Annotated in this window: 36 protein-coding genes and 1 riboswitch; of the genes, 31 read left to right on the forward strand and 5 right to left on the reverse strand. The window is 62.7% G+C overall.

The window, feature by feature from the left end; genetic code table 11:
• Positions 1-120: 120 nt before the first annotated feature.
• The 4 genes from glnA to Q0K62_RS04230 all read right to left on the reverse strand — a co-directional run bounded on the left by glnA (position 121) and on the right by Q0K62_RS04230 (position 4,824).
• The gene (gene glnA, locus Q0K62_RS04215) at positions 121-1,557 is read right to left on the reverse strand and encodes a type I glutamate--ammonia ligase (RefSeq protein ID WP_297316733.1); all 1,437 of its coding nucleotides are present in this window, start codon (positions 1,555-1,557) and stop codon (positions 121-123) included.
• A 192-nt stretch (positions 1,558-1,749) separates the two neighbouring features.
• Positions 1,750-2,481 (reverse strand): DUF4191 domain-containing protein, encoded by a 732-nt coding sequence (locus tag Q0K62_RS04220; RefSeq protein ID WP_297316734.1) that lies wholly within the window; start codon positions 2,479-2,481, stop codon positions 1,750-1,752.
• 37 nt (positions 2,482-2,518) lie between these two features.
• Entirely contained in the window at positions 2,519-4,006 is a 1,488-nt protein-coding gene (locus Q0K62_RS04225) for an FAD-dependent oxidoreductase (protein ID WP_297316735.1), read from the reverse strand.
• 179 nt (positions 4,007-4,185) lie between these two features.
• Positions 4,186-4,824 carry a DUF3043 domain-containing protein gene (locus Q0K62_RS04230; protein ID WP_297316736.1) on the reverse strand — a complete coding sequence of 213 codons (639 nt, stop codon included), beginning with the start codon at positions 4,822-4,824 and terminating at the stop codon, positions 4,186-4,188.
• A gap of 53 nt (positions 4,825-4,877) precedes the next feature.
• Here Q0K62_RS04230 and Q0K62_RS04235 point away from each other — a divergent pair, with 53 nt between their 5' ends.
• The 3 genes from Q0K62_RS04235 to Q0K62_RS04245 all read left to right on the forward strand — a co-directional run bounded on the left by Q0K62_RS04235 (position 4,878) and on the right by Q0K62_RS04245 (position 9,657).
• Positions 4,878-6,245 (forward strand): dipeptidase, encoded by a 1,368-nt coding sequence (locus Q0K62_RS04235; protein ID WP_297316737.1) that lies wholly within the window; start codon positions 4,878-4,880, stop codon positions 6,243-6,245.
• A 20-nt stretch (positions 6,246-6,265) separates the two neighbouring features.
• Positions 6,266-6,382: riboswitch (TPP riboswitch) on the forward strand.
• A gap of 48 nt (positions 6,383-6,430) precedes the next feature.
• Positions 6,431-7,114, forward strand: coding sequence for an ECF transporter S component (locus Q0K62_RS04240; protein ID WP_297316738.1), 684 nt, complete (start codon positions 6,431-6,433; stop codon positions 7,112-7,114).
• A 38-nt stretch (positions 7,115-7,152) separates the two neighbouring features.
• On the forward strand, positions 7,153-9,657 hold the full coding sequence (locus Q0K62_RS04245; protein WP_297316766.1) for an ATP-binding cassette domain-containing protein: 2,505 nt from the start codon (positions 7,153-7,155) through the stop codon (positions 9,655-9,657).
• Positions 9,658-9,813: 156 nt separating this feature from the next.
• Here Q0K62_RS04245 and Q0K62_RS04250 read toward each other — a convergent pair whose 3' ends face one another.
• The gene (locus Q0K62_RS04250; protein ID WP_297316739.1) at positions 9,814-10,434 is read right to left on the reverse strand and encodes a superoxide dismutase; all 621 of its coding nucleotides are present in this window, start codon (positions 10,432-10,434) and stop codon (positions 9,814-9,816) included.
• 180 nt (positions 10,435-10,614) lie between these two features.
• Here Q0K62_RS04250 and Q0K62_RS04255 point away from each other — a divergent pair, with 180 nt between their 5' ends.
• The 28 genes from Q0K62_RS04255 to yicI all read left to right on the forward strand — a co-directional run bounded on the left by Q0K62_RS04255 (position 10,615) and on the right by yicI (position 45,374).
• Positions 10,615-11,574 (forward strand): RNA methyltransferase, encoded by a 960-nt coding sequence (locus tag Q0K62_RS04255; protein ID WP_297316740.1) that lies wholly within the window; start codon positions 10,615-10,617, stop codon positions 11,572-11,574.
• A 60-nt stretch (positions 11,575-11,634) separates the two neighbouring features.
• Positions 11,635-12,699 carry a phenylalanine--tRNA ligase subunit alpha gene (pheS, locus tag Q0K62_RS04260; protein WP_297316741.1) on the forward strand — a complete coding sequence of 355 codons (1,065 nt, stop codon included), beginning with the start codon at positions 11,635-11,637 and terminating at the stop codon, positions 12,697-12,699.
• Positions 12,700-12,705: 6 nt separating this feature from the next.
• A complete protein-coding gene (gene pheT / locus Q0K62_RS04265) occupies positions 12,706-15,312 on the forward strand; it encodes a phenylalanine--tRNA ligase subunit beta (protein ID WP_297316742.1) in 2,607 nt (868 codons plus the stop codon).
• A gap of 23 nt (positions 15,313-15,335) precedes the next feature.
• Positions 15,336-15,956 (forward strand): DUF4190 domain-containing protein, encoded by a 621-nt coding sequence (locus Q0K62_RS04270; protein ID WP_297316743.1) that lies wholly within the window; start codon positions 15,336-15,338, stop codon positions 15,954-15,956.
• Positions 15,957-16,156: 200 nt separating this feature from the next.
• Positions 16,157-17,233 (forward strand): N-acetyl-gamma-glutamyl-phosphate reductase, encoded by a 1,077-nt coding sequence (argC, locus tag Q0K62_RS04275; RefSeq protein WP_297316744.1) that lies wholly within the window; start codon positions 16,157-16,159, stop codon positions 17,231-17,233.
• Positions 17,230-18,399, forward strand: coding sequence for a bifunctional glutamate N-acetyltransferase/amino-acid acetyltransferase ArgJ (gene argJ, locus Q0K62_RS04280; RefSeq protein ID WP_297316745.1), 1,170 nt, complete (start codon positions 17,230-17,232; stop codon positions 18,397-18,399). The genes argC and argJ overlap by 4 nt, the downstream gene beginning before the upstream one ends.
• Before the next feature lie 48 nt (positions 18,400-18,447).
• Positions 18,448-19,404, forward strand: a complete 957-nt coding sequence (gene argB, locus Q0K62_RS04285; RefSeq protein ID WP_297316767.1) for an acetylglutamate kinase — start codon at positions 18,448-18,450, stop codon at positions 19,402-19,404.
• Positions 19,385-20,707 (forward strand): acetylornithine transaminase, encoded by a 1,323-nt coding sequence (locus Q0K62_RS04290; protein WP_297316746.1) that lies wholly within the window; start codon positions 19,385-19,387, stop codon positions 20,705-20,707. The genes argB and Q0K62_RS04290 overlap by 20 nt, the downstream gene beginning before the upstream one ends.
• Positions 20,708-20,809: 102 nt before the next feature.
• Complete coding sequence (gene argF / locus Q0K62_RS04295) at positions 20,810-21,787, forward strand: ornithine carbamoyltransferase (protein WP_297316747.1); 978 nt, start codon at positions 20,810-20,812, stop codon at positions 21,785-21,787.
• Positions 21,784-22,317 (forward strand): arginine repressor, encoded by a 534-nt coding sequence (locus tag Q0K62_RS04300; RefSeq protein ID WP_297316748.1) that lies wholly within the window; start codon positions 21,784-21,786, stop codon positions 22,315-22,317. The genes argF and Q0K62_RS04300 overlap by 4 nt, the downstream gene beginning before the upstream one ends.
• Before the next feature lie 95 nt (positions 22,318-22,412).
• Positions 22,413-23,651 (forward strand): argininosuccinate synthase, encoded by a 1,239-nt coding sequence (locus Q0K62_RS04305; protein WP_297316749.1) that lies wholly within the window; start codon positions 22,413-22,415, stop codon positions 23,649-23,651.
• A gap of 81 nt (positions 23,652-23,732) precedes the next feature.
• Complete coding sequence (argH, locus tag Q0K62_RS04310; RefSeq protein WP_297316750.1) at positions 23,733-25,223, forward strand: argininosuccinate lyase; 1,491 nt, start codon at positions 23,733-23,735, stop codon at positions 25,221-25,223.
• Positions 25,224-25,341: 118 nt separating this feature from the next.
• Entirely contained in the window at positions 25,342-26,076 is a 735-nt protein-coding gene (locus Q0K62_RS04315) for an SGNH/GDSL hydrolase family protein (RefSeq protein WP_297316751.1), read from the forward strand.
• Positions 26,077-26,207: 131 nt separating this feature from the next.
• Positions 26,208-27,539 (forward strand): tyrosine--tRNA ligase, encoded by a 1,332-nt coding sequence (gene tyrS, locus Q0K62_RS04320; protein ID WP_297316752.1) that lies wholly within the window; start codon positions 26,208-26,210, stop codon positions 27,537-27,539.
• Positions 27,540-27,554: 15 nt separating this feature from the next.
• Complete coding sequence (locus Q0K62_RS04325; RefSeq protein ID WP_297316753.1) at positions 27,555-29,714, forward strand: helicase; 2,160 nt, start codon at positions 27,555-27,557, stop codon at positions 29,712-29,714.
• Positions 29,715-29,717: 3 nt separating this feature from the next.
• The gene (locus Q0K62_RS04330) at positions 29,718-30,803 is read left to right on the forward strand and encodes an HAD-IIA family hydrolase (protein WP_297316754.1); all 1,086 of its coding nucleotides are present in this window, start codon (positions 29,718-29,720) and stop codon (positions 30,801-30,803) included.
• 230 nt (positions 30,804-31,033) lie between these two features.
• Positions 31,034-31,159, forward strand: coding sequence for a hypothetical protein (locus Q0K62_RS04335; RefSeq protein WP_297316755.1), 126 nt, complete (start codon positions 31,034-31,036; stop codon positions 31,157-31,159).
• Positions 31,146-31,964 (forward strand): TlyA family RNA methyltransferase, encoded by an 819-nt coding sequence (locus Q0K62_RS04340; protein WP_297316756.1) that lies wholly within the window; start codon positions 31,146-31,148, stop codon positions 31,962-31,964. The genes Q0K62_RS04335 and Q0K62_RS04340 overlap by 14 nt, the downstream gene beginning before the upstream one ends.
• A 241-nt stretch (positions 31,965-32,205) precedes the next feature.
• Positions 32,206-33,306 (forward strand): LacI family DNA-binding transcriptional regulator, encoded by a 1,101-nt coding sequence (locus Q0K62_RS04345; RefSeq protein WP_297316757.1) that lies wholly within the window; start codon positions 32,206-32,208, stop codon positions 33,304-33,306.
• A 182-nt stretch (positions 33,307-33,488) separates the two neighbouring features.
• Positions 33,489-34,760, forward strand: a complete 1,272-nt coding sequence (locus Q0K62_RS04350; protein ID WP_297316758.1) for a sugar ABC transporter substrate-binding protein — start codon at positions 33,489-33,491, stop codon at positions 34,758-34,760.
• A gap of 2 nt (positions 34,761-34,762) precedes the next feature.
• The gene (locus Q0K62_RS04355; protein ID WP_297316759.1) at positions 34,763-35,683 is read left to right on the forward strand and encodes a sugar ABC transporter permease; all 921 of its coding nucleotides are present in this window, start codon (positions 34,763-34,765) and stop codon (positions 35,681-35,683) included.
• Between the two features lie 7 nt (positions 35,684-35,690).
• The gene (locus Q0K62_RS04360; protein WP_297316760.1) at positions 35,691-36,569 is read left to right on the forward strand and encodes a carbohydrate ABC transporter permease; all 879 of its coding nucleotides are present in this window, start codon (positions 35,691-35,693) and stop codon (positions 36,567-36,569) included.
• A 145-nt stretch (positions 36,570-36,714) separates the two neighbouring features.
• Positions 36,715-37,896: a family 1 glycosylhydrolase gene (locus Q0K62_RS04365; protein WP_297316761.1), complete on the forward strand. Its 1,182-nt coding sequence runs from the start codon at positions 36,715-36,717 to the stop codon at positions 37,894-37,896.
• A gap of 579 nt (positions 37,897-38,475) precedes the next feature.
• Complete coding sequence (locus tag Q0K62_RS04370; protein WP_297316762.1) at positions 38,476-39,504, forward strand: LacI family DNA-binding transcriptional regulator; 1,029 nt, start codon at positions 38,476-38,478, stop codon at positions 39,502-39,504.
• Between the two features lie 139 nt (positions 39,505-39,643).
• Positions 39,644-40,960 carry an extracellular solute-binding protein gene (locus Q0K62_RS04375; protein ID WP_297316763.1) on the forward strand — a complete coding sequence of 439 codons (1,317 nt, stop codon included), beginning with the start codon at positions 39,644-39,646 and terminating at the stop codon, positions 40,958-40,960.
• A 223-nt stretch (positions 40,961-41,183) separates the two neighbouring features.
• Positions 41,184-42,092 (forward strand): sugar ABC transporter permease, encoded by a 909-nt coding sequence (locus tag Q0K62_RS04380; protein ID WP_297316768.1) that lies wholly within the window; start codon positions 41,184-41,186, stop codon positions 42,090-42,092.
• Between the two features lie 3 nt (positions 42,093-42,095).
• Entirely contained in the window at positions 42,096-42,953 is an 858-nt protein-coding gene (locus tag Q0K62_RS04385; protein WP_297316764.1) for a carbohydrate ABC transporter permease, read from the forward strand.
• The gene (yicI, locus tag Q0K62_RS04390) at positions 42,954-45,374 is read left to right on the forward strand and encodes an alpha-xylosidase (RefSeq protein ID WP_297316765.1); all 2,421 of its coding nucleotides are present in this window, start codon (positions 42,954-42,956) and stop codon (positions 45,372-45,374) included. It begins immediately after the preceding gene.
• The last annotated feature ends 197 nt before the right edge of the window (positions 45,375-45,571 follow it).

Here is a 45,571-nt window from a genome sequence, read left to right on the forward strand (position 1 = left end):
AGGGGCTGGACGGGGCGCGCCAGGGGGGGGGGGGCGTCCTTGCGCCGGGGAAGGCAAAGACCCCCGGCGGGTCTCCGCCGGGGGTCGGTCTCATCCGGGTCCAGTCGGCCCGGGTGCGTTTCAGATGTGGAAGTAGAGTTCGTACTCCAGGGGGGTGGGGGCCAGGCGGGCCTGGTCGAGTTCACCCCGCTTCAGATCCAGCCAGGTCTCGATCAGGTCATCGGAAAAGACGTCGCCCTCACTCAGGAAGTCATGGTCCTCCTCCAGGGCGTTCAGGGCCTCCTCCAGGGAGCCGGGAACCTGCTTGATCTGGTCGTGCTCCTCCGGGGGCAGCTCGTAGAGGTCCTTGTCCACGGGTGCCGGGGGCTCGGTGTGGTTGAGGATGCCGTCCAGGCCGGCCATGAGCTGGGCCGAGAAGGCCAGGAAGGGGTTGCAGGAGGGGTCGGGCGCCCGGAACTCGATGCGCTTGGCGGCGGGGGAGGTGCCGGCCAGGGGGATGCGGATGGCGGCGGAACGGTTCCTGGCCGAATAGACCAGATTGACCGGGGCCTCGTAGCCGGGGACCAGCCGCTTGTAGGAGTTCATCGAGGGGTTGGTGAAGGCCAGGACCGAGGAGGCGTGCCTGATCAGTCCGCCCACATACCAGCGGGCGATGTCGGAGAGGCCGCCGTAGCCCTTCTCGTCGTAGAAGAGGGGCTTGCCATCCTTCCAGAGGGACTGGTGGCAGTGCATCCCGGTCCCGTTGTCGCCGGCGATGGGCTTGGGCATGAAGGTGGCCGCCTTGCCGGCCAGGGCCGCGGTCTCGTGGACCACGTACTTGTACTTCATCAGGTCGTCACCGGCGTGCAGGAGGGTGTTGAACCGGTAGTTGATCTCCTGCTGACCGGCTCCGCCCACCTCGTGGTGGGCACGTTCCAGGATCAGACCTACCTTCTGCAGGTTGGCGACCATGTCGTCGCGCAGGTCCTGGTAGTGGTCAATCGGGGGAACGGGGAAGTACCCTTTCTTTACGCGGTTCTTGAAGCCGATGTTCTCGGACCCGTCGTCCTCGATTTCGGCACCCGAGTTCCAGGGGGCCTCGATGGAGTCGACCTCGTAGAAGGACCGCTGCATGCTGTTCTCGAAGCGCACCTTGTCGAAGATGAAGAACTCCGCCTCGGGGGCGAAGGAGGCTGTGTCGGCGATGCCGGTCGACTTCAGGTAGGCCTCGGCCTTGGAGGCGATCTGCCTGGGGTCGCGGGAGTAGGGCTCGTCGGTCAGCGGGTCGACGATCGAGAAGGCCACATCCAGGGTCTTGTGCTTGCGGAAGGGATCCAGGTAGGCGGTTTCCGGATCAGGAATCAGCTTCATGTCCGATTCGTTGATGGCCTGGAAACCCTGGACGGAGGAGCCGTCGAAGGCCATGCCGTCCGTGAAGGCGTCCTTGAGGAACTCGCTGGCGGGAACGGTGAAGTGTTGCTGGACACCGATCAGGTCGGTGAACCTGACGGAGACGTACTCCACGCCCTCCTGATTGATCACAGCTTCACAGTCGGCCTTTGACTTCAGTTCTGTCACTGAACTGCTCCTTTCATGAAATCCGTTATGGTCATACAGTCTAAGAGACCCGAGTTTTCGCCAATCCGCAACTTAGGTTACGGGGTTGTTTCGTACCCGCGAAACGGTAACACCGGCGTGACAGCCTCTGATACGGAAAAACCCGACACTGAACACTGAGGGTCGGTGTCGGGGGTGGATGCATGGGCTCGGTCAGCGGCCGCGCATGGCCTTGCGGCTGACATGAACCTTGGTGGGGTCGATGCCCTTTGGCATGCCCAGTGCGCTCTGGCGTTTCTGGAGGGTGATCAGACGCTCGTTCAGGATCGCCAGCTCGTCGGACGTCATTCTGGCCTTCTTCCTGATGACCTCTCGCTGCAGCTTGTTCAACGGCACCTGCTTGGGGCCCTGACCGACACTGATCATATAGATGGGAATGTCGGAACCCTGGGTGATGCGTCGGATCTTCTCCTCCTCGCGCCTCATGGCCTTGGTCACCCTGGCGTAGTCGCCCTCACCAACCAGGTAGACGCCGGTACGGCCGGTGCCGCGCCAGATGGCGTCCTTGGTCTTGGCGTCGATCCAGACGGGGTCCTGGGGGAACCTGAAGCCGGCCCTGGAGATGTTGCCCAGTACCGCGGCCGCCGCACCTGGGCGGCCCTCCATCTTGGCATAGCCCACCCTGTCGGAGCGGCGGGTCAGGGTCATCGTGGCCAGGAGGAGGCCCACCATGATGCCCAGAAGGACAAAGAGGATCCAGCTCAACCAGCCGACGTGGAAGATGAAGCAGACCGTGACGGCCACCGCGGTAGGCACCAGGATGGCCACCAGGAGGAGCCAGGGCAGGGCCTTGTCCTCGGCATAGGTGAATTGGAAGATCTTTCTGATCTGGGAAATCGTGCCCTTCTTCTTTTTCGGCTTCTTGGCCCTATCCTCTTGTGCCATACCATCCTCACTTGGAAACGTTCACTGGTTGACCAGTCTACCGCATGTTCAGGGGTCGTTCGTCGGCTTTGAGCAGAGCTTCGCCTATGGCTTCGCTGAAGGTCGGATGGGGATGGATCAGAACCGCCGCCCGGTCCAGGGGGACCCGGTTGCCCACCAGCTGCTGAATTTCGGCGATGTTCTCCGAGGCCTGGGGGGAGACCACCTCCAGGCCGACAACGATCCGGGTGCCCAGATCGGAGGAGGGGCAGGCCGTGACCAGGCTCAGGGTGCCCTGGTACCCGCTCATCCGCATGCGCGAGTTGGCCTGCATGGGGTATATGGTCTCCTCGACCTGATTCAGGGTGGGGTCGTCCTGGGCCTCCTGCCTGGTGTAGCCCACCGAGGCCGCCTGGGGGGACGAATAGACCACCTGGGGGATGGTGGATTCCCTGACCGGCTCGGGGTCAAGGCCGGCCGCGGCCTCGGCCAGGGTGATGCCCTGCTGGAAGGCCCGGTGGGCCAGGTGGTGGCCCGGGGTGATATCGCCCAGGGCCCAGACGCGTTCACGGCTGGTTCTGCCCTGGGAATCGGTCAGAATCTGCCCGGATTCGTCGGTGTCGATACCCAGACCCTCCATCCAGTCCTGATCGGTCTGGGGGTCCCTGCCGATGGCGGCCAGGACCAGGTCGGTCTCCAACCGTGCCGCATCCCCTTCGCCTTGGGTGGGACCGTAGGTGACGGTCAGGGGTTTGTCGGCGCCGGAATCGGAGATTGACCTGCAGGTGGAGCCGGGGATGATGATGAAGCCCTGACGTTTCAGTTCCCGGGTCATGACCAGACCGGTCCGCCGCCCCCAGTGGGAGAGGACCCGGTCGCGACGGATCATCAAGGTGACCTCGGCACCGGCCTGGTGCCAGATGGTGGCGAATTCCAGGGCCACGTCCCCTGCACCGACCACCAGGACGCGTTTGGGGAAGGGCTTGAGCTGCAGGGCCCTGTCGGAGTCGATGACCCGGTTGCCGAAGGGGATGCCCGGCAGGGGGCGCGACCTGGAGCCCATGGCCAGGACCGTGTCGCAGGTGGTCAGTCGGCGGGTGGAACCATCGGGTGTCTCGACCGCAACAAGGCCGTCACCGACGATGGACCCCTCTCCCCGGATCAGGTCCACCTTCCGTTGGGCGAGGAGCTGGGCAAGTCCGCCGGTCATGGCTCCGACCATCTCGTCCTGGTAGGCGGCCAGGCGCTGGTAATCGATGCCCTGGGCCCGGACCCGGATGCCCATGGATGCGCCCAGGGCCGCCTGCTCCAAGACCTGTGTGGCGGTCAGGAGGGCCTTGGTCGGGATGCACCCCCGGTTCAGGCAGGTTCCGCCCGGTATGGGGTCGCGCTCGATCAGGGCCACCCGGGCCCCGAGCTCCGCAGAACGCAGGGCCGCGGAATACCCGCCTGGCCCTGACCCGATGATGATGACGTCGTACTGACGTTTGGAACTGTTCAAAGGGTCCGACGAAACGGAATCAATGCCATCTTCTGCTTGGTTCATAGTTGCCCATGCTAGTGGGGAAGGCGGTGCAGGGCCATGTGGTTTGCACACTGTGGGCACTTCCCGCCAACCCGGTCCCTTAGCCCCGGTTCCCGGAGAAATATCAAAACCGCCCGGCCCCGGTCGGGGAGGGCGGTCTGTGATTCCCCGCAATCAGCCGGTTGTGTGCCGGTCCCGTTCTACTTTGGCCAGTTGCCGCGTTTGGGTGAGGTCGGTTTGGGGACCCGCCAACGGCGTACCATCATGGCCCGCTGCCAGGCATAGCTGGCTGAACGGGACCCTCTGGCCACGGAGCGCTCCCCGAACTTCCCGATGAGTTTGGTCTTGAGCCTGCGCCACATCAGCCAGGTATCGAGGATGCCGATGATGATGTAGACGTAGATGGCGATGGTCACGATCAGGTTGATGGTGGTCGCGGTGGCCGGGCTCGTGACGGAGCTGGTGAACAAGGATATAAACATACCCACTATAAGGACCATGATGGCCGGGAAGGACCACTCGAGCAGGTTGAACCGAGCATCCACGTAATCGCGGATGTAGACCCTCCAGGGCAGGCGTTCCGCCTTGGGCATGTGGACCACGTCCCCCGTTTTCATGGCCTCGTACTGGGCGTCCTCCCTGGCCCGGATGCGTGCCTTGGCGGCCTTGCGGCTGGCCTTGCGGTCCTTGGGAACCAGAGGGCGCAGTGTCTGGGCTTCCGCCACCTTACGTTTGGGAGTCGGTCGCCCCTTGCCCTCGGTACGGTCCCGGGTCTCCCCGGTGTCTGATTCCTGGCCCTGGGCCTTCTTGTCCTTGCCTGTGAAGGGGTTCCATGTCATGCGAACAGGTTACGGTGACGCCTAGACTCATCAGCGTTTTCAGGAGGTTGGACATGACGGATCCACGGTTGGAGGAGATTGGCAGAAGGGTGGGGTCCGACTGGACCAGGATCACCGACCTGCTCAAGGACAAGATCGCCCTGGGGTCTGTCTCCGCCAAGGGCATCACCGGTGACCACATGCGCCGTTCTGCCGAATTCGTGGCCGAGGAGCTGATCAGGGTGGGCATCGAGGCCGAAGTGGTCCAATCCACCAACAGGGATGGCACCCCGGGTGCATACGAGGTGGTCGGCTCCAGGATCGTCGACCCCGAAGCCCCCACGGTCCTCCTCTACGCCCACCACGATGTTCAGCCCGTTCCCGATCCGACCGTCTGGGACACGGACCCCTTCGTCGGGGTGGAGCGCGACGACAGGCTCTACGGGCGCGGCTCGGCCGACGACGGTGGCGGCATCGCCATCCATTCCGGAGCCCTTCATGCCCTGGGCGATGACCTCAAGGTCAACATCAGGGTCTTCATCGAAGGGGAGGAGGAGATGGGGTCCCCCAGCTTCATCCCCTTCATCGAGGCCCATAGGGAGGAGTTCGACTCCGACCTGATCATCGTGGCCGATTCGGGTAACTGGTCCGACCGCATCCCCAGCCTGACCACCTCCCTGCGGGGCAACTCCGATCTGGACGTCACGGTCAAGGTCCTGGAGCACCCGGTCCATTCGGGTCAGTTCGGCGGCCCCATCCTGGATTCCAACACCCTGGCGGCCATGCTGATCGCCTCCATGTACAACGACCAGGGCGAGCTGGAGGTCCCGGGTCTCGAGGGCGGGCAACCCATCGGTGGCCTCCAACGCGACCTGGACCCCGACCAGGTGCGCAGCGACGCCGGGGTGGTGGCTTCCTACCGTCTGGCCGGCACCGGTTCCCTGGCATCCAGGCTCTGGACCAAGCCCTCGGCATCGATCATCGGGTTCGACGCCCATCCGGTCGAGGGATCCTTCAACGTCCTGGCCGACAGCACCCGCTTCCGTATCTCCCTGAGGACGGCCCCCACCCAGCGCCCAGAGGAGGCACAGAAGGCCCTGGCCGATTTCCTGCGCTCGCATGCCCCCCTGGGTGCCCAGGTCGAGGTTTCCTACGGGGAGAACGGGATGGGATGGGCCATGGATCCGGACAGCCGTGTGGTCCGGGATGCCGAGGAGTCCATGCGCCAGGCCTTCGGATGCGATCCGGTCAACAAGGGGGAGGGTGGTTCCATCCCCTTCATTCCCGAACTCAAACGTCTCTTCCCCCGGGCCCAGGTCCTGGTCACCGGCCCGGAGGACCCCCAGGCCAATGCCCACAGTCCCAACGAGTCCATATCCCTCTACGGTCTCGAGCGCAATGTCATCGCCGAAGCCCTCCTCCTGGACCGCCTGGGGGCTTGACCAAGGCAGGTCCTAGGATGGCTGATGACACGGGGGCCGCATGCCGCAAAGCAGCGTGTGGCTGAGAGGAGGCTCAGCCTCAACCGGACGAACGTTTACCGGGCAATGCCGGCGCACGGATGTCACTCGGCCCGTGCCTGAACAGGACGCACACCCACGGGTGTGCCTACGGAAAGGCACAGATCATGAATCAGCAACAAACCCCAACCAAGGGTACCGAAGGCAGGACCGACGGGGCTCAGGGGACCATTCGCATCCATCATTCCAACCGCTGGCGGGTGGTCGACATCGCCGTGGCATCGGTCATCGGCGTGGCCAGCGCGGTCATCTACTGGGTGGTGGCCATCGTCACCACGGTGCCCTGGTCCCTCCTGGACGGGATCATCCCAGGCCTGGCCGGCATCCTCAACGGGCTCTATCTCTTCGCCGCCCCCCTGGCCATCGTCATTGTGCGTCGCCCCGGGGCGGCCATCTATGCCGAGGTGGTCGCCGCTGTCCTGGAGTCCCTCCTGGGCAGCCAGTGGGTCCCTGTCGAGGTCTTCCTGATCGGCCTCCTCCAGGGCGCCATGGCCGAGCTGGTCTTTGCCCTCTGTCGGTACCGCCGCTGGAACCTGCCCACGGTCACCCTGTCGGGGATGGCCGCCGGTTTCGGCTGCTGGCTCTACACCTTCTGCACCCACCTCCAGGCCATCAGCCCGGCCGGCCCCTATGGACTGGTTTATCTGGTGACCACCATGATCTCCGGCGCCCTCCTGGCAGGCGTCCTGGTCTGGTACCTCTACCTGGCCATCGCCCGGACCGGTGCCCTTGACCGGTTCGAGTCCGGACGCCTCCCCAGGGCGGGCAAGGAAGAAGGAACCGTCGAGTGACACAAACCGACCCAGCACCATATGGGAATGATTCGGACCTGACCAGGCCGGCCGGGCTGGACCTGGTCCACTGGGGGTACCGTCATGCCTATCGGAGCCACTTCGCGGTCCGTGACCTCTCCCTGACCATTCCCGCCGGGCAACGGGTCCTCCTGCTGGGTGCCTCGGGCATCGGCAAGTCGACGATCCTGGAAGGCATCGCGGGGCTCCTTGGGGAACAGATGGGTGCCCAGGGGCTGGACGTCCCCGAGGGCCAGAACGAGCAGATCGTCGAAGTGGAGGACGCCGACGGCGGGGTGACCCAGGGAAGGATACTGATTGACGGCCACCCTGCCGGCGGGGTCGGTGGCCGGGTGGGCCTGGTCATGCAGGACCCTGATGCCCAGGCGATCTTCCAGAGGCTCGGCGATAACGTCGCCTTCGGGCCGGAGAACATGGGGGTCCCCAGGGAGGAGATCTGGCAACGTGTCCGCGAGTCCTTACGGGCAGTGGGTCTGCAGGACCTGCAGCTGACCCGGTCCACCATGCATCTGAGCGGAGGTCAGATGCAGCGCCTGGCCCTGGCCGGAGCCCTGGCCATGGAGCCGGGCCTGCTTCTCCTGGACGAACCGACCGCCAACCTGGATCCGGACGGGGTGCGGCAAATCGTCGGAGCGGTCCGTGAGGTCCTTGATCGACGTGATTCCACGATGGTCCTGGTGGAGCACCGGGCACAGCCCTGGATGGACATGATCGACAGGGTCATCGTCCTGGGTCTGGGGCCTGTGGAATCCGACCAGGGCCGGACAGGGAAGCGCGATTTCCGCCGGACCGTCATCATGGCCGATGGCACCCCGGACCAGGTCTTCTCCGACCGGGATCTGGATCTGGCGTCCCTGGGCATCTGGGTGCCCGACCCCTACAAGGGTGCCGCGGATCAGGTAGGACCGATCTCCCCGCATGCCCGGTCGGGTGGTGGCCCTGGTTCCGGCCTTGGCGATCCGATCCTGGAGACGGATGAACTGTCCGTCGGTCGTGATGGCAGATCCATCGCCTCCGGTATCAACCTGACTTTCCGCCAGGGAGAGGTGACGGCCCTGGTCGGGGCCAATGGGGCCGGCAAGTCCACCCTGGCCATGACCCTGGCCGGCCTGATGGACCCCCTTGCCGGTCGGGTCGTCGCCTCCGACAGGTTGATCCGGGACGATGGCGATGCCCGGTCTGTAGCCGGTGGGGCTGATCCATACGCCTGGAAGTCCACCGATCTGGCCTCCCGCATCTCCTACGTCTTCCAGAACCCGGAACACCAGTTCGCCCGGGGTTCCGTCCTCGGGGAGGTCATGCTGGCCCCGCTCAGAACCGGGATGACCCAGGACCAGGCCAGGGAGCGGGCCAGAAACCTCCTGACCAGGTTCAACCTGATCCAGTACGCCAATGCCAACCCCTACACCTTGTCCGGTGGGGAGAAGCGCAGGCTGACCGTGGCCGCCGCCCTGGCCGCCGCACCCCGGGTCCTGATCCTGGACGAGCCGACCTTCGGCCAGGACAGGACCACCTGGACCAGCATGGCCCAACTGATCGACTCCCTTCGGGCGGATGGCATCTGCATCATCGTGGTCACCCACGATATGGATCTGGTCAAGGCCCTGGATGCCCGCCTTGTGTATCTCATCCCCGATCGTCCAGGAGCGGGGAAGGTCTCTGGTGGCCCGGTGCAGTCACCGGATGGTCCTGACGGGTCCCGGCCGGTACTCCTGCCCGTTGCCGCCATGGATCAGCGTGACGAGCCGCCCAGGCGGTCAAGCAGATCGGCCTACATCGCCTCCATCAACCCGGCCTTCCGCCTGATCGGGGCCTTCCTGACCGCCTTGCCCCTCCTGATCAGCCTGGACTGGGTGTCCGCCACGGTGGCCCTGGTCCTGGAACTGTTCCTCCTTATGGCTGCCGGGTTCACCCCCTTGAGGATCGTCAGATCCGCCTGGCCCATCTTCCTGGGTGCCCCGGGTTCGGCCCTGGCCATCATCCTCTATGGAAAGGCCGGCGGAGCCACCTACTGGCAGTGGGGGATGATCCATGTCACCCAGCGTTCCCTGGACCTGGCCCTGGCCACGGCCCTGCGCATCCTGGCCATAGGGATCCCAGCCATCATCACGGTTCTGGGCATTGACGCGACCGACCTGGCCGATGCCTTCAGCCAGGTCCTCCACCTGCCGGAGCGGTTTGTGTATGGAGGGCTGGCCGGATTGAGGCTTTTCTCGGTCCTCAGGGACGACTGGTCCGCCCTTTCGGCCTCAAGGAGGAGCAGGGGTCTGGGAGATGAGAACAGGTTCAAGGCCTTCTTCCCCCAGGCCTTCGCCCTCCTGGTACTCTCGATCAGGCGCTCGACCACCCTGGCCACGGCCATGGAGGCCAGAGGGTTCGGTGGCACCGAGGAACGCACCCATGCCAGGGTGTCCGATGTGGGTCCACGGGATTATGTCTATCTCCTGATCTGCCTGGCCGTACCCGTGGCGGCCCTGGCCACCGCCGCTCTGACCGGCAGGATTTCATACTTCGGTAATTGACCGGCCCGGGACGTTGGGCTCCAAGTGGTTGGTCCGGCACACGGAAGAGGCCCGGATACCGCATCCACCTGCCACTTGTCAGTGGTTTGACGGATAGGTATCCGGGCCTCTTCCCGGTAAGCTCCCAGGCACGAGGACTGCTCGGGCGGACAGTGGTTACTTGACCAGGGTGGTGTTCAGGTTGCGGACCTCGTCGAAGCGCTTGGAGGCGTCCTCCCAGTTGACGATGTGCCACCAGGCCTTGACGTAGTCGGCCCTGACGTTCAGGTAATCCAGGTAGTAGGCATGCTCCCAAAGATCCAGAAGAACCAGCGGGAAGATGGTGACGGGCAGGTTGCCCTGGTGGTCGTACATCTGCAGGGTGACCAGGCGCTCACCCAGGGAGTCCCAGGCCAGGACGGCCCAACCGGAGCCCTGGATGCCGGCGCACATGGACTCGAAGTACTTCTTGAAGCCCTCGAAGGAACCGAACTGGTCCTCGATGGCGGCCTTGAGTTCGCCGGTTGGTTCCTGGCCGATGGAGGGGGCCATGTTCTTCCAGAAGATGGTGTGGTTCTTGTGGCCGGCCAGGTTGAAGGCCAGGTTCTTTTCCAGAAGGTTGGACTGGGCCACGTCGCCGGACTCGGCCGCATCATGGATCTGCTCCAGGGCCTGGTTGGCGCCGTTCACATAGGCCTGATGGTGCTTGTCGTGGTGGAGCTCCATGATCTTGCCTGAGACGTAGGGCTCGAGGGCCGAGTAGTCATAGGGCAGATCGGGAAGTGTGTATACGGGCATGGTGTCTCCTAACATTGCCTCCGCCGGGCATCAGCCCCTGATGGAAAGACCCGGTCGTCAGGCTTGGAATACCAAGTCGATTTGGCTTGTCCACCAAGCTTATCCCCGGGAAGTCCGGGAACCAAGGCCTTCGCGAGGTCAGTTCAGTGAACTTGCTTACAGAGGGCTAGAGTGGTGGGCATGCCCCTGACAGAAACCGTGATGGACAATCCGCGCTCGCAACGTATACGCCGCCTTGCCGAATTGAAGGAAAGGCGGGTCCGGCAGCGCCATGAACGCTTCCTGATCGAAGGGCCTCAGAGCGTCAGGGAGGCTGTGGCTTGCCGACCGGACCTGATCACCGACCTCTACGTCCAGGCTGGGGAGGGACCCCAGCCGAGCGGCACTAGATTCCTGAACCCCGTAGTGTCGGTTATCGCCGAGAGCGCCCTGGCCCACGACCATATCTATGTCCACCCGGTCACGGCCAGGGTCATGAAGGCCATCAGCACGGATGCCCAGGGAATCGTCGCCCAGGGAGATACCCGCGCGATGATGGTGGATCCCTCCGACCTGTGGACCGGGCATGACGGGCCGGCGGATTCCGGTGACCGCCAGTGCCGTGGGGGAGAGGGTATGATCGCCGCCTTCTGGCAGGTGCGTGACCCGGGCAATGCCGGTACGGTCATCAGAACGGCTGATGCCGCAGGCTGCAGGGCCCTGGTCCTGGTGGACGACTGCGTGGACCCCCTCAATCCCAAGGTCCTACGGTCCACCGCAGGCTCGGCCTTCCACATACCGATCCTGGCCATGGGTACTGAAGCCTTCCTGGACTGGGCGCACAGGCTGGGGTATGGAATCATGGCCGCCGATGTCCATGGGACACCGGAACGCAGGCCGACCAGTCTGCCGGATTACCTGGACCGGTCGGGTGCCCGGGGCGACCCGACGGGGCCCGATGACCAGACCGAACATCCCGGCCGGGATATGGTGGCCCTCTTCGGGAACGAGGCACGTGGCCTGCCCGCCGATCTCCTGGAGCAGGTGGATTCCATCGTCTCCATACCCATTTACGGCCGGGCAGAATCACTCAACCTGGCCACCTCGGCCGCGGTCCTGCTCTATGGACTGGCCATGTCTAGTCGTATTGAAAGAATATAAAGGCTGTAAAGACCGATATAACGCTGTTTTCAGGCTCTTACAAGATGGAAAGGTCCCAAGGTGGCAGAGGTAGAGTTCGACCCCGCAGCAGTGACCGATGAGGTCAGCGAGGGTATTGGGGAAATACGGGAAGCCTCCGATCTGGAGGAGCTGAAGGCGCTCAAGTCGCGGTACTCGGGTGCAGGATCCGCCATGGCCAGGGCCAGCAGGGCCATCGGGTCCCTGTCTGCCGACCGGAAGAAGACGGCCGGTCAGCTTATAGGGAAGCTCAGGGCCGACTTCGGCCGGGCCTATGGCCTCAAGGAGGGCCAGCTGCAGCAGGAGGAGGAGGACCGTCGTCTGCGTGCCGAGCGGGTCGACATGACCCTCCCCGTCGACCGCAAGCCCCAGGGTGCCCGTCACCCCCTGACCAGGCTCATGGAGGACGTCGAGGACTTCTTCGTCTCCATGGGTTGGCGCATCGCCCAGGGCCCCGAGCTGGAGGCGGAGTGGTACAACTTCGATGCCCTGAACTTCGGTCCCGACCACCCTGCCCGCCAGATGCAGGACACCTTCTACGTCAAGGGGAACCAGGCCAGGGACGCCGCCGGCTTCGTCGGGTCCAACATGGTCATGCGCACCCACACCTCGCCCGACCAGGCACGCTCCCTGATCACCCGTGGCGTGCCCCTCTACGTGGCCTGTACGGGCCGGGTCTTCCGCACCGACGAGCTGGATGCCACCCACACGCCCGTCTTCCACCAGTGCGAGGCCATCGCCGTCGACGAACACCTGACCATGGCCGACCTCAAGGGCGTCCTGGACAAGCTGGCCGCAGCCATGTTCGGCCCCGAGGCCAGGACCAGGCTGCGTCCCTCATACTTCCCCTTCACCGAACCCAGTGCCGAGATGGACCTCTGGTTTCCCGACAGGAAGGGCGGCCCGGGATGGATCGAATGGGGCGGTTGCGGCATGGTCAACCCCAACGTCCTGCGTTCGGCCGGTGTGGATCCCGACAAGTACTCGGGGTTCGCCTTCGGGGTGGGGATGGAGAGGACCCTCCTGCTCCGCCACGACATCAACGACATGCACGACCTGGTCGAGGGCGACGTGCGGTTCAGCCAGCAGTTCGAGATGGGGGAGTGATCCGATATGCCGATGGTAGATATTGACTGGCTCAAGGAACATGTCGAGGTCCCCGGGGACCTGACATATCCGCAACTGGCCAAGGACCTGGTCCGGGTCGGTCTCGAGGAGGAGGAGATCCACCAATCCACGGTGACCGGCCCCATCGTGGTCGGCTACGTGGTCGATGCCCTTCCCGAGCCCCAGAAGAACGGCAAGGTCATCAACTGGTGCCATGTCGATGTGGGCGATGCCTACAATGCCGTGGATGATGACGGGAAGAAGGTGCCCCGGGGAATCGTCTGCGGCGCCCCCAACATGGCCGCCGGGGAGAAGGTCGTCGTGACCCTGCCCGGTGCCGTCCTTCCTGGAGACTTCAAAATCGAACCCAGGAAGACCTACGGCCACTTATCGGACGGCATGTGCGCCTCCGAGCGTGAACTGGGCCTGGGTTCGGACCACAACGGGATCATCCTCCTGCGGCAGTACGGGTTCACCGACCAGGAGTACGAGGCCCTCAAGCCCGGTGACGATGCCATGGCCCTCCTCCACATGGACAACCCCGTCCTGGAAATCAACATCACCCCGGACAGGGGCTATGCCTTCTCCTATCGTGGCGTGGCCCGGGAGTTCCACCATTCGACCGGGGCGGCATACACGGATCCGGTCATGGAACTGAACAAGGCCCTGCCCCAGGCGGCCGACCGGAGCGACCAGGCCCCGATCGAGGTGCGGATCGAAGACGACAACCCCATCCACGGGGTGCCGGGTTGCGACCGCTACTACGTCAGGTCTGTCCAGGGCTACCAGCCTGGTTCCGCAACGCCTTCATGGATGCGTCGGCGGCTGACCAGGGCCGGGATGCGTTCCATCTCCCTGCCCGTTGATGTGACCAACTACGTCATGCTGGACCTGGGCCAGCCCCTGCACGCCTATGATGCCGACAAGATCGAAGGGCCCATCGTGGTCCGCAGGGCCAGGCAGGGCGAGCGCCTGACCACCCTGGACGGCAAGGACCGGGAGCTGAGCACCGAAGACCTCCTGATCACGGATTCCCCCAAGGGGGAGGCCGGTTCCCGCATCCTCGGCCTGGCCGGGGTCATGGGCGGTCTCTACGGGGAGGTGACCGACCAGACTCGGAACATCCTGATCGAGTCGGCCCACTTCGACCAGGTCACCATCGCCCGTTCGGCCCGTCGTCATAAGCTGCCCTCCGAGGCATCCAAGCGGTTCGAACGCGGGGTCGACCCTCAGATGCAGCCGGCGGCAGCCCAGATGGCGGCCCGGCTCCTTCAGGAGTTCGGTGGGGCCAGGATCGACGCCACCCCCTTGGACCTGGACCGGACCACCCCCATGCCCACCATTGATTTCAAACCCTCCGAGGTTGCCCGACTGACCGATCTTGATACCGACCGCGACCGTATCGTCGCCATCCTGGAGGATATCGGCTGCGAGGTGGATTCGGGAGCCGGACAGGTCCTGAGCGTCAGGCCCCCATCCTGGAGACCCGACCTGGGAGAGGCATGCGACCTGGTTGAAGAGGTGGCCCGCCTGGTGGGGTACGACCGCATTCCGATCAACATCCCCTCGGCCAAGGTCACCGGCGAGGTTGGGCTGACCGATCGTCAGCTTCGCAAGCGTTGGGTGGCCGACACCCTGGCCGAGTACGGTCTGACGGAGGTTCTGGACTATCCCTTCGTGGGTCGGCAGGATCTGACGGCCTTCGGCTACGATCCCGACCAGGAGGAGGCGGTCAGTGTGGAGCTGGCCAACCCCATGGCCGCCGACCGGCCCTTCCTGCGGCGGGTCCTCATGCTTCCCCTGGCCAATACCGTGGCCCGGAACCTGCGACGGGGCAACACCAACGTCTCCCTCTACGAGATCGGGTACATCTTCGTCCGCGACCCCAAGGCGCCGGCCGTTCCGACCCTGTCTGGCGGTACCCGTCCCAGCGACGAGCAACTGGCCCAGTTGGACGCCGGCCTGCCCGAACAGCGGCTGCATGTGGCCGCCCTCCTGACCGGCCTGGCCCAGGATGACGGCTGGCTCAAGGACCACCGTCCCGTGGACTGGACCGACGCGGTCGAATCCGCCCGGCGGGTTCTGGACCGCGTTGGTGCCCACTATCGCCTGGAGCAGCCCGAGGCCGACCAGGTCCCGGCCCAGTGGCATCCGGGCCGTACCGCCCAGGTGGTTCTGGATGACGGGACTCCGGTCGGCATGGTGGGTGAACTCCACCCCCGTGTCATCGCTGAACTGGGTTTCCCCGAGCATTCATCCGCCTTTGAGCTGGATCTGGATGGGATCTTCGACCATCTGGACTTCAGTCCCCTCCAGGCCAAGCCCATCTCGACCTTCCCGCCCGTCCGCCAGGACCTGGCCTTCACGGTCCCCGTCTCGGTCACGGCCGATCAGCTGGCTTCCGCCATCAGAGAAGCCGCAGGGACTAGTCTTGAGTCCATTGAACTCTTCGATGTTTTCACCGGCGAACAGATCGGTCAGGACGCCAAGTCCCTGGCCTTCGCGGTCACCTTCAGGGCCCCCGACAGGACCCTGACCTCTGAAGACAGCGAGGCGCTGAGGTCCGCCATCGTGGAGAAGGCCTCCGGGTTGGGAGCGCAGCTGCGCGCTTGAGCCGAACACAGATAAGAGGGGACATGACGGATATGGAAGACCAGCAGGGGGCCCAGGAACCCCAGGAAGCCGGCGGTCGGGATGACCAGGCACAGCCCCGGTACGGGCGGCATGTGGAACCCGCATACGGTGCACGGGCCGACCAGTATCCGGGGTGGAACCCGTATGTCTTCGGCAAGCCGGACCCTGAACCGGTCAGGAGCGATGCCCAGCCCGCCCCCGGTTCGGACAGGCAGGCGGTGCCCGGGTACTCCCGGATGGCCGGACAGGGCAATCCCGGAGGCGGTTCCAGGCATGTAACAGACGGCATCGACCCGGACGACCCGGCACAGAACCCCAGCTATGGTCACTGGGATCCCTACGCCATCATTGCCTTCATCATGGCCATCTTCCTCCCTGTCCCACTCCTTTCGGCAGTCCTGGGAGGAATCTCCATATACAGGACAAGGATGCTCCACATGAAGGGGTACGGGTTGGCCCTGGCCGCCGTCGTCATCAACGTGCTCTATACCCTGGCCTGGCTGTGGATGATTACCTCCGGTGTCTCCATGGACGACCTCACCCGGCAGATGCTCCAGTCCGCCGTGCCTTCGTTGCCTGGTGATTCCGGCGGTACCGGTAGCGGCGATGGGGTGCGCGCCTGAAGCGCGGCTGCTTTGAGCCCGTTTCCGGTTCTGGCAGATAGTCTTTCAAGCAGTGTTGATGGGCCGTCCGGACCTTGCGCCCGGGCGGTCTTCGTATATCCAGACCGGATCGGCAAGAGGTTCGACACGCCAAACTGCATAAGTATGCAAATATCTGCATGATTATGTAGAATGGGGCAAGATCAGTGAGAGGAGAAAGCATGCGGGAGTATTCGGTGGCGGTGGCAGGTGCCACCGGCTATGCCGGGACCGAGGCGGTCCGGCTGCTCTGCGCCCACCCCGCATTCGTGGTCGATACCCTGACCGGGTCAACCTCGGTGGGTGATTCCTTCGGTGACCATGCCCCCCACATCCCGGCCCTGGCCGACGAGGTCATCCAGGAAACCCGCCCGGACATTCTCAACGGTCATGACGTCATCATCATGGCCCTGCCGCATGGATCCTCGGGCGCCCTGGCCGAGGACCTGGACCCGGACGCGCTGGTGGTGGATCTGGGGGCAGACCACCGTCTGGAGCACCGGCGGGATTGGGATGACTACTACGGAGGCCCCTTCCATGATTGCTGGACCTATGGCCTTCCTGAGCTCATGCTCGGTGGGGGATCGAGACAGAGGCACCGCCTGGTCGGGACCCGCAGGATTGCCGGCCCCGGTTGCAACGTGACGGCAGTCACCCTGGCCATCCAACCGGCCCTGGCGGCCGGCCTGGTCCGGACCGATGACCTGGTGGCCGACCTGGTTGTGGCCTATTCCGGGGCCGGTAAGACCTCCGGCCGGATGGACCTTCTGGCCGCCCAGGCTCTCAACTCGGCCCATCCTTACGGTGTGGGCGGCTCCCATCGGCACATTCCTGAAATCATCCAGAACTGCAGGCATGCCGCTGGCCCCCAGGGGGACCGGGACGAATTCAGACTTGGGTTCACACCAATCCTGTCCCCCATGTCAAGGGGGATTCTGGCCACGGTTTCGGCTCCCTTGACCCGGAAGGGCTTGGACCTTTCCGAAGAGGACATCCGTTCCATCTGGGCCGGGGCCTATGGGGATGAACCCTTCGTCAGGTTCCTGCCGCAGGGCGTGCTGCCTGCAACTGCGGACGTTCTGGGGTCCAACAATGCCCAGGTCCAGGTGGTCCTGGACAGGCCTGCACAGCGCCTGGTGGCCTTTGCGGCCATCGACAATCTGACACGGGGCACCGCCGGACAGGCCGTGCAATCCATGAATCTAGCGCTGGGTCTGCCCGAGCAGACCGGATTGACGACCATAGGAGTGGCACCATGAGCGTGACATATGCGGCGGGATTCCAGGCAGGGACCGCCAAGGCCCACCGTCCCGGGGGGTCGGACCGAAAGAACCTGACCATGGTCGTCAACCGGGGGCCCATGGATACGGCGGTCGGGGTCTTTACCCCCAATCGCTTCCGGGCTGCCCCGGTGATCTGGACCGAACGGATCCTGGCGGACGGCCATGCCGGGGCCGTGGTCATCAATTCGGGTAACGCCAATGCCTGCACGGGTCCGGAGGGGTTGGAACAGACCAGGAGCACGGCCGTCCGGGCTGGTGGCCTCTTGGGGCTGGAACCGGAACGCGTGGCCGTCTGTTCCACCGGAATCATCGGTCACCTGCTTCGCCTGGACGCGATCCTCTCCGGGGTGGACCAGGCCCATGCAGACCTGGACGGAGGCGATCGGGCCGGTGCCGAGGCCGCCAAGGCCATACTGACCACCGACACCACCAGCAAGACCGTGACCCTGGACGGATCCGGCTACCGGCTGGGCGGCATGGTCAAGGGGTCGGGGATGATTGCACCGCAACTGGCCACGATGATCTGTCTGATCACCACCGATGCCGTCCTGGACCCGGCCCAGGCCCGGGCGGCGCTCGGACAGGCCTGCGGCACCAGCTTCAACCGTATAGACGTGGACGGCTGCATGTCCACCAACGACACCGTCCTGCTCATGGCATCCGGGGCTTCGGGGGCCAGCCCCGACCCGGAGGAGTTCCAGGCCCTGCTCGACCGGGCCTGCTCCGACCTGGCCCGTCAGATCATCGGGGATGGCGAGGGGGCCCACCATCAGATCCGTATCCGGGTCCAGGGGGCCGAGAACCAGGATGCGGCCCTGGCCTGCGCCCGGGCCGTGGCCGGTTCCAACCTGCTCAAATGCGCAGTGGCAGGAAATGATCCCAACTGGGGAAGGGTGGTCTCCTCCCTGGGGACCGTCCCCGAATCGGTGGCCGCTTATGATCCTGCCCGGGTCAGCGTGGACTTCAACGGGGTCAGGGTCTGCGACGGGGGCAGGCCAAATCTCGATCCCGACCTGGTGGACCTTCAACCCGCCGAGGTCCATATCGATATCGACCTGCACCAGGGTGCGGCCCGGGCTGATGTCTGGACCGATGACCTGACCCATGACTATGTGACCATCAACGCCGATTACTCCAGCTGAGACCAAGGGAGAAGGATGGCAGCAGGAATGGATGCGAAGGAGGGGACGATGAGTGACCCGGTAGATCGGGATGGCAGGGTCCGCATGGACCTTGACGACAGCCGGAAGGCCGAGGTCCTGATTGAGGCCCTGCCCTGGCTGGAAGAGTTCGCCGGCCAGCGGATCGTTGTCAAATATGGCGGGAACGCCATGGTGGACGACCACCTGAAGCAGTGCTTCGCCCAGGATATGGTCTTCCTCCGCCAGGTCGGCATGCATCCGGTGGTGGTCCACGGGGGCGGTCCACAGATCACCCGGATGCTGGATGCCCTGGGCATCGAATCCGTGTTCCGCGGTGGCCTGCGAGTCACCACCCCCGAGACCATGGAGGTGGTGCGCATGGTCCTGACCGGGCAGGTCTCGCGGGAACTGGTCGGCCTCATCAACGCCCATGGCCCCTTTGCCGTCGGCCTTTCAGGAGAGGACGCATCACTCTTTTCGGCCAGCCGTTGTCAGCCTCTGGTTGAGGGCAGGCCCCTTGACCTGGGTCTGGTCGGTGAGGTTGTCGGCGTGGATGCCTCCGCCGTCGAGGACCTGATTGAAGCGGGTCGAATCCCTGTGGTCTCTTCGGTGGCCCCGGATGAGAACGACCCCACCCAGGTCCTCAACGTCAACGCCGATGCCGCAGCCGGTGCCCTGGCCTCGGCCCTGGGCGCCCGGAAACTGATCATCCTGACCAACGTGGAGGGGCTCTACCGGGAGTGGCCCAGGGAGGACTCTTTGGTCTCCAGCATCGGCACCGACCATCTGGAAGGGATTCTGGGTCGGATGCACGCCGGGATGAGGCCCAAGCTGGAGGCCTGTCTCCAGGCCGTCAGGGGAGGAGTGGATGAGGCCCACATCATCGACGGCCGCCGTCCCCACTCCATCCTCAATGAGATATTCACCCAGAACGGGATCGGGACCATGGTGGTTCCCGGCGACGGCATCACGATGAGGGGGTCCCATGACCATCAAGCCCAGTGAAACCATGATGGGTCAATCGGGGAAGGCGGCCCCTGGAGGGCCGGCCACCACTCCGGCCGGTCCCCGCAGCCGGGATTGGTTGGCCCGCTATGGTAAGGCCCATATGAACGTCTTCGGCCTGCCTGCCAGGGTCATGGACCATGGCCAGGGTGTCCGCATCTGGGACCTGGACGGGAACGCCTACCTGGACATGATGGCCGGCATAGCCGTCAATGCCCTGGGATACGCCCATCCTGCCTGGAACCAGGCCCTGGCCGACCAGGCCTCCCGGATGGCCCACATCAGCAACTACTTTGCCTCCCGGCCCCAGATCGAGCTGGCGGAACGCCTCCTGTCCATTTCCGGTGCACCGGAAGGGTCCCATGTCTACTTTGCCAATTCTGGGACGGAGGCCAATGAGGCCGCCCTGAAGCTGGCCAGGCTCCATGGCAACAAGCTGCCCCACCCGAACGGCACAGGTCCAGCCAGGATCCTGGCCCTGACCAGGGGGTTCCATGGACGAAGCATGGGGTCCCTGAGCGCCACTTGGAAACCGACCATCCGCGAACCCTTTGCGCCCCTGGTTCCTGGCCTTGAATTCGTGCCGGCCGGTGATGCCGGTGCCATGGAGGCGGCCTTTGCGGATGAGACCAAGGGGCCGGTCGCGGCTGTCATCATGGAACTGATTCAGGGGGAGTCCGGGGTCAGGCCCCTTGACCCGGACTATGTCGCCTCGGTTCGTTCCCTCTGCATCGACCACCATGCCCTGATGGTGGTCGACGAGGTCCAGACCGGCATGGGGAGGACGGGGTACTGGTTCGCCTTCCAGGACCCGACCCTGTCCGGAGGCGCCAGGCCGGACCTGCTGACCTTTGCCAAGGGGGTGGCCGGCGGCTTCCCCATGGGTGGGATGATCGCCTTCGGCCAGGAGCTGTCGGAGGTACTCACCCCAGGCATGCACGGGTCCACCTTCGCTGGAAGCCCCCTGGCTTCGGCCCTGGGGCTGGTAACCCTGGAAACGATTCGGAAGGAGGGGCTTCTGGCCAATGCCCAGGCCGGCGGTGAGCGGCTTCGTCAGGGAATCATGGACACGCGCAACCCCCTGTATGTCGGCGTCCGCGGGCGGGGACTCCTGGATGCGGTCCAGCTGGCCCACACCTGCTCGCACGCCCTGGCATCATGGGCGCTGGACCATGGGCTGATCGTCAACGCGGTGGCTCCCGATGCCATACGCCTGGCCCCGCCATTGGTCATCGGTCCGGACGACATCGACCAGGCCGTCGACATCCTGTCGCAGGTGCCAGGCGATCTGCCGGATGATTGACCGACCCGGCCGGGGTTCCGGGCAGGACAGGGTTGGAGCCAGAAGAGTGATGCATACAGAGACCATCAAGGAAGACGAGCGAAACGGATTCGGAGGAAGCGGATGGCAGACAGCCTGAGGCACATGCTCAGGGACGATGACCTGAGCCACGAGGAGCAACTGGAGGTCCTGAGACTGGGTATGGCCTTCCGACAGGACCGCTATCTGGCCCGCCCCTTTGAGGGTCCCCAGGCCGTGGCCATCATCTTTGACAAGCCCAGCACCCGAACCAGGTCCAGCTTCTCGGTGGGGGTGGCCGAACTGGGCGGGTACCCCCTGGTCATAGACAAGAACGGTTCCCAGCTGGGCAGGGGCGAACCGGTGGCTGATACGGCCCGGGTCCTGACCCGGATGACCTCGGCCATCGTCTGGCGCACCTTCGGCCAGGACCGTGTGGAGACCATGGCGGACAAGTCCACCGTCCCCGTGGTCAATGCCCTGACCGACTCCTTCCACCCCTGCCAGATCCTTGCTGATTTCCTGACCCTTGCCCAGCACAGGGGTGGGGTCGATGCCCTGGCCGGGATGACCATCGCCTACCTGGGTGACGCGGCCAACAACATGGCCAATTCCTACCTTCTGGGCGGGGCCGTGGCCGGTATGAACGTCAGGGTGGCAGGCCCCAACGGCTTCCTGCCCGACTCCGGCATCGTCGAACAGGCGACCGCCCTGGCGGCACGGAACGGCGGTTCCATCCTGGTCACCACGGATCCGGACCAGGCCGTGGACCAGGCCGACTGCATCTTCACCGACACCTGGGTCTCCATGGGCGAGGAAGACCAGACCGCCACCAGGTCCAAGCCTTTCTGGGACTACCAGGTCAATGCCACACTGATGGACAAGGCCAAGCCCGATGCCCTCTTCCAGCACTGCCTGCCCGCCTACCGCGGCAAGGAGGTGACCGCCGAGGTCATCGACGGCCCAAGGTCGGTGGTTTGGGACGAGGCCGAGAACCGTCTCCACGCCCAGAAGGCCCTCCTGACCTGGTTGGTGGCCCAATCCACCGGGAGGATGGACCTGCTCAGGGGGGTGGCCCGATGAGACCGATCTCCAAGGTGGCCCGCCTGGATGCCATTCGGCAGGCCCTGGCCCGGACCCGTGTCAATTCCCAGCAGCAACTGGCCGAGATCCTTGACGAGCAGGGGATCGATGTGACCCAGGCCACCCTCAGCCGGGATCTGGATGACCTCCATGCCACCAAACTGCGCTATCCGGATGGGACCATGGCCTACTGGATCCCCGACACCACCGACCAGTCCGTCCTGGATGCCGGTGTGCCGGTGGGGGGCGATGCCGGTTCCGAGAACAAGACCGAGCTCTACCTCTCCAAGGTCCTGACCGGTCTGATCACATCGGTGGTACGGGCCAGGAATCTCCTGGTCGTCAGGACGCCGGCAGGTGCGGCCCAGTATGCGGCCTCGGCCCTGGACCGTCAGCCCCTGGAGGGGGTTCTGGGTACCATCGCCGGTGATGACACGGTACTGATCATCGCCGCTGACGATGCCAGTGCCAAGAGCCGGGCCGACTGGCTCCTCTCCATCACCTCCGGGGAGGAACCCTCCTCGGCCTGAGTGGTGCCGGCACCATCATCGGACCAACCCCGGGTCAACCTGCAAACCACAAGCAACCGTCGAACCAACGAAGAACCAAGGAAAGAAGCAGTGTCATGAGCGAGAAGAACCGCATCGTACTGGCCTATTCGGGTGGACTGGACACCTCGGTGGCCATTCCCTACCTGAAGGAGCGCACCGGCAAGGACGTGGTGGCCGTCTCACTGGATGTGGGTCAGGGCGGCGAGCGCCTCCAGACCATCAAGAAACGTGCCCTTGCCTGCGGGGCCGTGGAGTCCTACATCGTCGATGCCCGTGATGAATTCGCCTCCGAATACTGCATGCCCGCCCTCAAGGCCAATGCCATGTATGAGGGGGTCTACCCGCTGGTCTCCGCCATCTCCAGGCCTCTGATCACCAAGCATCTGGTCCGGGCCGCCCACCAATTCGGGGCCGACACCATCGCCCACGGCTGCACCGGCAAGGGGAACGACCAGGTCCGCTTCGAGGTCTCGATCATGTCCATCGATCCGACCATCAAGGCCATCAGCCCGATTCGCGACCTGGGCCTGATGCGCGACGTGGAGATCGCCTACGCCAAGGAACACGACCTGCCCATCGAGCAGACCGAGAAGAGTCCCTACTCCATCGACCAGAACGTCTGGGGGAGGGCCATCGAGACAGGCTACCTGGAGGACCCCTGGAACGGCCCCACCAAGGACGTTTACTCCTACACCGACGACCCGGCCTTCCCCCCGGTCGAGGATGAGGTGACCATCGACTTCGAGAAGGGGATCCCGGTCAGGATCGACGGCAAGGAGGTCACCCCCCTCCAGGCCATCGAGGAGATGAACCAGCGTGCCGGTGCCCAGGGCATCGGCCGGGTCGATCTGATCGAGGACCGACTGGTCGGCATCAAGTCCCGTGAACTCTACGAGGCACCGGGCGCCGTGGCCCTGATCACCGCCCACCAGGAGCTGGAGAACTGCTGCCTGGAGCGCGAGCAACACCGGATCAAGCGCGACATCGACAAGCGCTGGGGGGAGCTGGTCTACGATGCACAATGGTTCTCGCCGGCCGTCAGGTCCCTCAACGCCTTCATCGAGGAGACCCAGGAGTATGTGAGTGGGCGGATCCGCATGGTCATGCATGGGGGAAGGGCCGTGGTGACCGGACGCCGTTCCGACACCTCCCTCTACGACTACAGGTTGGCCACATACGAGTCCGGTGACAGCTTCGACCAGGACGCCTCCAACGGCTTCATCGAGATCTACGGCCTGCCCGACAGGGTGGCCGCAGCCCGTGACGTCCGTTTCGGCAGGGGTGTGGAAGTGCCGGACCAGACGGTCGAGTAGGAGCAATTGGAGAGGAACAGGGACGCGCGTCCGGCCAGGGATTCCCTATCCGGGCAGGGGCGCGGGGGAAGTGGAGGACAGATGCAGCAGGCTGATCAGGCCAAGGATGCTCCCGGGGATCGGGGGATGGCCCTCTGGGGTGGACGATTCAGTTCAGGTCCCTCGCCGGAACTTGCCAGACTGAGCAAGTCGACACAGTTCGACTGGCGGTTGGCCGATGACGACCTGGCGGGTTCCCGTGCCCATGCCCGTGCCCTGGCCAGGGCAGGCCTCCTGACCCCGGAGGAGTTGAAGGCCATGGAGGATGCCCTGGACCGGCTCCAGGATCAGGTCGACTCCGGCACCTTCGTCCCCGATGATGCCGACGAGGATGAGGCCACCGCCCTGGAGCGGGGCTTGATCGACCTGGCGGGTGACCGGCTGGGCGGGAAACTGAGGGCCGGCCGTTCCAGGAACGATCAGATAGCCGCCCTGATCCGCATCTGGCTGCGTCGGCACGCCCGTATCGTGGCCGGGGAGATCCTGGCCTTGGCCCATGCCCTGATGGACCAGGCCCAGAAGGCCGGAGGAACGGTCATGCCGGGGCGGACCCACATGCAGCACGCCCAGCCCGTCCTCCTCGCACACCAGCTCATGGCCCACGTCTGGCCGCTGATCCGCGACCTGGAACGCCTGGTTGACTGGGACAAGCGTGCCGATGCCAGTCCGTACGGATCCGGTGCCCTGGCCGGGAACACCCTGGGACTGGATCCGGATGCCGTGGCCCAGGAACTGGGGTTCTCCCGGGTCAGCGCCAACTCAATAGACGGGACGGCCGCCAGGGATGTGGTGGCCGAGTTCTCCTTCATCGCCGCCATGGTCGGGGTCGACGTCTCCCGCCTGGCCGAGGAGATCATCATCTGGAACACCCAGGAGTTCGCCTTCGTCCGTCTGGACGATGCCTACTCGACCGGTTCCTCGATAATGCCCCAGAAGAAGAACCCCGACATAGCCGAGCTGGCCCGGGGGAAGGCCGGCCGTCTGATCGGCGACCTGACCGGTCTCATGGCCACCCTGAAGGGCCTGCCCACCGCCTATGCCCGTGATCTCCAGGAGGACAAGGAGGCGGTCTTCGACCAGGTCGACACCCTGGAGGTCCTCCTGCCCGCCTTCACCGGGATGGTCGCCACCCTGTCCTTCCATAAGGACCGTCTTGAAGACCAGGCGCCGACCGGGTTCGCCCTGGCCACCGACCTGGCCGAGTGGCTGGTCAAACGGGGGGTTCCCTTCAGACACGCCCATGAACTCTCCGGGGCCTGCGTCAAGCTGGCCGAGGGAAGAAACTGCGAGCTCTGGGATCTGAACGATCAGGACTTCATCAAGGTCTTCCATGACTACCTGCCGGCTGACCAGGCCCCGAAGGTCCGCGAGGTCCTTTCGGCCGGCGGCTCCGTTCAGGCCCGGAATGGTCGCGGGGGTACCTCGCCGCGACGTGTTGCCGAACAGATGGAGGAGGCCAGGGCCCTCCTGGCCGACCTTGACGGGTTCGCCCAATCGACCTCCGATGGTCCGGCCTATCACATGCCGCAGTAAGCCTGTCGCAGGTACCTGAGTTACAATTCCATCTCGGTACATGGGATGAGGCGGTTCCCCAAGGGTCCGCGGAGTCTGCCGATTCCCGGATTCTCGGTGGGAAAGGCAGTGGTCGGTTATGAATCCTGCGGTGCTGGTCGAGGCCTGGTGGGCCAAGCATCATGTGAAGTTGGCCGCCGAACCGGCAGGGGAACGTCAGGGAACATGCAGGGTACCGGACGCATCGTCGGCTTCCTCCGGGGATGCCGAGCCCCTGACCATGGTCGCCGTCGGTGATTCCATGTCGGTCGGGTGCGGAGTCACCGACCAGAGCCAGGGGTTCATCCCCGACATCGCCCAGTCCCTGGCCGTACGCCTGGGCAGGACGGTCAGCTGGTCCACATATGGCCGTCTCGGGGCCACCATCCGCCGGGTGCGGTACCGGCTCCTCCCGGAGGTCACGGGCCACGCCGACCTTCTCGTGATCTGCGCCGGATCCAACGACATCATGGCCAACCGCTCCTGGGAGGAGTGGCGGACCGACCTGTCGGCCACCGTTGAGGATGCCAAGTCCAAGGGCACCAGGGTCCTGGTTCTCAGCTCTGGCCAGCTCTACCGGGATCCGGCCCTGGGCAAGGCCCTGCGGGCCGAAGTGGAACGGCGCATCGACCGGCAGACCGCAATCAGCGAGGAGATCTGTGCCGGAGCAGGGGTGACCTACGTGGACGCCACCCATGACGACGTCGGCACGGATCGTCAGGACTTCTGGGGCATCGACCACTTTCATCCCGGGTGTGAAGGCTACCGGCGCATGGCCGAATGTGTGGTCTCCAAACTGCCCGAGGCCTTCGTGGGTGACCTTCGTTCCCTTTGATCGGGTCGTCGGCATCCATCTCCCTTTTAGGCGAAACAACGGGCCTGAAACCGGTTCCTGTGTCGCCCTCATTTGCAAGAATGGATAGGTTACGACCATATTCGCGAGAATTTGATAGGGAGTTGCCTCACATGGCACAGGTCACTGATTTCAAGGAAGCGGGATTCGACTCGCTTTTCGGCGAGCTCAAGTGGCGCGGTCTCATAGCCCAGTGTACGGATGAGTCCGAGCTGAAGAAGACCCTGGGTGATACTTCGGTGACCTATTATTGCGGGTTCGATCCGACCGCCCCCTCCCTTCATGTCGGCAACCTGGTCCAGCTGCTCAACATGCGTCACCTCCAGGCCGCGGGTCTCCACCCCATCGCGGTCGTCGGGGGCGCCACCGGTCTGATCGGCGATCCCCGCCAGTCCGGCGAACGTACCCTGAACCCCAAGGAGACCGTTTCCGGGTGGACCGAGCGTCTGCATAGACAGATCGGCCGTTTCCTGGATACCGAGGGTGACCAGGCCGTCCGCTTCGTCAACAACTTCGAGTGGACCGGGTCCATGAGCGTCATCGACTTCCTCCGTGACGTGGGCAAGAACTTCCGCATGGGAACCATGCTGGCCAAGGACACCGTGGCCCGCAGGCTCAATTCCGACGAGGGGATCTCCTTCACCGAGTTCAGCTATCAGGTCCTCCAGGGCAACGACTTCCTGGAACTCTTCGACCGATACCACTGCACCCTCCAGCTGGGCGGCAGCGACCAGTGGGGGAACCTGACCTCGGGACTGGACCTGATCCGGAAGGTGCGCGGGGCCGGCGTCAACGTCATGACCAGCCCCCTGATCACCGATTCCCAGGGCAAGAAGTTCGGCAAGTCCGAGGGGAACGCGGTCTGGTTGGATTCGACCATGTTCAGCCCCTACCGCTTCTACCAGTTCTGGTTCAACCAGCCCGACGACCAGGTGGTCAAGCTCCTGAAGACCTTCACCTTCCTGCCGAAGGCCAGGATCGAGGAGCTGGAGCAGGAGGTGGCCACCAACCCCGGTGCCCGCGAGGCCCAGAAGGTCCTGGCCTGGGAGGTCACCAGCTATGTGCACGGCGACCGTGCCGCCCAGGGCGCCATCGATGCCTCCGGGGCCCTCTTCGGCCGTGGCAAGTCCCTGGACGAACTGGAGGAGGATGTGCTCGACAGCGCCCTGGATGGTCTCAAAGTGGAGGATGCCTCGGGTGGACGGGTCTTCGCCCCGGCCCAGGTCGGTCAGCGCGTGGTTGAAGCGGGTGTAAGTGCCGGTCTCTTCAAATCGGTATCCGAGGCCAGGAAGACCGTCAAGTCCGGCGGGCTTTACCTGAACAACCAGAGGGTGGAGGACCAGGACAGGGTCCTGGATGAGAACGACTTTCTGCATGGGCGTTTCGCTCTGATCCGCAGAGGAAAGAAGGCCCTGGGCGCTCTTGAACGCCGGGCCGACAAGTAGGAATAAAGGACACAGATGGCAGAAGAACACAGTCACTCCCGCAACGACCGGGGTCACTCCGGCGGCCCTCGCTCGGGGGGTTCCCGCTCAGGCGGTTCGCATTCGGGTTACCGCGGCAAGGGCGGCTACCAGGGCCACGGGTCCTCGGGTTCCAGGGGAGGCGGATACCGGGGAGGTTCCCGTTCCGGTGGCTTCCGGCACGGGTCGGGAGATTTCCATGGCCATCGCGACCGGCAGGATGGCCAGGGTGGTGGGGACCGCAGGCGTGATGACCATCAGGGCCAGTACCGCCACGATGACCGTCGTTCGGGGTATGGCGACCACCGCCAGGGTGGAAACCGTCAGGGTGGATACCAGGGGCGTCGCAACGATGATGAGCGTCGTGACGGGTATGACCGCCATAACGGCTATGACGGTCGTGGTGACAAGGATCGCCGTGACTTCCAGAAGAGGGGCAACCGTAATGACCGCGGCGGCCACCGTTCCGACAACCGTGGCCATGATGGGTACCGTGGCCACTCCGGGGGCCGTGGCGGATATGGTTCCAACCGGGGTGGCGCCTTCCATGATCGTCGCCAGGGAGAGGACCGCGGGTATCAGCGCCGGGACGACCGCCGTCAGGATGACAGGCGCCGGGACGACCGCAACCAGGGCCAGGACCGCTGGTTCGACCGTCATGAGGACCGGGGCGGATTCCGCAGGGATGACAACCGAGGTTACTCTGGTGGCAATGACCGCCGCAATGATCGGCGTGACGACCGTCATGGAGACAACCGTGGCTACGGCCGCAGGGATGACAATCGTGGTCATCGGCGTCGTGACGACAACCGCGGTTACGGACGTCGTGACGGTAACCGCGGCTATCAGCGCCGGGATGATCGTCATGACGATCGCAGGTCCAGAGGGTACAGCGACAGGCGTCAGGGTCACGGCGATGACCGTCGTCGCGACAATGGCTTCAACCGTTCAGGTGACCGTAGTGGCCAAGGCGGCTATGAGAGGCGTGACTCTCGAGGTTATGACCGTCGCAATGACCGTGGCGACAACCGCAGGGGCTTCTACCGGCGCGACCGCCATGAGGGCTATGACCAGGCCCGCCGCAACTCCGACGGGACCATCTCCTATCCCTCGCAGAACCCCTATACGGACCGTCGCCCGGGTGAGCCCAAGATGCCCAAGGGTCTTGAGTGGTCCATGCTCTCCAAGGACGAACGCGAACGCCTGCGCGGCCTGAGCAAGGAGCACGCCGAGAACATCGGTCTGCACGTCCTGGCAGCTTATGCCCTTGAGGAGAGCGATCCCGAGGGGGCCCTGGCTCATGCCAAGTGGGCCGCCAAACAGGCTTCCAGGATCGACCTGGCCCGGGAAACCCTGGCTCTGGTCTCCTACAGGCAGGGTGACTACAAGCTGGCCCTGAAGGAGTTCCGCACGGCCTACCGGATGAACGGGTACCCGGATTACCTTCCCTTCATAGCCGACTGCGAGCGGGGCCTGGGCAATGCCCGCAAGGCCATCGAAGAGGCCACCTCCGGGGAGGCCCGGAAGCTGACCGGTGAGTCCAAGGTCGAGATGTTCCTGGTCTACGCGGGTGCCCTTGGCGACCTGGGTCTCTGGGACAAGGCCATCGAGACGGTTCAGGCCCTGGTCAAGGCCAGGGGATTGAGCGGGGACTACCGGATGCGTGCCGTCCAGGCCGAGCAGAACTTCCTGGACCAGGCCGGTCGTCCCGAGGAGGCCCTGGAACTGGAACCCTTCCTGGAGAAGCTTGAGGCCCAGTACGCCGACGAGGAAGAGGACCCGGATGTTCCACCCAAGGAGATCCTGATCGACTACGACCTGGAGCATCTGGACGATTCGATGATGGAGCAGCTCTCCATCGATCCGCACGATGGCGACTACCTGGATCAGCTGGATGCCGATCGGTCTGCACGGTTTGTCTGGGGTCGGGATCCTGTCCGCCCCGAGGTGCTTCCCGCCCGGGTCGGCTGGATTCCTTCGGTCATTGCCGGTCAGCATGGCGGACAAACCGGCGAGGCATCCGACGAATCGGCCGACAGGGACTCCGTCCAGGTGTATGAAGATCTGGACGATACCCAGGATCCGGTTGCCGATGGAGATTCGGAAGACCGGGCCTCAGACGCCTTGGACGAGGCGGACCGGGCCAGGGAGGATTGATTCATGACCGCATTCCTGAAAGGTGCCGAAACCTCACTGGCCCGGACCTACCGTCTGGCCCTTCTCGATCTGGACGGGGTGGTCTACCGCGGAGCCGACCCCATCAGGAATGCGGCCACGGGTATATCCCAGGCCGAATCGCAGGGGATGACCATCTCCTACACCACCAATAACGCGTCCAGGACCCGGAAGGCCGTGGCCGACCAGCTGCGTGGGTTCGGACTGAAACTCGATGACCAGCAGATCATCACCTCATCCATCGTGGCGGCCAGGATGCTCCGCCATAATCTGCATGAGGGTGCCAGGGTCCTGGTCATCGGTGCGGATCACCTCCGTCAGGAGGTCAGGGCCAACGGGATGGAGGTTGTCGATAAGGCCAAGGATCATCCCGAAGCCGTCATTCAGGGCTGGAATCCCAAGCAGAACTGGGAGGAGCTTGCCGAGGCCTCTTATGCCATCGGCCAGGGGGCCCGTTTCTTCGCGACCAACATGGACCGGACCATCCCCCGGGAGGGCGGCATAGCTCCGGGCAACGGTGCCATGATCGAGACCGTGGTCATCGCCACCGGTAGGACGCCCGAGGCCTCGGCCGGCAAACCCGAATCAGCCATGTACGACGAGGCCCGTCAACTTCTTGCCGGCAGCGCGGGGCCGATTCCCACCAAGGACTGCCTGCCGGTGGGCGACCGGCTGGATACCGATATCGAAGCGGCCAACCGGGGCGGATACGAGTCCCTGGTGGTCCTGACCGGCGTGGCCAGCATCGAATCCATCATTCTGGCGGAGCCCCAGTACCGCCCCACCTATATCAGCGCTGACCTGCTCGGACTCGTCCAGCCCCATTCCGCCCCGGGGAAGTCGGCGGACCAGGTCTGGCATTGCGGACGTGCCGGGGCTGTCCTGCGGGATGGAGTCTTGGACCTGCGGGCTGAAGATACAGCGACCGGGCAGGCTGAGGACGGGAGGCCATACGATCCCGGTGCAGACCTGGATGCCGTCCGGGCCAGTGCCTGTGCCGTCTGGGAGTATATGGACCGGGGTCATGATGTGCATGATCTGCGTCTTCCTCAATTCAGGATCGGTGTCTGAGGGGTATGGGGAGCCAGGAAACCGGTAAGGACCGTGGTGGGCCTACGCCCATGGACGTGCTCCTGGCCGGTAAGATCAAGAGGCCCTCAATGGCCGTACCGCGGACAGAAGTCTCCTCCGATGCTGTCGAGCAGGGGGCGGAACACGTCCCTTCTTCTCCATCCTCTTCATCGGCCGGAGTTCCTCCTGCTGGGAACGAGTCTGAAACCTCCGGTGGGGGTACGGAAGGCATGGAGGAACTGGTCAGCCGGTTCCCTGAACTGGCCCGGGTGGATGACCTGGGTCTCGAGGAGCAGGTCAGGATATTTCAGAGTGCCCTGGATGCACTCCAGAAGGAGTTGCATGGCCAGGACTGACGATGCGGGAATCGCAGGTGAGGCGGAGTCCGGTGCCTCGATAGAGGGGTCCGGCCGTCTGGATAAGGCCATTCAGGACCTGGGACTGGCGGATTCCCGCTCCCGGGCCCAGCGGCTGATCCTGGAGGGTTCGGTCCGTCTTTCCGGCGTGGTCTGTACGAAACCCTCGGCCAAGGTCAAAGCCGGTGACGTGGTTCAGGTCGACAAGGGTCCCGACTACGCTTCGCGCGGGGCCTACAAGCTGGCCGGTGCCTTCGGTGCCTTCGAGCCCATGGGGCTGCCCAGTCCGGAAGGCCGCCTCTGTCTGGATATCGGAGCGTCAACCGGCGGTTTCACCGACCTCCTCCTGCGCAAGGGGGCCAGCAGGGTCATCGCCCTCGATGTGGGCGAGGATCAGCTGCTCGACCGCATTGCCCAGGATCCCCGGGTCATAGGGATGAGCGGGGTCAACATCCGCGATGTGGTCCCTGAAGATCTGCCCTACCGGCCCGACTACGTGGTCTCAGACGTATCCTTCATCTCATTGACTTACGTAATCCCCGTCATTCCGGCTCTGGTGGCCCCTGGCACCCAGTGCATCCTCCTGATCAAACCCCAGTTCGAGGTCGGCAGGACCCTGCTGGGCCATCATGGTGTGGTCACTGAGGAGGACCGCCGTGTCCAGGCCGTGGAACGGGTGACCAGATGCGCCCTGGAATCAGGTTTCGAAGTCAAGGGTCAGGTGCCATCACCCATAACCGGAGCCCATGGCAATGTCGAGTACCTGCTCTGGCTGTCGAAACGCAGGCAGGCCTCCGACGGATAGTCCTATATCGAGACCGTCTCGATTCTGGATAGTCAATATCGGAAACGGCTGTCTTGACGGAGCTCTCCGACCGAGCCGGTCCCTTCAAGTCCATGCCCCTTGTGATGGAGACCCTATAGAGTAGGGATGGTATTCCTTGTTCACCTGGTTCAGGTGAACAAGGAGGACAGATGCCGACCGATGTCTGTCCTGGGTTTTCAAGCCCGACGGGGAGAGTCGATGGAGTGGTGAGGTACGAATCATGCGCAGGGCTACCGTGTACGATGTTGCCGAGCGGGCTGGTGTTTCCATTGCAACCGTCTCTTTCACTTACAGACAGCCGAATCGGGTGCGTGAATCGACACGGCGTAAGGTTCTTGCCGCCGCTCGGGAACTGGACTATATACCCAGTGCCAATGCGCGTGGCCTGGCCAAGGGACGGACAGGTGTGCTGGGCTTGTACTCCTTTGATCTTCTTTTGGAACACCCCCTGGGTCAGGGGAATCCTGCCTCTGACGTTGGATTGAAATCGGACGTGGACTCTGACCTGGACGGAGCAGAGCCCAATATCCGCGCCTACCCTCTCTATGTGGACGAGGTCCAACGGGGGTTCGAGCTGGAATGCTGGCATCAGGGTCAGGCGGTCCTGCTGAGCAGCTCGGATGACGGGAAACGGGGGGAATCAATCACCGATCTGGCAGGACGAGTGGACGGGCTGGCGCTCTTCTCCTGGGGAGAGAGTCCTGAAGCATTGAAACGGCTGGCCAAGACCATTCCGGTAGTCATGCTGAGCCAAAGCAAGGGCGACTTGCCCGTCATGTATCTTTCCTTTGATAATGAATCCGGAATGAATCGGATCGTCGACCATCTGGTGGATGTGCATGGGGCCAGGCGGATTGTTTTCATCGGTACCCTGGATTTCCCTGAGGTGGGTGTGCGACTGGATATTGTGAAGCGACGGGTGCACAAGCGGGGCCTTCCGGCGTGTCGACCAATCGACGCCGTTTTGGATCATCGGGTGCTTTACCAGGCCTTGGCCCATGTGGTTCGTGAGGATAAACTCCCGGATGCCTTGGTCTGTGCCAATGATCAGATGGCACTGTCCGTCATGGATGTCCTCCTTGATTTAGGTATCCGTGTCCCAAGGGATGTCATTGTGACGGGCGTTGATGGCATCCTGGCCGGGAGATTCGCCACCCCAGCCCTGACCACCGTCCAACTTTATATGGAACGGTTGGGGAGGCTGGCGGCCGATAGCCTTGCCGAGAGGGATGGACAGCCTTGGAAAGAGCCTCGGAGCGCCATGGCGCCGGCAAGGCTGGTTGTCAGAGAGAGCTGTGGTTGCCATGGTCAGGCGGTCTGACGTGCGTGTCGTCCGCCCGTAGTCATCCAAATCAGTATATTGGCGTTGGTGCCTTGTCCGACCGTTTGACCTTTAGAATCTAAGCGCATAGACTATAAACTGCAATCTAAGCACTTAGATTTGTATTATTTCGTATTTATTCGAGGAGGAATGTAATGCAGAGAATAATGAAAGGGGCCCGTGTGACGGCTGCCGTGGTCTGCAGCCTGGCTGCAATGGCCGGAATGTCAGCCTGCGGGCGTACCGAAGGTGGAGACGCCAAGGGCAATGGTTCCGCTGTTGCCAGCATCGACAGCAAGCCGGCAAAAGGAGATCTGACGCTCTGGGCCATGGGTGCCGAGGGGGAGAAGCTCCCCGAGCTGGTCAAGGACTTTGAAAAGGAGAACCCTGACGTTCATGTCAAGGTGACCTCCATACCTTGGGCTTCCGCCCACGACAAGTTCCAAACGGCCATTGCAGCTGGCAATGGCCCGGATCTGGCCCAGATGGCCAACACCTGGATGGCCGATTTCGGCAATGCCTTCTCGACCGTACCGGGCAACCTCTCCATGGATGATATGGCCTCCGGTCCCGTTCAGGGCGGCAAGGTCGGCGGTAAGCAGCTGGGTGTGCCGTGGTATATCGACACCCGCGTCCTCTATTACCGCACTGATCTGGCCCGGCAGGCCGGTTGGGACCATGCTCCCAGGACCTGGGATGAGCTCAGCGCAATGGGCGAGGACATGAAGAGGCTGGACGGCACGGACTTCGGTCTCTACCTGAACCCGGCGGGCACGGACAACTTCATCGCCGATCTTCCGTTCGCTTTCTCGGCTGGTGCCTCGTTGACGGACAAGTCGGGTAGGAAGTGGACCTTGAACACCCCGGAGATGCGCAAGGCCATCACCTATACCAGCAATCTCTTCAAGGACGGCATAGCCGATGTGAATGCCGATACGAGCGCCGGTGCCAACATGGCCGCCTTCGCCTCAGGAAAGACCCCCATGATGTTGGAAGGCCCCACTGCCATCGGTCAGGTGGAGCAGGTAGGTGGTCCCGGTATGAAGAACAAGTTCACCACTGCTCCTCTGCCCAAGGGTGACAAGGGGTCGGTCTCCTATTCGGGAGGCAGCGACATGGTCGTGTTCAAGGACTCCAAGAGCCAGGATGCCGCCTGGAAGATGGTCAAGTGGATGAGCAGGCCTGAGACCCAGGCCAAGTGGTACAAGCTTTCCACCGATCTTCCGGCCTCGTCCAAGGCCTGGGAGGATCCTGAGCTGAAGGAAGACGACAAGCTGACCGCTTTTGCCACCCAGATGAAAAGCATGAAGACCACCCCGTCCGTCACCACCTGGGCACAGGTCAATGCTTCGGGCGATAAGATCATGGAGCAGATCAACAAGGGCGCCATCAGTGTTGACAAGGGCCTGGAGCAACTCCAGTCCGAGGCAGAGTCAGCCGGGATGGGCAACTGACCATGAGTCGTAAGCAGCCGTCGAAGGATACGGGGCGTTCGTCCTCGGTCCTACGTCGTAGGCGGACCCTCATCGCATGGGGGTTCGCCTTGCCCTTCACCCTTGTCTTCGTGGTTTTCATGCTCCTGCCCCTCCTGTCGTCACTGATGATGTCGTTTACCGATATCACCGCCAGGGACCTCAGGACCCCTTTCGATGTCAACTTCGTCGGGCTCCAGCAGTATGCGACCCTTTTCAAGGATCCTCAGTTCTTGCGATCCCTCGGTATCACCGGTATTTTCGTGGTGGTCGGTCTACCCATAACCATGGCCCTGGCGCTTTGCTTTGCCGTGGCCCTCAACAAGGGCGCCAAGCACTTGAACGGTTTCTTCCGGGCTCTGTATTATGCCCCGGTCGTGGCCAGCGTGGTGGCTGTTTCAGTGGTCTGGCGATATATCCTCCAGCGCAATGGACTGCTCAACGATGCCCTGGCCCTAGTCGGGATTCAGGGCCCGGACTGGTTGCATGATACCCGTTTCGCTCTGCCGGCTCTGATTGTCATGACCACATGGCGCAACATGGGTACCCTGATGATCATCTTCCTGGCCGGACTCCAGGCAGTCCCTGAGGACGTCAAGGAGGCGGCTGCCATAGATGGCGCATCCAGGACGAGGACTTTCTGGAGCATCACCATGCCCCTTCTGAGGCCGACCCTGCTCCTGGGGGCCGTGCTCCTGTCCGTGACCTACCTGCAGTTCTTCGAAGAATCTTTCGTCATGACCCAGGGAGGGCCCCTGAACTCGACGCTGTCTGCTTCCTACTATGTCTACCAGAAGTTCAGCTTCGGGCAGTACGGCTTGTCATCAGCGGCCAGCTACATCCTCTTCATCATCATCGCCTTGGTCAGCGCCCTGCAGTTCCGGGTGCTCCGCACGCAGGAATGAGGCAATCATGACTTCTGTATATTCCGGTTCTGTCCAGGCAGACCGGACCAAGCCCTCTTTGTGGAAGCGGTTTACAAGGGGACGCGGTCTTACCTATACGGTTCTGGCCGTGGTCGGTTTGGTCTGGATATTCCCCTTCATCTGGATGGCCCTGGGCTCGATCAAGAGCCAGGGGGAGATTCTCGCCACCCCGCCCACCTTCTGGCCGAAGAACCCGACGCTGGAGAACTATGCCAAGTGGTTCGGAGAGCTGAACTTTGGGACCTACTTCGTCAACAGCATGATTGTTGCGGTGATTACGGTCCTGGGGAACGTGGTCTTCTGCTCCATGGTCGGATATGCGCTGGCCAAGATGGATTTCGCTGGCAAGCGCATTCTCTTCGGAGCCGTCATGATCACCCTTATGGTGCCCAGTGTCTCGACCTTTGTGCCGCTCTTTGTCATTGTTTCCAACCTGGGGTTGTCCAATACCTATTGGGCCCTGATCCTGCCTTTCCTCACTCAGCCCATTGGTGTATTCCTGATGAGGCAGTTCATGATGGGGATTCCGGATGCCCTCCTGGAGGCGGCCCGGGTGGATGGTGCAGGTGAGCTGAGGATCTTCTGGTCCATAGTCCTTCCCCAGTGCGGGCCGCCTCTAGCGACCCTGAGCATACTGACCTTCCTGGCCTCCTGGAACAACTTCCTGTGGCCATTGGTCGCTATGCAGACCAACGATCGTTATACCCTGCCGGTGGCGCTTTCCCTGTACTCGACAGGGCAGAACGCCACGAATTATGGAGTCCTGCTGGCAGGTGCGGTCTTGGTCATTACGCCGATACTCCTGCTTTTCGTGGCCCTGCAGCGTTACTTCATCCAGGGTGTAGCAATGACCGGCATCAAGTAATCCCAGCTTTTGTACCCCGGACTCTATTTGGGGCCGGGGCATGGAAGCGACCGCCATCATCGGGCCTTCCCCGTCGATGGCGTGATTTTTGTCTTTATTGAACCAGCAGCATCAAGTTCCGTCACAGAAAGGTCCACCATTGCCAATGCAACGGTCAACTTACTCATTCCCGCAGGATTTTCTCTGGGGTGCAGCAACCGCTGCCCACCAGGTGGAGGGCAACAACGTTAGCTCGGACTGGTGGGAACGGGAGCATCGGGATGATACCGACCTGGCCGAACCTTCAGGGGATGCCCTGGACAGTTACAACCGATACGAGGATGATATTGACCTGATTGTCAAAGGTGGTCTGGGTGCCTATCGATTCTCTCTGGAGTGGGCCAGGATTGAGCCCGAGGAGGGGTTCTTCTCCAAGGCTCAGCTCTTGCACTACCGGCGGATGATTGAGGTCTGCCTTGAACGGGATGTTGTTCCTGTAGTGACTCTGAACCACATGACCTTGCCGCGTTGGTTCGCCCATCGCGGAGGATGGAGGTCCGAGGATTCAGCCGATCTGTTTGGTCGCTATGTGGCCAGGGTTCTCCCTATTCTGGACGGTGTGACCTGGGTCTGCACCATTAATGAGCCCAATATGGTCGCCTTGACACGGGGAGGTTCGCAGGGATCCAACATGGCCGCCTCCCAATTGCCTTCTCCGGATCCTGTGATCTCCGAATCGCTGATCCGGGCGCATGACCGAGCTCGGGAGATTCTTGCCGAGGTGGACGCCATCCGTTCCGGCTGGACCATTGCCTGCCAGGATTTCCAGGCCGCTCCGGGATGCACCCGCCAGATGGAGGAGTACCGATATCCTCGTGAGGACATATTCACGGAGGCAGCCAAGGGAGATGATTTCGTCGGTGTCCAGGCTTATCTGCGGACCATCATCGGACCAGAAGGGCCCCTGCCCGTCGTCGACGGTGCGGAGCGTACTCTGACCGGCTGGGAGTACTACCCCCAATCCTTGGAACACGCAGTCCGCCATACTTGGGAGGTGACTGGCCACGTTCCGATAGTGGTTACCGAAAACGGCATTGCCACAGGTGACGATTCTCGGCGCATCGACTATACCTATGATGCCTTGGCTGGGCTCCATACGGCCATGGACGATGGAATAGACGTGCAGGGCTATCTGCATTGGTCCTTGCTTGACAATTACGAATGGGGTTCGTTTAGACCCACCTTTGGTTTGGCTTCATGTGATCCCGACACCTTCAAGAGGGTTCCCAAACCCTCAATGAAGTGGTTGGGCAGAGTTGCGCAAACCGGTGTGCTGAGCCATCCCTGAGTCGTCCACCATCCGGGAAGCAGGTTGTATGTGGATTGTCTGTTTGCCGATGGGTTGGTTGCTTTTGGATTGTCGATATCCCCAAGCCTTGGTTCCCGCCGGGAAGTGCATCGGGTCTGACCTGTCAGGACCATTGTTCCGGTCCGGATCTTCTGCAGAGGCATGAATCCGAATTGATCGCTTATGCTGTCATCAATTCGTGTTCTGCATTTGAACTGTGGTCTGGTTCGACTAATTGAGACGTTTTCCCCCCGTACTACAGCGACACACGAAGCTGGACGCCAGCCGCAAACGGTGCGGCTAACGAGGAGAGGACCGCCTTGTCCAGGCCGTGGAACGGTTGACCAGGCGTGTCCTGGAATCAGGTTTCGGGGTCAGGGGCGGGTGTCATCGCCCATAACCGGAGTCCATGGCAATGTTGAATACCTGCTCCGGTTATCGGATACGGCTGAAATCTGACCCTCGGCCATTCGTATTGACGGGATGGCCTGTTTCACCGTCTCGGAGCGGCTTTCCTGGGCCGCGGATAAGCAATGCTATATTTGGTCATGCCTACTTCCCCTTTTTCCAGGAGGTCTCGTGGCTGGGATCAAGGATGTCGCCGCCGAAGCCGGAGTTTCCATCAGCACCGTTTCATATGTCCTCTCGGGAAAACGACGAGTCAGCGATGAGACCAAGTTGAAGGTTCTTGAGGCTGTTCGTCTCCTGGATTACCGTCCCAAGCGGGGAGCCGCCATGCTGCGCCAGGGGGCCCGGACCAGGTTGATGGCGCTGAGTTCCCCCATGCACAGCTACACCGACTACAGCAACTATGCCGCGTTCTTCTTCGCGGTTGTGGCCAGGGCGCGTCGCTACCACTACAACGTCGTGCTGCTTACGGACGAAAACGAGGAGGATGAACTGCTGCGCATGTCATACAGCGGCATGGTCGACGGGGTACTGCTGCTGGACGTCAATACCGACGATGAGCGAGTGGCTCATGCGCGAACATCCATGGTGCCCTATGTCTCTATCGGTTGCGCGAAGGACCATGCGGACCTTGTTTCCGTGGATACCGATTTCGAAGCCATGGGCAGGATGGCCATTGATGAGTTCTACCGGTTGGGGCATCGGAATGTGCTCATGATCGGAGCCAGTGAGGAAAGCTACCGCCAAGGATCGAACTTCCTGGTCCGGACCAGGGAATCCGTTGAAACGCGAGCAAAGGTGCTGGGAATGCACCTGGACTTCCGATACTCCACCGGTGATGACGCAGTGCACGTGGAGGAGGTCATCGCCTCAGCCTACATGCAGACCCCGGGCATAACGGCGATTATGGCCCAAACCAACATCAGCCACATGAATAACGTCATCGGTTCCTTGTTCAGACGAGGCAAGTCCATTCCCGGCGATGTATCGCTCCTGGCCTTGAGCACCTTCGGCAACGCTTCGGTCATGGAACAGCCCATAGATGAGATTCCCATGCAGCCCAACAAGACATGCTCCCGCGGAGTGGACATGCTCATGGACCGTCTTGAAGGGCGTGAATCCAATCTCGGGGCGGTTGAGCTGATTCCTTCGAGTTACCTTCGCCGAGGATCGGTCGGTCCGGTTTCCGGCAGAGGCTGAACGGTCCGTATCTTCCACTGCAACGACTTGTCGAAAATTGTCGAAATAGTCGGCCGATGATAGTGCAATGAATAAATTAAGTACTGGTTATTCATCGCGGATGACCCTTGAGCAATGAGGCCGAAAGGAGAGGACTCCTATGAAGGTGTCTAAGACAATCATGGCGGCGCTGACAGCCGTGGCGAGTCTCGTGGGACTTGCATCCCTGTCCGGTTGTGGCGGCAGTGACAGCGCCCAGGAGGAGCACCCTGATTCCATCAAGATCTGGTACTACGAGGAGGATAACGGCGCACAGGGCAAGGCCTGGAAGCAGGCCATCGCCGATTACCAGAAGAAGACCGGCGTCAAGGTCAACTTCGAGAAGAAGACCTTCGAGCAGATCAGGCAGAACGCCAGCCAGATCCTGAATTCCGACGATGCCCCCGATGTCATGGAGTATAACAAGGGCAACGCCACGGCCGGCCTGCTCTCGAGCCAGGGACTGCTGTCCAGCCTGAACGATTACGTCAAGAAGTACAACTGGGATAAGAAGATCACCGGCTCACTCGCCGCCCCCGGTAAGTATGACGAAAAGGGCGTCATGGGATCCGGTGATTGGTATGGCATCACCACCTACGGCGAGGAGGTGATGATGTACTACAACACGGAGATGTTCGAGAAGTACGGCATCGCCATTCCCAAGACCATGCCCGAGCTGGAAGCAGCCATGCAGAAGTTCAAGGACAACGGTGTGACACCGCTGTCCGAGGGTGTGGCCGAGTATCCTCTGCAGCACCTCTGGTGGCAGCTGGTCCTGCAGAAGGCGGATACCAAGCTGATCAACGCCTACCAGCGCTATGACGGCAAGGTTGACTGGGAGGGTCCCGCCATGACCTACGCCACCGACACCATCAAGGACTGGGTCGACAAGGGATACATCAGCAAGGATTCAACCGGTCTCAAGGCCGAGGATGCCGGGCAGAACTTCATGAAGGGCACCTACCCCATGTTCTTCTCCGGATCATGGTGGTTCGGACGCTTCCAGAGTGATGTTCCCAACCTCAAGTGGCAGGTCGGTCTCTTCCCCGAGTCCAAGAAGATCCCTGGCGGATCAGGCAACATCTGGGTCATTCCCGAGCGCTCCAAGAAGAAGGATGCCGCTGCCGAGTTCATCAACATGACCCTGACCAAGGACAACCAGAACCTGATGGGCAACTCCGGTGGCCTGCCCATCGCCGCGGATGCCGATAAGATAACCGACCCCAAGAGCAAGGAACTGATATCGGGGTTCAACGAGGTCATCAAGGATGACCGTCTGGGGTACTATCCCGATTGGCCCACCTCCACACTCTATGACGAGCTCAATGCCGGCCTGCAGGAGCTGGTCAACGGCACCAAGGCCCCCAAGGACGTACTCAAGGAACTCCAAGGCAAGTACGACAAGGGTGTTGAGACGTCAGGCGTGAAGCAGAAGTAATCACAAGAACGCTCGGATTGCCCGATCAGTCAATCCGAGCCTGGCTTTATTCACCGGATGGTCCCGCAGCACCGGTCAACGGACCTGCTTTCTTGAGGAAGTGGATTCCCGGTCCTGCGGGACACCGCCCGGACATCATTTGTGTATGAGGAAGTGAGACATGGGATCTCGAAGAAAGAAAGGCGCCGAATCGGTCTCCGCCAGAACCGACGAAGAGCGTGGGATGTCCCGGATACCGGGTAATCCGTCTAACCGTTTCTGGTGGTATCTGATACCAGGCCTGGTGGTCCTGCTCTGGATCATCATCGTGCCGGCTATCTGGAACATCTATCTGAGCTTCACCAACTACCGGGGCATACGTCCGCCGAAGTGGATCGGGTTGGATAACTGGTCCAGACTCATGAGGGATGCCACCTTCTGGGCTTCCTTCCGCAACTCCATCTGGATGATCGTGGCCATGGTGGTCATTCCCATCCTGATCGGTCTGATTCTGGCCTCTCTGGTGTTCGACGTGGTGCAGAAACGCTTCGGTGCCAAGACCGCTTCGACCATGAGAGCCATCTACTACTTCCCCCAGCTCCTGCCCATCTCCGTGGCCGCCCTGGTCATGGGCTGGATTTTCCGGCCAGAGAACGGTGCCCTCAATGCCATTCTGAAAGGAATGGGCCTGGGGCGCTTCCAGCACAACTGGCTGGGATCGCCTGATACGGCTTTGATATTCCTGATGATCATCATGATCTGGATTCAGCTGGGGTATCCGCTGGTCATCTTCATGTCAGGGCTGCAGAGGGTCGATCCGGAACTGTACGAAGCGGCCAGCCTGGATGGGGCCAACTGGTGGCAGCGGTTCAGGGTCATCACCCTGCCGGCCATCAAGCCCGAGATCTTCGTGGTTGCCCTGACCTGCACCATCGCCGCCCTGAAGGTCTTCGCTCCCGTATACATGCTGACCAAGGGCGGCCCTGGCGACAGCACCATCGTGCCCTCCTATTACTCCTATACCCAGTTCTTCCAGTCCCAGCAGGTCGGGTACGGAGCGGCCATAGCAACGGCCCTGACGGTGGTCATCATCGTCATATCGATTGTCTTCACCAACCTTCAGCAGCGGGTTGAGAAAGAGGATGAGGAGTAAGACATGAGTGCACATACCACGCTTCCCAAGGCAAGGAAGAACCGGACGGTGGGAGACTGGGCCATTCTGGTCCTGCTGATCATCGGCGGGCTGATCATGCTCTTCCCCTTCTTCATCCTTCTCCTCAACGCCTTCAAGACCGCGGCCGATTACAACGCATCAGGCCCGCTCTCATGGCCCAGCGAGTTCAGTCTGGCCGGTCTGGAGAAGTTCTGGACCAGGGTCAGGTTCCCCCAGAAGGTCTGGAACAGCATCTGGATCAGCGGACTGGTGTCGGTTCTGGCGGTAGGCCTCTCCGTGCTGAATTCATTCGCGCTCGGCATCGGCAGGGTCAGGGGGCGGCGCTGGATCGTCCTCCTGATCATGCTGGCCAACATGATGCCCCAGGAGGCCCTGCTCTACCCGCTCTACATCATGTTCAAGAGCATGGGGCTGTACAACTCCCAGTGGGCCATAGTGATCATATTCACCGTCATACAGAGCGCCTTCGGCACCTACCTGCTCTCCTCGGTCTACGGCACCTTCCCCAAGGCCATCCTGGAGGCAGCCACCATCGACGGTGCCAGCAGGTGGAGGGTGCTCAAGGACATCGTCTTCCCCATATCCACGCCCACGCTGAGCGTCATGCTGGTCTTCTTCTTCATCTGGACCTGGAACGAGTACATGATTCCCATGGCCTTCCTGATCGACAACGCCAAGCAGACCGTCCCGATCGCCATCGCCTCCCTGACCGGGGACAGGCTCATGGATGTGACCACCACGGCGGCGGCCTCACTGATCAGCATCGTGCCCACGCTGATCTTCTACCTCATCTTCCAGCGCACCCTCTCCAGGGGCATCACGACAGGAGCAGTGAAATAAATGAAATTCACCAATGGATACTGGCTGGCTCGACCCGGGGTCGAGGCGCTGTATGCCCGTTCGCCCTATGAACTATCGGTTGGCGATGATGGCAGGAGCATAGATGTGTTGGCCACCACGCAGGTGATTCATGACAGGGCGGATACACTCAATCTTCCGATCTTCCGCATCCATGCCTCATCGCCGGCCGAGGGCATTATCCGTGTCCGGGCATCGCATTGGAAGGGCAGCAGGGTCTGCCCCGGGTTCCCGGTCAATGAGCAGGATTCGGACGGTGGGACTGTAAGCGCCGGAGCCCAGGGCCCCGGCGATGGTGAGGTCGGCGAGGAGGGTGCCACCGTCCGCCTGGACAGCGGTGATCTGAGCCTGACCGTGACCAAGGGCAGCACTTTCGATATGACCTTCAGGTGCGCTGACAGGGAACTGACCCATGCCCGGGGCAAGTCCCTGGCCAGGTTCCTTCTTGAACCCGACGCAGCGGTGTCGACCCAGCCGGTCGGGGAGTTCGGTGTTTCCCCCACGGCCAATGCCTATGACGAGTCGCCGGTCTTCACCTCCATCCAGCTCGGCCTGGGTGTGGGGGAGCGGGTCTACGGCTTCGGCGAACGGTTCGGCCCCTACCTGAAGAACGGCCAGTCCGTCGACATCTGGAACGAGGACGGCGGCACCGCCAGCGAACAGGGCTATAAGGACATCCCCTTCTACATGACCAGTAACGGATATGGTGTCCTGGTCAATAACAGAGGGCATGTATCCTTCGAGGTGGCCACCGAGAACACCGAGACCGTCCAGTTCAGCGTGCCGGGCGAGACCATCGACTTCTATCTGATCGCAGGGCCTGATCCCAAGCGGATTCTGGAGAGGTACACCGCCCTGGTCGGCAGGGCCGCCGAGGTTCCTGCCTGGTCATACGGTCTGTGGCTGACCACATCCTTCACCACCAAGTACGATGAGCGGACGGTCACCTCCATGATTGACGGCATGGCCGAGAGGGACATACCGCTCAGCGTCTTCCACTACGACTGCTACTGGATGCGCGAGTTCCACTGGACCGACTTCCAGTGGGACAAGCGGTTCTTCCCCGATATCGAGGGAACCCTGAGTCGTCTCCACCAGGACAGGGGCCTGCACGTCTGCGCCTGGATCAACCCCTACATCGGTCAGGAAAGCGCACTCTTCGATGAAGGTGCCGCCAAAGGCTACCTGGTGCGCAAACCCAACGGTGACATCTGGCAGACCGACCTCTGGCAGGCCGGCATGGGCCTGGTGGACTTCACCAATCCCGAGGCCCGCGACTGGTACAAGGAGAAGATAAAGACCCTCCTGAACCAGGGGGTCGATGCCATCAAGACCGATTTCGGTGAGCGCATCCCCTCGGATGTGGTCTGGTTCGATGGGTCTGATCCCGCCACCATGCACAACTGGTACACCCAGCTGTACAACCAGGCGGTTTTCGAGGCCATCGAGGAGGCCCGTGGCAAGGGACGGGCCTGCCTGTACGCCAGGTCGGCGACCGTCGGTGGGCAGCAGCAGCCGGTGCACTGGGGCGGGGACTGTGAGTCCACCTTCAACGGCATGGCCCAGACCCTCCGGGCCGGTCTCTCCCTGGCCAGCTCCGGTTTCGGCTTCTGGAGCCACGATATCGGCGGTTTCGAGGGCGCCCATCCCGATCCAGCGGTCTACAAGCGTTGGATCGCCTTCGGTCTGCTCTCCTCCCACTCCCGTCTGCACGGCTCCACCGTCTATCGGGTGCCCTGGCTCTTCGACCAGGAGGATGAGCGCCGGGGTGTGGTCAATCCTCCCGACCAGACCGCCGTCAGTGTGCTGCGTGAGTTCACCAAGCTGAAGATATCGCTCATGCCTTACCTCTACCAGGTGGGACTCGGGGCACATGAGGATGGTCTGCCGGTCATGCGGTCCATGTTCATGGAGTTCCCCGAGGATCGTACCGCCCTTGACTGCGACCGACAGTATATGCTGGGTCCCTCCCTGCTGGTGGCCCCGGTCTTCTCCTACTCCGGAGACGTGGACTACTACCTGCCCAAGGGCGTGTGGACCAACTGGTTCACCGGCAGGCAGGAGGACTGCCGCCAGGCCGGTCGCTGGATCAGCGAGCGGTATGGTTTCGATACCGTGCCGCTCTGGGTTCGAGACGGAACCGTCCTGGTAACCCGGGAGGGTCAGGCCAGCACCGAATACGCCTATGGAACCGATGCCACGGTTTCCGTTTTCATGGCCCAGGACGGCAAGGCCCAGGCCCGCGTCCGGGACGAGGCAGGCGACGATGTCGTCTTCTCCGCCGAGCGCAATGGGAATCAGGTGACCATCGCCTCCTCCGACGGCCGTGACTTCACCGGCTGCCTGGGCAGGGACGAGGGTGTGCGTTCGCAGAATGGGCGTGTGGTTCTGACCGTCGCATAGGCAAGCGTCCGTCTGTCGCTGCAGTCCATGTACATCGGACTGCAGCGACACACCAGACTGGACGCCCACGTCAAATGCGGTAATATATATGAGTTGTCGAAAACAAGAGATTGTTGACGATGACATGCGCCAGTAGCCCAATGGATTAGAGCAGCTGACTACGGATCAGCAGGTTGCAGGTTCGAATCCTGTCTGGC

Source organism: uncultured Bifidobacterium sp. (assembly GCF_945269915.1).
In the GTDB taxonomy this organism is placed as follows: Bacteria; Actinomycetota; Actinomycetes; order Actinomycetales; family Bifidobacteriaceae; genus Bombiscardovia; species Bombiscardovia indica.

Coding starts and splice junctions, on each gene's coding strand:
- Q0K62_RS04220 (WP_297316734.1), bottom strand. CDS start 2,481: ATGGCACAAGAGGATAGGGCCAAGAAGCCGAAAAAGAAGAAGGGCACG.
- Q0K62_RS04225 (WP_297316735.1), bottom strand. CDS start 4,006: ATGAACCAAGCAGAAGATGGCATTGATTCCGTTTCGTCGGACCCTTTG.
- Q0K62_RS04230 (WP_297316736.1), bottom strand. CDS start 4,824: ATGACATGGAACCCCTTCACAGGCAAGGACAAGAAGGCCCAGGGCCAG.
- Q0K62_RS04235 (WP_297316737.1), top strand. CDS start 4,878: ATGACGGATCCACGGTTGGAGGAGATTGGCAGAAGGGTGGGGTCCGAC.
- Q0K62_RS04240 (WP_297316738.1), top strand. CDS start 6,431: ATGAATCAGCAACAAACCCCAACCAAGGGTACCGAAGGCAGGACCGAC.
- Q0K62_RS04250 (WP_297316739.1), bottom strand. CDS start 10,434: ATGCCCGTATACACACTTCCCGATCTGCCCTATGACTACTCGGCCCTC.
- Q0K62_RS04255 (WP_297316740.1), top strand. CDS start 10,615: ATGCCCCTGACAGAAACCGTGATGGACAATCCGCGCTCGCAACGTATA.
- pheT (WP_297316742.1), top strand. CDS start 12,706: ATGCCGATGGTAGATATTGACTGGCTCAAGGAACATGTCGAGGTCCCC.
- Q0K62_RS04270 (WP_297316743.1), top strand. CDS start 15,336: ATGACGGATATGGAAGACCAGCAGGGGGCCCAGGAACCCCAGGAAGCC.
- argC (WP_297316744.1), top strand. CDS start 16,157: ATGCGGGAGTATTCGGTGGCGGTGGCAGGTGCCACCGGCTATGCCGGG.
- argJ (WP_297316745.1), top strand. CDS start 17,230: ATGAGCGTGACATATGCGGCGGGATTCCAGGCAGGGACCGCCAAGGCC.
- argB (WP_297316767.1), top strand. CDS start 18,448: ATGAGTGACCCGGTAGATCGGGATGGCAGGGTCCGCATGGACCTTGAC.
- Q0K62_RS04290 (WP_297316746.1), top strand. CDS start 19,385: ATGACCATCAAGCCCAGTGAAACCATGATGGGTCAATCGGGGAAGGCG.
- argF (WP_297316747.1), top strand. CDS start 20,810: ATGGCAGACAGCCTGAGGCACATGCTCAGGGACGATGACCTGAGCCAC.
- Q0K62_RS04300 (WP_297316748.1), top strand. CDS start 21,784: ATGAGACCGATCTCCAAGGTGGCCCGCCTGGATGCCATTCGGCAGGCC.
- Q0K62_RS04305 (WP_297316749.1), top strand. CDS start 22,413: ATGAGCGAGAAGAACCGCATCGTACTGGCCTATTCGGGTGGACTGGAC.
- argH (WP_297316750.1), top strand. CDS start 23,733: ATGCAGCAGGCTGATCAGGCCAAGGATGCTCCCGGGGATCGGGGGATG.
- Q0K62_RS04315 (WP_297316751.1), top strand. CDS start 25,342: ATGAATCCTGCGGTGCTGGTCGAGGCCTGGTGGGCCAAGCATCATGTG.
- tyrS (WP_297316752.1), top strand. CDS start 26,208: ATGGCACAGGTCACTGATTTCAAGGAAGCGGGATTCGACTCGCTTTTC.
- Q0K62_RS04325 (WP_297316753.1), top strand. CDS start 27,555: ATGGCAGAAGAACACAGTCACTCCCGCAACGACCGGGGTCACTCCGGC.
- Q0K62_RS04330 (WP_297316754.1), top strand. CDS start 29,718: ATGACCGCATTCCTGAAAGGTGCCGAAACCTCACTGGCCCGGACCTAC.
- Q0K62_RS04335 (WP_297316755.1), top strand. CDS start 31,034: ATGGAGGAACTGGTCAGCCGGTTCCCTGAACTGGCCCGGGTGGATGAC.
- Q0K62_RS04340 (WP_297316756.1), top strand. CDS start 31,146: ATGGCCAGGACTGACGATGCGGGAATCGCAGGTGAGGCGGAGTCCGGT.
- Q0K62_RS04345 (WP_297316757.1), top strand. CDS start 32,206: ATGCGCAGGGCTACCGTGTACGATGTTGCCGAGCGGGCTGGTGTTTCC.
- Q0K62_RS04355 (WP_297316759.1), top strand. CDS start 34,763: ATGAGTCGTAAGCAGCCGTCGAAGGATACGGGGCGTTCGTCCTCGGTC.
- Q0K62_RS04360 (WP_297316760.1), top strand. CDS start 35,691: ATGACTTCTGTATATTCCGGTTCTGTCCAGGCAGACCGGACCAAGCCC.
- Q0K62_RS04365 (WP_297316761.1), top strand. CDS start 36,715: ATGCAACGGTCAACTTACTCATTCCCGCAGGATTTTCTCTGGGGTGCA.
- Q0K62_RS04375 (WP_297316763.1), top strand. CDS start 39,644: ATGAAGGTGTCTAAGACAATCATGGCGGCGCTGACAGCCGTGGCGAGT.
- Q0K62_RS04380 (WP_297316768.1), top strand. CDS start 41,184: ATGTCCCGGATACCGGGTAATCCGTCTAACCGTTTCTGGTGGTATCTG.
- Q0K62_RS04385 (WP_297316764.1), top strand. CDS start 42,096: ATGAGTGCACATACCACGCTTCCCAAGGCAAGGAAGAACCGGACGGTG.
- yicI (WP_297316765.1), top strand. CDS start 42,954: ATGAAATTCACCAATGGATACTGGCTGGCTCGACCCGGGGTCGAGGCG.